This window comes from Neorhizobium puerariae (genome assembly GCF_042429745.1).
GTDB classification, from domain to species: domain Bacteria; phylum Pseudomonadota; class Alphaproteobacteria; order Rhizobiales; family Rhizobiaceae; genus Neorhizobium; species Neorhizobium puerariae.
The window spans coordinates 339,512-395,391 of sequence record NZ_JBHMAA010000011.1 but is presented as its reverse complement, the minus strand read 5'-3'; the positions used below and the strand labels follow the sequence as shown (position 1 = coordinate 395,391).

Annotated in this window: 51 protein-coding genes (1 of these 51 cut by a window edge); 23 read left to right on the top strand and 28 right to left on the bottom strand. The window is 64.1% G+C overall.

Annotation, left to right across the window (positions count from 1 at the left end; translation table 11 throughout):
* Both ACFFP0_RS10560 and ACFFP0_RS10555 read left to right on the top strand, forming a co-directional pair.
* On the top strand, positions 1-132 hold a 132-nt coding region (locus ACFFP0_RS10560; protein ID WP_377260146.1), incomplete at its 5' end, for a cupin domain-containing protein.
* A 259-nt stretch (positions 133-391) separates the two neighbouring features.
* Positions 392-610 carry a CrpP-related protein gene (locus ACFFP0_RS10555; protein ID WP_377260112.1) on the top strand — a complete coding sequence of 73 codons (219 nt, stop codon included), beginning with the start codon at positions 392-394 and terminating at the stop codon, positions 608-610.
* A gap of 40 nt (positions 611-650) precedes the next feature.
* Here ACFFP0_RS10555 and ACFFP0_RS10550 read toward each other — a convergent pair whose 3' ends face one another.
* From ACFFP0_RS10550 to ACFFP0_RS10515, 8 genes are all read right to left on the bottom strand, one after another.
* Positions 651-902 carry a DUF982 domain-containing protein gene (locus tag ACFFP0_RS10550; RefSeq protein ID WP_377260110.1) on the bottom strand — a complete coding sequence of 84 codons (252 nt, stop codon included), beginning with the start codon at positions 900-902 and terminating at the stop codon, positions 651-653.
* Positions 903-1,508: 606 nt separating this feature from the next.
* A complete protein-coding gene (locus tag ACFFP0_RS10545) occupies positions 1,509-3,188 on the bottom strand; it encodes a hydantoinase B/oxoprolinase family protein (protein WP_377260108.1) in 1,680 nt (559 codons plus the stop codon).
* 3 nt (positions 3,189-3,191) lie between these two features.
* Positions 3,192-5,261 (bottom strand): hydantoinase/oxoprolinase family protein, encoded by a 2,070-nt coding sequence (locus ACFFP0_RS10540; RefSeq protein WP_377260106.1) that lies wholly within the window; start codon positions 5,259-5,261, stop codon positions 3,192-3,194.
* Between the two features lie 115 nt (positions 5,262-5,376).
* A complete protein-coding gene (locus ACFFP0_RS10535; RefSeq protein ID WP_377260104.1) occupies positions 5,377-6,351 on the bottom strand; it encodes an ABC transporter permease in 975 nt (324 codons plus the stop codon).
* A complete protein-coding gene (locus ACFFP0_RS10530) occupies positions 6,348-7,883 on the bottom strand; it encodes a sugar ABC transporter ATP-binding protein (protein WP_377260102.1) in 1,536 nt (511 codons plus the stop codon). Before ACFFP0_RS10530 ends, ACFFP0_RS10535 begins: the two co-directional genes overlap by 4 nt.
* A 122-nt stretch (positions 7,884-8,005) precedes the next feature.
* Positions 8,006-9,007: a sugar ABC transporter substrate-binding protein gene (locus ACFFP0_RS10525; protein ID WP_377260100.1), complete on the bottom strand. Its 1,002-nt coding sequence runs from the start codon at positions 9,005-9,007 to the stop codon at positions 8,006-8,008.
* Between the two features lie 93 nt (positions 9,008-9,100).
* Positions 9,101-9,667: a hypothetical protein gene (locus ACFFP0_RS10520; RefSeq protein ID WP_377260098.1), complete on the bottom strand. Its 567-nt coding sequence runs from the start codon at positions 9,665-9,667 to the stop codon at positions 9,101-9,103.
* Entirely contained in the window at positions 9,667-10,902 is a 1,236-nt protein-coding gene (locus ACFFP0_RS10515) for a metal-dependent hydrolase family protein (RefSeq protein WP_377260096.1), read from the bottom strand. Before ACFFP0_RS10515 ends, ACFFP0_RS10520 begins: the two co-directional genes overlap by 1 nt.
* 280 nt (positions 10,903-11,182) lie before the next feature.
* Here ACFFP0_RS10515 and ACFFP0_RS10510 point away from each other — a divergent pair, with 280 nt between their 5' ends.
* Positions 11,183-11,863: a GntR family transcriptional regulator gene (locus ACFFP0_RS10510; RefSeq protein ID WP_377260144.1), complete on the top strand. Its 681-nt coding sequence runs from the start codon at positions 11,183-11,185 to the stop codon at positions 11,861-11,863.
* Positions 11,864-12,215: 352 nt separating this feature from the next.
* The gene (locus ACFFP0_RS10505; RefSeq protein ID WP_377260094.1) at positions 12,216-13,157 is read left to right on the top strand and encodes a dihydrodipicolinate synthase family protein; all 942 of its coding nucleotides are present in this window, start codon (positions 12,216-12,218) and stop codon (positions 13,155-13,157) included.
* 177 nt (positions 13,158-13,334) lie between these two features.
* Here ACFFP0_RS10505 and ACFFP0_RS10500 read toward each other — a convergent pair whose 3' ends face one another.
* From ACFFP0_RS10500 to ACFFP0_RS10480, 5 genes are all read right to left on the bottom strand, one after another.
* Positions 13,335-13,907 carry a DUF2076 domain-containing protein gene (locus ACFFP0_RS10500; RefSeq protein WP_377260092.1) on the bottom strand — a complete coding sequence of 191 codons (573 nt, stop codon included), beginning with the start codon at positions 13,905-13,907 and terminating at the stop codon, positions 13,335-13,337.
* A gap of 23 nt (positions 13,908-13,930) precedes the next feature.
* On the bottom strand, positions 13,931-14,647 hold the full coding sequence (locus ACFFP0_RS10495; protein WP_377260090.1) for a Bax inhibitor-1/YccA family protein: 717 nt from the start codon (positions 14,645-14,647) through the stop codon (positions 13,931-13,933).
* An 18-nt stretch (positions 14,648-14,665) separates the two neighbouring features.
* On the bottom strand, positions 14,666-15,436 hold the full coding sequence (locus tag ACFFP0_RS10490) for an anti-sigma factor family protein (protein WP_377260088.1): 771 nt from the start codon (positions 15,434-15,436) through the stop codon (positions 14,666-14,668).
* A complete protein-coding gene (locus tag ACFFP0_RS10485; RefSeq protein WP_377260086.1) occupies positions 15,429-15,968 on the bottom strand; it encodes a sigma-70 family RNA polymerase sigma factor in 540 nt (179 codons plus the stop codon). Before ACFFP0_RS10485 ends, ACFFP0_RS10490 begins: the two co-directional genes overlap by 8 nt.
* Before the next feature lie 72 nt (positions 15,969-16,040).
* On the bottom strand, positions 16,041-16,478 hold the full coding sequence (locus tag ACFFP0_RS10480) for an Lrp/AsnC family transcriptional regulator (RefSeq protein WP_377260142.1): 438 nt from the start codon (positions 16,476-16,478) through the stop codon (positions 16,041-16,043).
* A gap of 117 nt (positions 16,479-16,595) precedes the next feature.
* Here ACFFP0_RS10480 and rocF point away from each other — a divergent pair, with 117 nt between their 5' ends.
* Positions 16,596-17,516, top strand: a complete 921-nt coding sequence (gene rocF, locus ACFFP0_RS10475) for an arginase (RefSeq protein ID WP_377260084.1) — start codon at positions 16,596-16,598, stop codon at positions 17,514-17,516.
* Positions 17,516-18,577: an ornithine cyclodeaminase gene (gene ocd / locus ACFFP0_RS10470; RefSeq protein WP_377260082.1), complete on the top strand. Its 1,062-nt coding sequence runs from the start codon at positions 17,516-17,518 to the stop codon at positions 18,575-18,577. The genes rocF and ocd overlap by 1 nt, the downstream gene beginning before the upstream one ends.
* Positions 18,578-18,642: 65 nt before the next feature.
* Here ocd and aptA read toward each other — a convergent pair whose 3' ends face one another.
* Positions 18,643-19,974, bottom strand: coding sequence for an omega-aminotransferase AptA (aptA, locus tag ACFFP0_RS10465; protein ID WP_377260080.1), 1,332 nt, complete (start codon positions 19,972-19,974; stop codon positions 18,643-18,645).
* 146 nt (positions 19,975-20,120) lie between these two features.
* Here aptA and ACFFP0_RS10460 point away from each other — a divergent pair, with 146 nt between their 5' ends.
* Positions 20,121-20,669 (top strand): cupin domain-containing protein, encoded by a 549-nt coding sequence (locus ACFFP0_RS10460; RefSeq protein WP_377260078.1) that lies wholly within the window; start codon positions 20,121-20,123, stop codon positions 20,667-20,669.
* Between the two features lie 81 nt (positions 20,670-20,750).
* On the opposite strand, the gene ACFFP0_RS10455 is transcribed toward ACFFP0_RS10460, so the two are convergent.
* Positions 20,751-21,215, bottom strand: a complete 465-nt coding sequence (locus ACFFP0_RS10455; protein WP_377260076.1) for an Lrp/AsnC family transcriptional regulator — start codon at positions 21,213-21,215, stop codon at positions 20,751-20,753.
* Between the two features lie 127 nt (positions 21,216-21,342).
* Here ACFFP0_RS10455 and alr point away from each other — a divergent pair, with 127 nt between their 5' ends.
* The 3 genes from alr (at position 21,343) to ACFFP0_RS10440 (ending at position 24,782) form a co-directional block, all read left to right on the top strand.
* On the top strand, positions 21,343-22,479 hold the full coding sequence (gene alr / locus ACFFP0_RS10450) for an alanine racemase (RefSeq protein WP_377260074.1): 1,137 nt from the start codon (positions 21,343-21,345) through the stop codon (positions 22,477-22,479).
* A gap of 28 nt (positions 22,480-22,507) precedes the next feature.
* Positions 22,508-23,764, top strand: coding sequence for a D-amino acid dehydrogenase (locus ACFFP0_RS10445; protein ID WP_377260072.1), 1,257 nt, complete (start codon positions 22,508-22,510; stop codon positions 23,762-23,764).
* Between the two features lie 91 nt (positions 23,765-23,855).
* Positions 23,856-24,782: a sensor domain-containing diguanylate cyclase gene (locus tag ACFFP0_RS10440; RefSeq protein ID WP_377260070.1), complete on the top strand. Its 927-nt coding sequence runs from the start codon at positions 23,856-23,858 to the stop codon at positions 24,780-24,782.
* 27 nt (positions 24,783-24,809) lie between these two features.
* On the opposite strand, the gene ACFFP0_RS10435 is transcribed toward ACFFP0_RS10440, so the two are convergent.
* Positions 24,810-25,019 (bottom strand): hypothetical protein, encoded by a 210-nt coding sequence (locus ACFFP0_RS10435; protein WP_377260068.1) that lies wholly within the window; start codon positions 25,017-25,019, stop codon positions 24,810-24,812.
* Between the two features lie 460 nt (positions 25,020-25,479).
* Here ACFFP0_RS10435 and ACFFP0_RS10430 point away from each other — a divergent pair, with 460 nt between their 5' ends.
* On the top strand, positions 25,480-27,045 hold the full coding sequence (locus ACFFP0_RS10430) for a diguanylate cyclase domain-containing protein (protein ID WP_377260066.1): 1,566 nt from the start codon (positions 25,480-25,482) through the stop codon (positions 27,043-27,045).
* Between the two features lie 6 nt (positions 27,046-27,051).
* Here ACFFP0_RS10430 and ACFFP0_RS10425 read toward each other — a convergent pair whose 3' ends face one another.
* On the bottom strand, positions 27,052-27,930 hold the full coding sequence (locus tag ACFFP0_RS10425; protein WP_377260064.1) for a LysR substrate-binding domain-containing protein: 879 nt from the start codon (positions 27,928-27,930) through the stop codon (positions 27,052-27,054).
* 151 nt (positions 27,931-28,081) lie between these two features.
* Between ACFFP0_RS10425 and ACFFP0_RS10420 the strand changes: the two genes are divergently transcribed.
* Positions 28,082-28,942 carry an urea carboxylase-associated family protein gene (locus ACFFP0_RS10420; RefSeq protein WP_377260062.1) on the top strand — a complete coding sequence of 287 codons (861 nt, stop codon included), beginning with the start codon at positions 28,082-28,084 and terminating at the stop codon, positions 28,940-28,942.
* A 127-nt stretch (positions 28,943-29,069) separates the two neighbouring features.
* On the opposite strand, the gene ACFFP0_RS10415 is transcribed toward ACFFP0_RS10420, so the two are convergent.
* The 5 genes from ACFFP0_RS10415 to ACFFP0_RS10395 all read right to left on the bottom strand — a co-directional run bounded on the left by ACFFP0_RS10415 (position 29,070) and on the right by ACFFP0_RS10395 (position 33,671).
* On the bottom strand, positions 29,070-30,356 hold the full coding sequence (locus ACFFP0_RS10415) for a saccharopine dehydrogenase family protein (protein WP_377260060.1): 1,287 nt from the start codon (positions 30,354-30,356) through the stop codon (positions 29,070-29,072).
* 35 nt (positions 30,357-30,391) lie between these two features.
* On the bottom strand, positions 30,392-31,492 hold the full coding sequence (locus ACFFP0_RS10410) for a carboxynorspermidine decarboxylase (RefSeq protein ID WP_377260140.1): 1,101 nt from the start codon (positions 31,490-31,492) through the stop codon (positions 30,392-30,394).
* A gap of 73 nt (positions 31,493-31,565) precedes the next feature.
* Positions 31,566-32,108 carry a transcription elongation factor GreAB gene (locus ACFFP0_RS10405; protein ID WP_377260058.1) on the bottom strand — a complete coding sequence of 181 codons (543 nt, stop codon included), beginning with the start codon at positions 32,106-32,108 and terminating at the stop codon, positions 31,566-31,568.
* A gap of 218 nt (positions 32,109-32,326) precedes the next feature.
* Complete coding sequence (gene rnk, locus ACFFP0_RS10400) at positions 32,327-32,722, bottom strand: nucleoside diphosphate kinase regulator (protein WP_377260056.1); 396 nt, start codon at positions 32,720-32,722, stop codon at positions 32,327-32,329.
* Between the two features lie 367 nt (positions 32,723-33,089).
* On the bottom strand, positions 33,090-33,671 hold the full coding sequence (locus tag ACFFP0_RS10395) for a TetR/AcrR family transcriptional regulator (protein WP_377260054.1): 582 nt from the start codon (positions 33,669-33,671) through the stop codon (positions 33,090-33,092).
* A 73-nt stretch (positions 33,672-33,744) separates the two neighbouring features.
* Between ACFFP0_RS10395 and ACFFP0_RS10390 the strand changes: the two genes are divergently transcribed.
* Positions 33,745-34,665, top strand: coding sequence for an alpha/beta hydrolase family protein (locus ACFFP0_RS10390; protein WP_377260052.1), 921 nt, complete (start codon positions 33,745-33,747; stop codon positions 34,663-34,665).
* A 12-nt stretch (positions 34,666-34,677) separates the two neighbouring features.
* Here ACFFP0_RS10390 and ACFFP0_RS10385 read toward each other — a convergent pair whose 3' ends face one another.
* The 6 genes from ACFFP0_RS10385 to ACFFP0_RS10360 all read right to left on the bottom strand — a co-directional run bounded on the left by ACFFP0_RS10385 (position 34,678) and on the right by ACFFP0_RS10360 (position 41,792).
* Complete coding sequence (locus ACFFP0_RS10385) at positions 34,678-36,327, bottom strand: ABC transporter ATP-binding protein (RefSeq protein ID WP_377260050.1); 1,650 nt, start codon at positions 36,325-36,327, stop codon at positions 34,678-34,680.
* On the bottom strand, positions 36,324-37,247 hold the full coding sequence (locus tag ACFFP0_RS10380) for an ABC transporter permease (RefSeq protein ID WP_377260048.1): 924 nt from the start codon (positions 37,245-37,247) through the stop codon (positions 36,324-36,326). Before ACFFP0_RS10380 ends, ACFFP0_RS10385 begins: the two co-directional genes overlap by 4 nt.
* The gene (locus tag ACFFP0_RS10375; protein WP_377260046.1) at positions 37,247-38,254 is read right to left on the bottom strand and encodes an ABC transporter permease; all 1,008 of its coding nucleotides are present in this window, start codon (positions 38,252-38,254) and stop codon (positions 37,247-37,249) included. Before ACFFP0_RS10375 ends, ACFFP0_RS10380 begins: the two co-directional genes overlap by 1 nt.
* A 101-nt stretch (positions 38,255-38,355) precedes the next feature.
* Positions 38,356-39,948 carry an ABC transporter substrate-binding protein gene (locus tag ACFFP0_RS10370; RefSeq protein WP_377260044.1) on the bottom strand — a complete coding sequence of 531 codons (1,593 nt, stop codon included), beginning with the start codon at positions 39,946-39,948 and terminating at the stop codon, positions 38,356-38,358.
* Between the two features lie 31 nt (positions 39,949-39,979).
* Complete coding sequence (locus ACFFP0_RS10365; RefSeq protein ID WP_377260042.1) at positions 39,980-40,660, bottom strand: AroM family protein; 681 nt, start codon at positions 40,658-40,660, stop codon at positions 39,980-39,982.
* Between the two features lie 175 nt (positions 40,661-40,835).
* The gene (locus ACFFP0_RS10360; protein WP_377260040.1) at positions 40,836-41,792 is read right to left on the bottom strand and encodes an AroM family protein; all 957 of its coding nucleotides are present in this window, start codon (positions 41,790-41,792) and stop codon (positions 40,836-40,838) included.
* A 145-nt stretch (positions 41,793-41,937) separates the two neighbouring features.
* On the opposite strand from ACFFP0_RS10360, the gene ACFFP0_RS10355 reads away from it, so the two are divergent.
* The 10 genes from ACFFP0_RS10355 to ACFFP0_RS10310 form a co-directional block, all read left to right on the top strand.
* On the top strand, positions 41,938-43,017 hold the full coding sequence (locus tag ACFFP0_RS10355; protein ID WP_377260038.1) for an S-methyl thiohydantoin desulfurase family protein: 1,080 nt from the start codon (positions 41,938-41,940) through the stop codon (positions 43,015-43,017).
* Positions 43,014-44,588: a hydantoinase/oxoprolinase N-terminal domain-containing protein gene (locus tag ACFFP0_RS10350; RefSeq protein ID WP_377260036.1), complete on the top strand. Its 1,575-nt coding sequence runs from the start codon at positions 43,014-43,016 to the stop codon at positions 44,586-44,588. Before ACFFP0_RS10355 ends, ACFFP0_RS10350 begins: the two co-directional genes overlap by 4 nt.
* Positions 44,589-44,898: 310 nt before the next feature.
* Positions 44,899-45,375 carry an RNA polymerase sigma factor gene (locus tag ACFFP0_RS10345; RefSeq protein ID WP_377260034.1) on the top strand — a complete coding sequence of 159 codons (477 nt, stop codon included), beginning with the start codon at positions 44,899-44,901 and terminating at the stop codon, positions 45,373-45,375.
* A 119-nt stretch (positions 45,376-45,494) separates the two neighbouring features.
* Positions 45,495-46,469, top strand: coding sequence for a FecR family protein (locus ACFFP0_RS10340; RefSeq protein ID WP_377260032.1), 975 nt, complete (start codon positions 45,495-45,497; stop codon positions 46,467-46,469).
* A 133-nt stretch (positions 46,470-46,602) separates the two neighbouring features.
* Positions 46,603-49,278 (top strand): TonB-dependent receptor, encoded by a 2,676-nt coding sequence (locus ACFFP0_RS10335; protein WP_377260029.1) that lies wholly within the window; start codon positions 46,603-46,605, stop codon positions 49,276-49,278.
* Positions 49,279-49,383: 105 nt separating this feature from the next.
* Complete coding sequence (locus ACFFP0_RS10330) at positions 49,384-50,193, top strand: calcium-binding protein (RefSeq protein ID WP_377260025.1); 810 nt, start codon at positions 49,384-49,386, stop codon at positions 50,191-50,193.
* A gap of 17 nt (positions 50,194-50,210) precedes the next feature.
* Positions 50,211-52,067, top strand: coding sequence for a type I secretion system permease/ATPase (locus ACFFP0_RS10325; RefSeq protein WP_377260022.1), 1,857 nt, complete (start codon positions 50,211-50,213; stop codon positions 52,065-52,067).
* Complete coding sequence (locus tag ACFFP0_RS10320) at positions 52,054-53,367, top strand: HlyD family type I secretion periplasmic adaptor subunit (protein WP_377260019.1); 1,314 nt, start codon at positions 52,054-52,056, stop codon at positions 53,365-53,367. Before ACFFP0_RS10325 ends, ACFFP0_RS10320 begins: the two co-directional genes overlap by 14 nt.
* Before the next feature lie 500 nt (positions 53,368-53,867).
* On the top strand, positions 53,868-54,740 hold the full coding sequence (locus ACFFP0_RS10315; protein WP_377260016.1) for a branched-chain amino acid ABC transporter permease: 873 nt from the start codon (positions 53,868-53,870) through the stop codon (positions 54,738-54,740).
* Positions 54,741-54,751: 11 nt separating this feature from the next.
* Positions 54,752-55,880, top strand: the 5' portion of a protein-coding gene (locus tag ACFFP0_RS10310; protein WP_377260013.1) for a branched-chain amino acid ABC transporter ATP-binding protein/permease. 770 nt of this gene lie beyond the right edge of the window; only the first 1,129 of its 1,899 coding nucleotides appear in the window; its start codon is at positions 54,752-54,754; its stop codon lies off the right edge, out of view.

The following is a 55,880-nucleotide window of genomic DNA, read 5'->3' as shown; positions in this document are numbered from 1 at the left end:
ATCCCCCAGGGCGAGGTCCATCGCCTTGCAAACCCCGGAAAGATCACACTCGAAATGATCGAGGTCCAGACCGGATCATACCTCGGCGAAGACGACATCATCAGATTAACTGACGAATTCGGGAGAAGTTAGGGGATTACTGGGCCGGTGGCGCAATTCGACCAATGCCGTCGCTTCCCGCATGGACGGGATCTCGGCGGCATTCCAGATATTAGGGCACTGTTGAGACCGCCAAATCGCAACAGTCGGAAGTCTGGTTGAAAAGCCTCGGCAACCCCCGGCCAGACTTCCGCATGATCGACTGCGTTGAGTGATTGTCGCCGCCGCTGGAGCATGCGCCTGAGCGTGGAGCAGCCAACAATAGCCACGCCTGCCAGGAGACGGCGCCGCCATGATGAGCTTCGAAGCCATCATTGAACTGCAGGAGCGTGGCGCGGAGGCGAGAGCCCGGGGAGCCGGCGGGGAGGAGAATCCCTTTTCAAGGATAGCGGCCATGCCAGGCGCTTCCGATCAAGCCATTCATTGGCAACAGAAAAAGGAAGCCTGGCAGTTCGGTTGGGCCATCGAAAATGCCTACCGGACCGCTTATTTCGACGAGTGGGCTGCGTGATGCCGACGTTGCCGCCGACTATGCCAGACCAGATTTGAAGTCAGTCGCCAACATGAAGGCCTGCCGATCTGGCAGACTCATATAGGATCTGTCTCACCTGTTCGGGTGAGATTCGGTCGCTTATGCCATCGATACAGGCCTGCAGCGCGTCCTCGTACGCCTTGCCGATACGGACCGGCCATATGTCGGTCACATATCCGATGGCATCTTCCACGGAATCTATAAGGGTATACCCGCTGCCATCTCCTTCAAATCGGAGCGGGCGGAAGACTCTCCTGTCAAAACTTCTCACATTATTGCTCCTCCACCTCGCTAAACTGGTATTCGGGCGTTTTGTTCCGATCGCTGCCCTTACAGGGATCGCCGGTGAAAATCTTCACCGATAGATGATTGCCCTAATTTCATTGTCGCTTTGTAAGCGCTTCAGCGGCAAATCGAGTTATATTTGTTAATCATTTTTCCGATCCGGATGGAAACCGTGCCCGCATGCGGGGCGGCCTTCGACCGCCTGAGAGCCGGAAATGGCGTGGCTGTGCGCCTTCTCCAGGTGAGAAGGACGCCTGAAACGGCGAGCTTATACGGGCTGATGCCGCATCATTTCGCGGCCGGGCAGGGTCGCTGGAGCGGAAACGCCGGCTTCGATACCTATGATGCCGACAAGGTTTCGGCCACGGTCGGCCGGGCCGCGGGCAATCCGGCCGTTCGACGCGCCTTTGATCGCTGCCCTAATTTGGAGCGGCGCGCGTCCCGCCCCGATACATGCCTTCATGAAGGGCTGGGGATGTGGCGGACGCCGTCGGCAGGTCGCGGCGTGGTTCCGGCAAGCTGCTCGCAATTCCATGCAAACGGGGCGCCGGTCATGCCCGACGCCCCCGCACTTCATCGTGCCAGGCCCGTATCAGGGCTTGGCTGGGCTGGTGAAGCCGTAGATATCCTTCGCCCGCCCGGGCGTCAGGTAGCCGTTCTTGATGTCTTCCGCGACGGCCCGGGGCGGCCGTTTCGCGGGCTCGCCGTAGCCTCCCCCGTTGCCGGTGACGATGCGGATGACATCGCCCTTGTTCACGACCACGTTGGTTGCGAAGGCGAACCGCTGGCTGGAACCGTCCGTCCGCTTCACTTCGACATAGTTGGTGGAACCGTCGAGACCGCCGGCGACGCCCCATGGCGGGATACGCGTGCGTGTATAGCCGAGAGACAGGAAATTGTTGTCGGCCAGCACCCGGTAATGGACGTCGATGCCCTTGCCGCCGCGCCACTGGCCTTCCCCTCCCGGCTCGGCATTGAGGGCCGCCTGATCGACGCTCAGGCCGTAGCGCGCTTCCGCGACCTCGGCGGGGCAATTGAAGGTTTCGCCGTGAAAGCCCGAGAACTGGCCGCTGTTGCCGTCGCTGCCTTCCCAAGCGCCCCAGCCGCCGACCTGGGGCTCGACGATCGTGTAATGCCGAGCGGTCACCGGATGTGGGCCGCCGACGACCGTGCCGCAGATGGACGCAAAATTGCCGGCCGGCACGACGCCCGGAAAATGCGCGGCAAGCGCCCGGAGCAGCATGTCGAACAGGCGGATCTCGACCTCGGAATAATATCCGAGCGCGCCGGGTTCCTGGACGTGGAAGATCGTGCCCGGCCGGGTGATCACCTTGAGGGGCCGGAAGAAGCCGCCATTGCCGGGGGCCTCCGGGTCGGTGAACGACTTGAAGGCCAGCTGGACGGCGATCTCGGTCCCCTCGCGGCTGGAGTTGGAAGAGCCCTTCTGCGCGGGATTGTTCGTCAGGTCGACGATGAACTCATCCCCGGTGATCGTCAGCGTGAGCTTGTGGATCGCTCCGTTGTCCTGCTCCTCCTCGAAGCTGTAGGTGCCCTGGGGAATGGTCTTCAGCGCGGTGCGGGCGCGGCGTTCGCCGAAATTCATGAAATCCTCCACCGCAGCCTCGAAGGTTCCGGCGCCGTATTTGGCCACGAGCTCCAGTACGCGGCGCTCGCCGATCCGCAATCCCGCGATGCCGGCCCAGAGGTCGCCGCGCAGGAAGTCCGGCAGGCGCGTGTTGACGTAGAGGATGTCGAATACCGCCTGGTTCGGCCTGCCTTCGTCGAACAGCTTGACGGCGGGAACCCGGACGCCCTCCTGGAAGATCTCGGTCGCCTCGGAGGACATGGAGCCCGGCACGTTGCCGCCGACATCGTTCCAGTGGGCGATGTTGGCGACCCAGGCGATCAGCCTGCCATCGCTGAAAACCGGCGCGGCGAGCACCATGTCGTTGAGGTGCGTGACGCCGCCGAAATAGGGGTCGTTCGAGGCGAAGACGTCGCCCGGACGGATATCCTCGGCCTTGTACTTCTTGAAAATGCCGGCGATCGCCTTGTCGAGCACGCCGATGAAGGCGGGAATGCCGGCTCCCGAGGCGGCGATCTGGCCGTGGCGGTCGAGCACCGACGTCGAAAGATCGAGCACTTCATAGATGATCGCGCTCATCGACGTCTTTCGCTGGGCCACGAACATCTCGTCGGCGATCGCCTGCAACGCGTTCTGGATGATGTCGAAGGTGACGGGATCGAATTCTTCGTGCGTTGTCTCGGTCATGGATCAGCCCCGAATGTTGATATGCGTGTTGCCGAAGTCGTCTATGAGGACGTCGTTGCCGGGATGGATGACGATGGTGGTGCCGGGGTCCTCGATGATGGCCGGCCCGCGGAAACTCATGCCGGGTTCCAGCCTCGTCGCATCGTAGATGGTCGCCTCGTGTTCGCCCTCGGTCGCATAGTCGACGATGCGACGCCCCTTGATGGCGTTCTCGACCGGGGCGCCCGTTTTCGGCAGGGGCACCAGTTCGAGCTTTCCGACCTCGCTCGATGCGATCAGGTGAAGCCCGATGATCTCCACGCCGGCGTCGAGGCGGTAGGTGTATTCCCGCTCGTAGATCTCGTGGAAATCCGAGACCATGCGGGCCGCTTCCTCCGGTCCGACCGGACCTGCCGGAACCGGGACTTCCACGGCGAATTCCTGGTTCTGGTAGCGGCAACGGATCAGCGGCCGCATGGTGACCAGTTCCTCGCTCACGCCTTCGCGGCCGAATTCCGTCCTGGCGAGCGTCATGGTCTCCGAGAGCAGTGTATCAAGGGCCTGATGATCGCCTTCATTCATCAGGCGCGTCACGAAATAGTCGCGCCGCAGGTCGCTCATCATCATGCCCCAGGCGGAAAAGACCGGAGCGCCGCGCGGGACGACGACCTTCTTCACGCCGAGTTCCTGTCCCAGCGCCACGCCATGCATCGGACCGCCGCCGCCGAAGACGACCAGCGTGAAATCGCGCGGATCGTAACCCCGGTTTACGGAGACGAGCTTGAGCGCGTTGACCATGTTCGAATTGGCGATGCGGACGATGCCGCGCGCCACGTCGATCGGCGAGGCGCCGAGCTTTCCGGCAAGCTCGCCGAGCGCCGTGTCGAGGGCTTCGATATCGGCCACGACGGAACCGCCGCAGAAATAGTCGCGGTTGATCCGGCCGAGCGCCAGGTTGGCGTCGGTGGTGGTGGCGTTCGTGCCGCCCCGCCCGTAGGCGGCGGGCCCGGGAGAGGCGCCGGCCGATTGCGGGCCGACATGCAGCTTGCCGAAGTCGTCGACCCAGGCGATCGAGCCGCCGCCGTTGCCGATCTCCACGAGGTCGACGACGGGCACCATGATCGGATAACCGGCCGAGGTGCGGTTGCGCTCTATCCAGTAATCGGTCTTGATCTTGACCTGCCCGTTTTCGATCAGCGAGCACTTGGCCGTGGTGCCGCCGATGTCGAGCGCCAGAACGTTGGGTTCGCCGATGATCCGCCCGAGTTCGGCCGCGCCCCAGAAGCCCGAGGCAGGCCCGCTTTCGACCATGGTGATCGGAACGGCCTTGGTCGCCTCGACCGAATCCACGCCGCAGTTCGACTGCATGATGAAGAGATTGCCGCGATATCCCTTTTCCGTCAGGCCGGTTTCGAGCTTTTCGAGGTAGCGCTCCGCCTTCGGCTGGACATAGGCGGACAGCACGGCGGTGTTGGTTCGCTCGTATTCCCGCCATTCGCGCGTGATCTGATGGGATGCGACGGTGGGAGCCTCCGGCCAGCGGGCACGCACGGCTTCGAGGACTGCTTTCTCATGTGCCGGATTGGCGTAGGAATGCAGCAGGCAGATCGCCACCGCCTCGACGCCCTCGGCCCTGAAATCGGCCAGGATCGCGTCGAGGGTGGAAAGGTCGAGCGCTTCCTTCTCGCTGCCCTGGTAGTCGATGCGGCCCGGCAGTTCGCGGCGCAGATGGCGCGGCACGAACGGCGTCGGCTTGCGGTACATGAGGTTGAAGAAATCCGGGCGGTTGCCGCGGCCGATCTCCAGCACGTCGCGGAACCCCCGGGTGGTGATGAGACCCACCCTGGCGCCTTTGCGTTCGGTCAGCGCGTTGATGACCACGGTTGTCCCATGCGCGAAGAAATCGACGTCTTCGATGCGGACGCCGGCCTTGTCGAGGACGTTCAGCACGCCCTTTTCGAAATCCGGCGGCGTGGTGTCGGATTTCTCGGTCCGGACGGTCTGGACGCTGCTGCCCGGATCGGTTTCGAAATAGACGAGGTCGGTGAATGTTCCGCCGACATCGGTCGATACGCGCACTATCTTGATTGTCATGGGTGACCTTTCCATAGGTATTGGCGGACCGGTGGCAATCGCCGGGCTCGTCATCGGCGCCCCGCGCCGGCGGCGCGCCGATGGCTTGACGCCCTGGACCGGCCGGTCCCGAAAATCAGCGTCGCCGGTTGGATGCGGCGAGTGCGACGGCGATCACGATGATCACGCCGGTCGTCAGGTTCTTGAAAAAGGGGTTGACGTTGAGGATGTTGAAACCGTTTCCGATAAGCGCCATCAGCAGCACGCCGGCCACCGAACGCCAGATCGCGCCGGCCCCGCCGGTGATCGCGGTGCCGCCCAGAATGACGGCGGCGATCGCCTCCAGTTCCAGGCCCGCGCCGGCCTGCGGCTCCGCCATCGAGATGCGGGATACGGTGATCACGCCTGCAAGGCCCGCCGCCGCGCCGCTCAGCGTGAAGGTGATGATCTTCACCAGGTTGGTGCGGATGCCCGACAGGATGGCGGCCTCTTCGTTGCCGCCGACGGCGAACACCCGGCGGCCGAAGGTCGTCCGGTTGAGAAGCAGCATCATGAGGAGCATGAAGACGACCAGGACGATCACCGCCACGTTGACCATGCCGATGCGGGAGCGGCCGAGCCAGGAGAATTGCTCGATCCGCACGGGAATGAGCGCCCCGCCGGTGATCAGGATCGCGATGCCGCGATAAACGAGGCTGGTGGCGAGGGTGACGAGGAAGGAGTGGACGTTGAAGGTGGTGATGATCAGGCCGTTCACCGCCCCGAGAACCAGTCCGATGAGCGGTCCCGCGAGGATGCCGAGATAGGGATCGACATTGATGGCGATCCAGCCGGCCGATACCGCCGCCACCCCGAAGATCGCTCCCGTGGACAGGTCGAAGCCGCCGCCGATGATGACCAGCGTCAGCGCGCAGGCGATGATCATCAGGGGAGCGCTCTGGTTGAGGATGTTCAGCAGGTTGCGCGCCGTCAGGAAGCTGTCCGAGGTGAAGCTCAGCCCGATCAGCAGGGCCGCGATGATGACGAGCACGCCGTATTCGCGGCTGAAAGCGAGTATGCTGAACGGCCTGCCCGGCGCTTTCGAAGGGGGGAGTGTACGGGCATCGGTCATTGGACCACAACCTCCTGACGTGTCTTGTTTCGGTTCTGGACCTGGAAAATCCGCTTGAGGGCCGTTTCGACCGAAAGCGTCCTGCAATCCTCTTCCGCAAAGATGCGGCCCTCGCTCATCAGGTATCCCCGGTGCGAGAGATTGATGACCTCCTCGAGTTCCGACGAGATCAGCAGGACTCCCGTGCCGGAGGACGCCATTTCGAGGATGAATTCGTGGATGCGCTGGCGCGCGCCGATATCGACGCCGCGGCTCGGTTCGTCGAGGATCAGAAGCTTCGGCCGTGCCACGGCCCATTTCGACAGAAGCACCTTCTGCTGGTTTCCGCCCGAATAGAAGGCGACTTCGCCGTCTATCCGGTCGGGGACGATGCCGAAATGGCCGATCGCCTCCCGCACGCGCTTTCGCTCGTGCCCGGCGCGGATCAGCCCGAGGAAACTGATGTCCTTCAGGGTGGCCAGGCTGATGTTGGGCCTCGTCGTCTGGGTCAGCACGAGGCCCTGCTTGCGGCGGTCTTCCGGGACCAGCGCGACGCCTTGCGCGACGGCGGCCCTCACGGTCAGTCCCTTCTGGCGCCTTCCCTGGATGAAGTAGTCGCCGGCGGCGATCTCGTCGGCTCCGAACATGGCGCGGGCGACTTCCGTGCGGCCGGAGCCGACCAGGCCGATGAGACCGACGATCTCGCCCGGCCGGACGACGAGCGAGATGTCGGAGAGCCCGGTCGGCGTCGAGACGTTCCGCATTTCCGCAACCGGTGCGGTGCCGTCACCGGGCAGGGGAGGCAGGGCTGGCCAGCTGATCGCGGACGCCTTGCCGAGCATGCCGTCGACGAGGCCCTGCTTGGTCTCGCTCGCTATTTCCGACGTGCGCACCACATTGCCGTCGCGCATGATGGTGACGCGGTCGCAATTGGCGAGGATATGATCGAGGAAGTGACTGACATAGATGATCGTGACTCCCTGGCTCTTCAGCCGCCGGATGAGGCCGTGCAGCCGTTCCGCCTCGTCTTCCGTCAGCGACGACGTGGGTTCGTCCATGATGATGACGCGGGCTTCGCGGGCGATCGCCCGCATGATCTCGACTTTCTGCCGGTCGGCGATGCGAAGGTCGGCGACCCTGGCCTTCGGGTCGAGCCCGAAATCGCAGGTCGCCTCCAGCGCCGCGAAGCGATCGAGGTCGCCGCCGACGAGCAGGCCGGCCCGGTTGCTCTCCTGCCCCAGGAAGACATTCTGCACCACGGTGAGTTCGGGCACGAGCTGCAGTTCCTGATGGATCATGGCGATGCCGCGCAGAAGCGCCTCGCGCGGCGAGGAGCGCGTCATCCTTCCTCCGAAGACGATCACCTCGCCCTCGTCCGCGGTGTAGTAGCCGCCGACGATCTTGCCGACGCTCGATTTGCCGGCGCCGTTCTCGCCCACCAGCGCATGCACTTCGCCGGCGACGAAATCGATGTTGATGTCGTTGAGAATCCGCGTGCCGCCGAACGCCTTGGCGACGCCATGGACGCGGACCGCGATTTCGCCATTGCTCATGGCTGACCTCTCGTCTGGAAAACAGGAACCCGAAGCGCGTCGCCTGAATTCTCAGGCCGGCGCATCGCCCTTCAAGGAGAGCCGGCGCGGGCAGGTCTCGCGCCGGCCATCTTTCTGCCAGGTCAGCCCTGCCATTCCGCCTTGAAGTCGGGATGGGCGTCGAGCCATTTCTTGTCGACGATCTGCGGCACGTCGCGCAGGGTCTTCTCGTCGATCCAGGCCGGCACCGGTTCGCCCTTCAGCGATTTGACGAGCGCGTCGAGCGCGGCGGCTCCCATGGATGCGGGGAACTGGGCCAGCGACGCGTCGAACTTGCCTTCGCGGATCTTGTCGATGGTGATCTGGTTGAGGCCGCCGCCGATCAGATAGACGGAGGAAACGTCGACGCCCGCGTCTTCGAGGGCGATTTCGACGCCCATCAGGTGCTGGTCGGCGTTCGAAAGCACGGCGTCGATCTTCGGATTGGCCTGCAGGATATCCTGCATCGCCTTCAGCGACGTGTCGGGGCTGTAATTGCCTTCGCCGGTCGCCACGATCTTGATGTTGTCGTGCTTGCCCAGCACTTCCTTGAAGGTGTCGTTGCGGAGATTGTCGAAAGGATAGATGAGCTGGCCGATGATGACCACGACATTGCAGGGCTTCTTGTCGGCGCAATACTCGACCACCTTCTCGGCCTGCGCCCGTGCGCCGATCGAAGGGTCCGAGGCGACGGTGGTGGTGAGCCCCTTCACCTGGGGCTCCATCTTCTTCAGGTCGGGGCCGATCGGAAAGAGCGTCGAGGCAACCTTCAGGCCTGCGTCGGTCGCGTCCTCGAGTGCGGTGGCGATGCCGACCGTGTCGTTCGGGGTGACGATGAGGGCGTCGAAGCGATTGCCCGCCGTCAGGTCCTCGACCTGGCTGAACTGCGTGGGGGCGGAGAACTCACCGTCGAAGATTTCGGTGGTGACGTTGCTGTATTTCTTGGCGGCGGCCTGGATGCCGGAATAGATGGCCTGATTGAAGCCGTTCTGGCTGGAGGCCGCCAGGAAGGCGATGCGGAACGGCTTGTCCTGCGCGGACGCGACCTGGGGAGCAATGGCTGTCCCCAAGAACAGGGCGGCGGCGGTGAAGATTCCCAGTTTCATCTCTTGAAGCTCCGTGTTTCTCTGGAGAATGATTGCGGGCCTTTTTCGGCTCTCGTTGGTTGACGACGGCGTATTTGCCTAGCTGTTGGTGTCCTAGCTTTTCAGGCCGCCCTCCAGGCTCGGCTGCGAGGGCGGGGCCATGCCCGGGCTGAATGTCGCCTCGTCGCTTCCTTCGCGCGCAAGCAGCAGGAAGCTGAGAGTGACGACCGGCTGCCAGAGGAGGGCGCGGCGAACGCGCTCGGCATCGTAGTGCCCCTTCTTTTCGAGCAGATTGACCGAACCGATGACGGTGCCGTCAGCGATTGCGGGAATATTCATGTTGGATTCGAAGCCGAGGTCGCGGATCTTCTGCCAGTCGAAGAAGACCTCGGCGATTTCCTCGATCGTGGTGGAGGAGAAATGCCGCTTGCCCACCAGCACGGTCTCGAAATAACGGTTGCGGTCGAGCCGCTTGAAATTGCCGAGCGGATAGGCCCCGGGATTTTCGGAAAAGACGCGTCTCGAACGCATGTTGGCGAGATCGTAGACCGATGCCGTCAGAAGTCCGCAGCCGGCATCGCGCTTCAGTCCTTCGTGCAGATACGAGAACACGGACGCGGCGGCACTCTCTCCCGCCGTCAGGTTCCAGACATGGTCGATATCGTAGGGTATGGCAGGCATCAGTGAACCTCCGGGAGATGGCCGCGGACGATGCGGCCGTCCTTGATGACCGCCTTGAGATTCTTCTCGGGACGCCCAAGCAAGGTGATGTCTTCGAAAGGATCGCCCTCGACGACGATCAGGTTGGCGCGGGCGCCCTCGGCGAGGGTGCCGACCTCGCCCTCCAGCCTGCAGAGCCTGGCGCCGGTTTCGGTCACGGACGCGAGGATTTCCGCCGGCGTGAGAACCCTGGCAAGCAGTTCGAACTCAAGCCCGCCATATTTCCGCAGCGGTCCGAGAAGATCGGTGCCGAAGGCCATCGGAAGGCCTGCTTCGCGCATGATGCGCAGCGATTCGACGCCCTTGTCGCGGACGACGTCGACCTTCGCCTGCTCGGCCGGTCCGAGGCCGAGGGCGGCCCCTTCGAGCTTGAGGCCCTCGTAGGCGGCAAGCGTCGGAACGGCGATGCAGCCGGCTTCCGCCGCCATGGCGGCAGTCTCCGGCGTAATGAGATTGCAGTGTTCGAGCGATTTCACGCCAAGCCTGACGCAGCGCCGGATGGCCTCGTCGTGATAGACATGGGCGGAGACATAGGTGCCCGCATGGGCGGCCTCTTCCACCATGGCGCGGATCTCGTCGTCGGAATACTGGATCGAGTCGATCGGATCGTTGGGCGACGCCACCCCGCCATTGGCCATCACCTTGATGAACCGGGCGCCTTCCTTCAGCATCCTGCGGCAGGCCCGGCGCACATCGTCGACGCCGTCGACGATCACACCCATGTTGCCAAGCCGCCAGCCGAGCGCATCCGGCCGCAGGTCGGTCCTCTGGCGCAGGTCGGTATGCCCGCCCGTCATCGACAGGCCCTTGCCGCAGATCACGAGGTCGGGACCGTCGATCAGGCCGTCCTCCACTGCGCGCACCAGGCCGATATCGGCACCGCCGAGGTCGCGGACGGTGGTGAAACCGTCGTCGAGGAGCTTCCGCATGACCGCCGCCGCCCGCAGCGCCGCGAGGCTGTCCGGCGCGATGGCATTGGACCAGAGGTCGAGCGAATGGGCGACGACATGGAAATGGCAATCGATGAGGCCGGGCATCAGCGTGCGTCCGCCGATGTCGATCCGTCTGGCCGCCTCCGGAACCGGCGCGCCGACAGCCGCGATGCGGCCCTCGCGCAACAGGACGGTCGTCGGTGCGCCGAGAGCCTGCCGCTTGAGATCGACCGGTCGCGCGTTCACAAGAGCCGTTTCTGGCATGCCGTCTCTCGCACCTCCAACCCCCGCCGCCGGCAGGTCCCGGCAGCCCGTCCACACTCCGAACGAGGAACAGGAATTCCCGGAACCGGCCGCGATGCGGATCGGAATTCTCCGGTTACCTGTCTTGTCGAAAGGCGTAACACTGGAAATTTCATTTGTCGACAAAAAATATACTGTTTGAAGTCGCACACGGATTTCGCTACTAGGATCGGAAAATACAACTTCGCTTGGTCGATGTTCGCGAGGAGGAGGGAAGGTGGACGACAAGGAAAAACAGCCGATGCATCGCCGGGGATTCGGTGTCTCGACGGTCTACGAGACGCTTCGGAACGAGATCATCGAGCTCAAGCTTGCTCCGGGCAGCCCGGTCGACGAACAGCAGTTGTCGGACCGCTTCTCGCTGTCGCGGACGCCGATCCGCGAGGCACTGGTCCGGCTGGCCGCCGAGGGTCTGATCACCACGCTGACCAACCGGGCGACGATCGTGTCGAATATCGATTTCCTCGGCCTGTCGGAGTTCTTCGACTCGCTCACGCTGATGTATCGCGTCACGACGCGCCTTGCGGCGACCAATCACGGTCCCGAGGACATCGGCAGGATACGGTCGTTCCAGAAGGCGTTCGAAAGCGCGGTGGAAAACCGTGACGTGCTCGGCATGATCTCGACGAACCGTGATTTCCACATCGCCATCGCGCAGGCCGGCAGGAACCGTTACTATGTCGACCTTTTCACGCGGCTGCTGGACGAGGGACGGAGAATTCTGAGGCTCTATTACTCGTCGTTCAGCGATGTGCTCCCGAGGCAGTATGTGAGGGAGCATGAAGACATGATACAAGCCATCATCAACCGCGATGTCGGGCAGGCGGATACGCTGGCGGCGGCGCATGCCGACCAGATCGTGCGCCAGATCCGTTCCTACATCGCCGCGGATTCCCGCCAGAGCGCCGGGCTGGTTCTATAGGCGGCCAGCGCTGGAACCGTGCCTTTGAGAGATTGCCCGCGTTTCGCCTGCCGGGGGCGCAACCAGTCTCATGCAAGCTGACGTATGGCGGTTGCGGCTTTCGGGTCCGGGGCCGGCGTATTTAAGGTCCGGCTGTATCGCATCGCGTTTCCCTCTCCGGCTTCGAACGGAAATCATGCAATTGCCCATCTTCCCCTGCGAGGAATTCGAGCAATTCCATCAATGGCTTATTGTGTCGGATGCGGCTTTGTATTTTTTTTGTCGACAAACAGTCGGCCTGCTGTTAAGCCTTTCTTCATTCCGCGCGTTTGCAGCCTCGCGAGCTGGTTTCTGTGACTGTGAGAGAATGGCGATGAAAGACTCAGTTTTTAAAGGATGTATCCCGGCTCTGATGACGCCCTGCAAGGCGGATCGGACGCCCGACTTTGCGGCTCTGGTCCGCAAGGGCCAGGAGCTTATCGGCCAGGGCATGTCCGCGGTTGTCTACTGCGGCTCGATGGGGGACTGGCCCCTGTTGACGGATGAACAGCGTCAGGAGGGCGTCAGGAGCCTCGTGGAGGCGGGCGTGCCCACGATCGTCGGGACCGGAGCGGTCAATACCCGTTCCGCCGCCGCCCATGCGGCCCATGCGGCCGAAGTCGGCGCCAAGGGGCTGATGGTGATCCCGAGGGTCCTGTCGCGCGGCTCCTCGATCGCCGCCCAGCGGGAACATTTCTCGGCCATCCTGGAGGCGGCCAAGGGCCTGCCGGCTGTCATCTACAACAGCCCCTATTATGGGTTTGCCACGCGCGCCGACCTGTTCTTCGCGCTTCGCTCGCGCTTTCCCAACCTGATCGGTTTCAAGGAATTCGGCGGCAAGCAGGACATGACCTATGCCGCCGAGAACATCACCTCCGGCGATGACGACCTGACGCTGATGGTCGGCGTCGATACGGGCGTCTACCATGGTTTCGTCAATTGCGGAGCCGGCGGGGCTATCACCGGCATCGGCAACGCCCTTCCGAAGGAAGTCCTGCATCTCGTCTCGCTCTGCGAAAAGGCGGCTGAGGGAGATGCGCAGGCCCGCGTCGAGGCGCGCGAGCTGGAGGAGGCCCTGACGGTTCTCTCGACCTATGACGAAGGGCCGGATCTCGTCCTGCACTACAAGTACCTGATGGTGCTGAACGGCGAGAAGGAATATTCGCTGCACTTCAACGAAAGCGACAAGCTCAGCGCGTCGCAGCAGCGTCATCTGGAAAACCAGTATGCGCTCTTCAGAACCTGGTATGCGGCCCGTTATCCGAAGGCGGCCTGATATCCGCAATCGCGCAGGCGATTGAAAGGACACCGATATCCGCGAACGGCAGCAGTCCGCGGTTTTCCGTCCCTTGCGGGGCGGGGGCTCCGGGGACGAGGGAGGGCACGCGCTTTCTTCGTCCTCTAATGCGCCGGGAAAAGGCGGCCGGTCTCCCGGCCGCCCCGTACGTCGGTCCTAGAATTCCATGTCGTCGCCGCCGAAATCCATCTCTCCGGCTGGCTCCTCCGCTGTCGGTTCAGCCGCCTGGGGCTCGGCGGCCTGGGCCTCGTCGCCGCCAAACATGCCCATGATGGCGTTGCCGAGCAGGACGCCGCCCGCGACGCCCATGGCGGTCTGCGCCGCTCCCGCGAGGAAGCCGCCGCCGGCCCGCTGCTGCATCGGCATGGCGCCCTGGGTGTTCTGGTTCTGGGCTCCCCAGGGCGACGCCGGCGACGGGTGGCCATAGGCAGACGGAGCGGCCCGTTGCGGCGCGGCGCTGCCGCCGAACATGCCGGAGAACAGGCCGCCGCGCTGGGGCTGGCTCTGCGCGGCCTGGGCCTCCAGTTCCTCGATGCGGCGCTGGGCCGCTTCGAGCGCCTGTTCCTGCACGACGATCGTCTGCGCCATGAAGTAGGGCGCGCCCGGCTGCTGGCCGATGCGGTCCTGAATGTAGCGGTCGGATGCCGCGTCGCGCGGGCCGGCCTGCCGCTCGACATGGGCGAGCTTGGCGAACAGGCCCTCGATGGCCTGCTGGTCGTTGCGATCCATGAAATATCTCCCTTTCCGGACTGTTACTCTTCGCGCTGGCCGGTGAAATTCAGCAGCAGCTGGAAGATGTTGACGAAGTTCAGGTAGAGCGAGAGCGCGCTGAACACGGCCAGCTTCTGCTGGGATTCCTGGTCGAAATTCTCGGCATACTGTTCCTTGATGTTCTGCGTGTCCCAGGCCGTCAGTCCGACGAAGACGACGATGCCGATCACGGAGATCGCGAATTGCAGCGCGCTGGAGCCCAGGAAGATGTTGACGATGGAGGCGATGACCACGCCGATCAGGCCCATGACCAGGAAGGAGCCGAACTTCGAGAGGTCGCGCTTGGTGACGTAACCGTAGAGACTGGTCGCCCCGAACATGGTGGCGGCGATGAAGAAGGTCCTGGCGATGCTCGCGCCGGTGAAGACGAGGAATACCGAGGCGAGCGAAAGGCCCATGACGGCGCAGAAGGCCCAGAAGGTCATCTGCGCGGTCGAGGCCGACATCGTCTGGATGCGGAACGAGAAGAAGAACACGAAGGCGAGCGGGGCGAGCATCACCACCCACTTCAGCGGGGTGGAGAAGATCGGCACGTAGAGCGCCGGCGTCGTGCCGACGATGAAGGCCACGATGCCCGTCACCACCAGGCCGAGGCCCATGTAGTTGTAGACGCGCAGCATGTGACGGCGCAGGCCCTCGTCGAAGGCGGCGGCCGATGCCTGGCTGTAGCCGCCGAAACGGTTCTGGTTCGGATACATGAAAATCTCCCTTGAAGATCAGTAGAGTGAATTCCTGAGAAGTTCGGCTTCGTCGGCGAGGCCGGTGTTCGGAGCGCTCGACACGACTGCGTAGGCGACCTCGCCGAGCTGCCACCAGGCGGCTTCCGCATCTGCGAGGTTGAGGTCCTTGACCTGCTCGACCGCGAAATGGCCGGGTCTTACGGCGAACAGGGAAATCTGCGTGCCATCCTTGGTCCGGATGCTGATTTCCACGCTCGGGCCGTAGCCCGACGGAAACACCTGGACGTCCGAAACCTGCCAGTCCTTGGGCAGTTCGGGCATGACGAGGGCGGTCGCGGCGCGAATGTCCTCGCGGTCGTAGGTCTTCATTCCCGGCTGCGACGGCATGTCCTGCCGGACGAGCGCCGTCTGGTGGGCGCGCACGGCCTGCTCGATGAAAGCCGGCGGATGAACGGAGGCGTTCACCTCGCGCAGGCCGAAAGGCCCGACCGAGGAATGTGCGAACCAGCCCGCCGAGACCAAGACGCCGATCGCGGCGACGCGGCGGAGGGCCGACCACATGCGCATGCCGGCCAGACCGGAGGAAAGGCGGCGCGCGGCCTCGCGCGTCTCCGGGCGGCCCGTGATCCCGTCCGGAGCCACGGCCAGCTTCAGCGTCGTGCGCATGCCGAGATCGGCCATGACGCGGGCGGCCGCATCCGGATGCCGGGCAAGCCAGGTCTCGACCCGAAGACGGCCGGCGGCATCGAGCTGATTGTCCACATAGGCGTCGAGATCGGTATCGAGAATGGTTTCGACGTCAGTCATTGCCGCCTCCCACGAGTCTCAGATGGCTTGGTTGCTTTCCGTCGGCCTCGAAGGCGCGAAGGGCTGCGCGTGCCCGCGACACGCGCGACATGAGGGTTCCGACGGGGATGCCGAGCGCATCGGCCGCCTCCTGGTAGGACAGGTCCTCGATGGCGACGAGATGCAGCGCTTCCCGTTGATCCTCCGGCAGCGCCATGAAGGCCTCGCGCACCTGGCCGAGCCGGATCGCGTGCTCCTGGCCGGCGGGATAGGACGGTTCCGCCTCGAGCGTGGCGGCGTCGTCGCGCCGCTGCCGGGCGATGGCGGAGCGCATCCGGTCGATATGCGTATTGTGCACGATGGCGAGGAGCCAGTTGCGCAGGCTGGCGCCCGGCTTGCCCGGCTTGAATGTCGTCCGGCGCTCATAGGCCCTGACGAGGGCGTCGTGGACGAGGTCCTCGGCATCGGTGGAATTGCGCGCGAGCGAACGGGCATAACGTCTCAGCGTGCCGAGCTGTCCGATGACATCGAAGGGGCGTTTGTTCCGGTCCATACCTACATATACGGATCGGAGCCGGTTTTTCTTCCATCGGAGCGGATTTTTTTCGACGCGGCTCGATGGAGCCTACAAGCGCGCCCTGGTGCTGCGGGGCGTCGCCAGCAGCAGGTTGGTTTCGCTGGCGGTGATTCCCGGCACCAGCCGGATGCGGCGAAGCACGTTGTCGAAATCGGCAAGCGTTGCCGCGCCAAGCTCGACGATCAGATCCCACCGCCCGTTGGTGGTGTGGATTTCCGAGATTTCCGGAAAGCCGCCGAGTGTCCTGATCACGCGGTCCGTCACCCGCCCCTCGATCTCGATCATCATGATCCCGCGCACCGGCAGTTCGACGGTGTCGGCTCTCAGGATCACCGTGTAGCCGAGAATGTTGCCGTCCTTCTCGAGCTTTTCCATCCGGGAGCGTACAGTGGCGCGCGAGGCGCCGAGATCGGCCGCCAGGTCCGAAATGCTGCGCCGGGCATTGTGGCGCAGGAGCGTTACCAGTCGGCTATCGAGATCGTCCATGGTCAAATCGGCAAACGAAGATGTCATTTTGATAAACGGTTTCTCCATATCTGGCAATTCTTGCTGTTCATTCTGCCACCTTTCCATGGTTCCATTGACGTTAACGGAGGTATTCGCATGCACTGCAAATTGATTGGCGTTCCCCTGCAGGACGGCGCATCGCAGCTCGGCTGCGAAATGGGGCCGAGCGCCCTTCGGACGGCCGGGCTCGAGGCCGCCCTGAAGGAGCTCGGCCACGACGTGACGGATCTCGGCAATGTCGGTCCGGCGGGCCTGCCGGATATACGCCATCCGAATGCGGCGGTGCGCCGGCTGCCGCAGATCGTCGCCTGGACGGAACTGCTGACGGAGCTTGCCTATCGTGAAAGCGCCGAAGGTGTGCCGATCTTCCTCGGCGGCGACCATGCGGTGTCCGCCGGCACCGTGGCGGGCATGGCCCGCAGGGCCGGCGAACTGGGACGGCCGCTCTTCGTGCTGTGGCTCGACGCCCATACGGATTTCCATTCGCTCGATACGACGCAGAGCGGCAATCTGCACGGCGTGCCGGTCGCCTATTTCACCGGCAGGAAAGGGTTCGAGGGCTATTTCCCGGCGCTCTCCCATCCGGTCGACCCGTCCCGCGTCTGCATGATCGGCATCCGCAGCGTCGATCCGGCCGAGCGCGCCGCCCTGAAGGGGAGCGACGTGACCGTGCACGACATGCGGGTGATCGACGAGCACGGGGTGGCGGCGCTGCTGCGCAGCTTCATCCAGAAGGTGGAGGCTGCGCGCGGGCTGCTGCATGTCAGCCTCGACGTCGATTTCCTCGATCCCGACGCCGCGCCGGCCGTCGGCACCACGGTGCCCGGCGGGGCCACGTTCCGGGAGGCGCATCTCGTCATGGAGATGCTGCATGACAGCGGCCTCGTCACCAGCCTGGACCTGGTGGAGCTCAATCCCTTCCTGGATGAGCGCGGCCGGACCGCCAAGCTGCTGGTGGACCTGACGGCCAGCCTGATGGGCCGCAAGGTCATGGATCGTCCGACAAGGAGCTATTGATGCCCGTACCCGAGAACCTGAACATCGTGCCGTTCATCAGCGTCGAGAACATGATGGACCTCGTCATCGCCGTGGGAACCGAGACCTTCCTTCTGGAGCTGGCGGGCTACATCGAAGACGATTTCCGTCGCTGGGAAAGTTTCGACAAGGTTCCCCGGGTCGCGTCGCATTCCAGGGACGGGGTGATCGAGCTGATGCCGACCAGTGACGGCCGGCTCTACGGCTTCAAATATGTCAACGGTCATCCCAAGAACACCAGGTCCGGCAGGCAGACGGTGACGGCCTTTGGCGTTCTGTCCGATGTCGACAGCGGCTATCCGCTGCTGCTCTCCGAAATGACCATCCTGACGGCCTTGCGTACGGCCGCGACCTCCGCCGTCGCGGCCAGATATCTGGCGCCCCGGAACGCCCGGACCATGGCGCTGATCGGCAACGGCGCCCAGAGCGAGTTCCAGGCGCTCGCCTTCAAGACGCTGCTGGGCGTGGATCACCTGCGGCTCTACGACATCGATCCGGCGGCCACCGACCGCTGCCGGCGCAACCTCGATCGCTTCGGCTTCCGGATCGAGGCCTGCCGCTCCGCCGAACAGGCGGTGGAAGGGGCCGAGATCATCACCACCGTGACGGCGGACAAGCAGAACGCGACCATCCTGACCGACAACATGGTCGGGGCCGGCGTTCACATCAACGCGGTCGGCGGCGACTGCCCCGGCAAGACGGAACTGCATCGGGATATCCTTCTGCGCTCGGACATCTTCGTGGAGTTTCCGCCGCAGACGCGGATCGAAGGCGAGATACAGCAACTGGCCGCCGGTCATCCCGTGACGGAACTCTGGCGCGTCATCGCCGGCGAATTGCCCGGCCGCCGGTCGGAAACGCAGGTCACGCTGTTCGACAGCGTCGGGTTCGCGACCGAGGACTTCTCCGCGCTTCGCTATGTCCGAGACAAGATCAGCGGATCGAGGTATTTCAACCAGCTGGACCTGCTGGCCGACCCGGACGAACCCCGCGACCTGTTCGGCATGCTGTTGAGGCGCCAGGCGGCTCTTGCGGCTGCATAGGGCGAGGCGGCCGGAAAAGGCCCGGACCTGTCTCCGGGCCTGCCATACGGTCATATGGCTGATCGTCAGGCGGCCCGCTTCAGGGCGTCGCCGAGGATCGAGACGATGGTGCCGATCTGCTCCTTCTCGATGACCAGCGGCGGGGACAGAGCGATGATGTCGCCCGTGACGCGGATCAGCAGCCCTTTGTGGAAGCAATCCACGAAGACGTCATAGGCGCGGGCTCCCGGAGCGCCGTCGCGGGAGGCGAGTTCGACGGCGCCGACAAGGCCGAGATTGCGGATGTCCACGACATGCGGCAGGCCTTTCAGCGAGTGGAGCGCTTCCTGCCAGTCTTCGGCGAGTTCCGATGCGCGCGTCAGCAGCCCTTCTTCCTCGTATATGTCCAGCGTGGCGAGGCCGGCCGCGCAGGCGACCGGATGGCCCGAATAGGTGTAGCCGTGGAAAAGCTCGATCGCGTTTTCCGGGCCGGTCATCAGCCCGTCGTGGACCTTGCGGCTGGCAAAGACGGCGCCCATCGGGATCGTTCCGTTGGTGATGCCCTTCGCCGTCGTCACGAGGTCGGGGATGACGCCGAAATAATCCGTGGCGAACGGCGTGCCGAGGCGGCCGAAACCGGTGATCACCTCATCGAAGATCAGCAGGATGCCATGCTTGTCGGCTATCGCCCGCAGCCGTTCGAGATAGCCCTTCGGCGGCAGGATGACGCCGGCCGAGCCGGACATCGGTTCGACGATGACGGCGGCGATGGTTTCCGCCCCGTGCAGCGCGACGAGGCGCTCCAGGTCTTCCGCCAGTTCCACGCCATGCGCGGGCAGGCCCCTGGTGAAGGCATTGCGTTCGAGATCCAGCGTATGACGCATGTGGTCGGCCGGAATCTGCGGGAAGACGCGCCGGTTGTTGACCAGTCCGCCGACGGAAATGCCGCCGAAGCCGACGCCGTGATACCCTTTCTCGCGACCGATGATGCGGGTGCGGGTGCCCTGGCCGATGGCGCGCTGGTAGGCGATGGCGATCTTCAGCGCCGTGTCGACCGATTCCGAACCCGAACCCGTGAAGAATACCCGGTCGAGTCCGGCCGAAGCGCCGCCCGGCGCGTTTGCCGCAAGCCTGGTTGCGAAATCGAAGGCGACCGGGTGGCCCATCTGGAATGTCGGCGCATAGTCCAGCATGGAGAGCTGCCGCTCGACCGCCTGCACGATCTTCTTGCGGCCATGGCCGGCATTGACGCACCACAGGCCGGCGGTGCCGTCCAGCACCTTGTTGCCGTCGATGTCGGTGTAATACATGCCCTCCGCGCCGGCCAGAAGCCGCGGAGCGGCCTTGAACTGGCGGTTTGCGGTAAACGGCATCCAGAAATTGTCGAGGTTGGGTGTGTTCTTGCTGATCTGGTTCATCGCGGCCTCCGTTGCTGGCCGCAATCAATGCAGCGATTTCCCTCGCCCGAACAAGTCCTTTTCTGCCGTCGTGTAAGGCATTGAAATCCATGGATCGCATGTGGCTGGTTTGCTATATTCCGAACATCTGAAAACCGGGGTTGTCCATGTCCGTCGATATCGGAAGCCGGCTGCGCCACCTGCGCAGGGTCCACAATCTGTCCCAGCGCGAGCTTGCGAAACGGGCGGGGGTCACGAATTCGACGATCTCGCTCATCGAGTCGAACTCGTCCAACCCGTCCGTCGGCGCGCTCAAGCGAATCCTCGACGGGATACCCATCGGCCTTGCGGAGTTCTTCGCCTTCGAGCCGGAGCGGCCGCGCAAGGCCTTCTATGCCGCCGAGGAACTGACCGAGATCGGCAAGGGGCCGATCTCCTATCGCCAGATCGGCGACAATCTGTTCGGGCGCAGCCTGCAGATCCTCAAGGAGTGTTATCAGCCGGGCGCCGATACGGGCAAGGTTCCGCTCGTCCATGACGGAGAGGAGGGAGGGATCGTCCTGTCCGGGCGGCTGGAGATCACCGTCGATGACGAACGCCGCATCCTCGGGCCGGGCGACGCCTATTATTTCGAAAGCCGGCGTCCCCACAGGTTCCGGTGCGTGGGACCGGTCCCCTGCGAGATCATCAGCGCCTGCACGCCGCCGACGTTCTAGCTCCCCGGGTCACGTCGGCAATCCGGCGCCCTGCGGCGATCGATCTCGCAAAAAACCGCTCGCAGGTCCCGCGCGATATGCCTATCGCCGGCCCTTTGCGCGGGTGGCCAGCACGTTGCGGATCGAGAAGCTCGAATGGATGCGGAGCACGCCCGGCAGGGTGGACAATATCTCCTTGTGGATGCGTTCGAACTCGCCCGCATTGGCGACCTCCACCTTCAGGAGATAGTCGGACCCGCCGGTCATCAGGAAACATTCCTGGATTTCCGGGTGTTTCTTGACCGCTGCCTCGAACCGGTTGAGGTGATCCTCGGTCTGCCGCTCCAGCGTGATGTTGATGATCACCGCGATGGCGTTCTCCACGGCCCCGCCGTCGATCAGCGCGGTATAGCCGCGGATGACGCCCGCGCTTTCGAGAAGCCTGATCCGCCTCAGGCAGGCGGATGGGGAAAGGCCCACTTCCGCGGCGAGTCCGGCATTGCTGATGCGTGCGTTCAGCCGCAGGAGCCGAAGGATGTTGCGGTCTGTGGCGTCCAGGGAAGGCATGGCGGATTATTCCAGTTTGTCGCTGATCGTTTCAATAATTGCCTTTCATTCGAATAATCAAGCATTGATTGGCAGGAAATTCTTCGATCGTTTCAATATCCTCCTGCGAATAAGACGAGGGGCTGAAATGGACGCTGGTTTGTGGAATTCTCCGGTGGGCAGGCCGCTGGATGGCGAGGGTGCATCGGGGCGCCTGACCATCGATCTCGCCGCCATTTGCCGGAATTATGGAAAACTGGCGGCCATGCTGGCGCCGGCGAAAACCGGCGCGGTCGTCAAGGCCGATGCCTACGGGCTCGGCGCCGGGCGGGTTGGCTCCGCTCTCCTCGCGGCCGGATGCCGTGATTTCTTCGTCGCGCATTTCGGCGAGGCGATGAAGCTGAAGCCCCACCTGCGGGATGCCGGCCGGATCTTCGTCCTGAACGGCCTCCAGCCGGGCAGCGAGGCGGCATGCGCGCAGGCCGGCATCGGTCCCGTTCTGAACTCGATCGAGCAGTTGAGGCGGTGGCGGTCCGCCGCGCGCAATTGCGGGCGCGTTCTTCCGGCGGTCCTGCAGTTCGACACCGGCATGTCCAGATTGGGCATCCCCCCGGAGGAAAGACCGCTTCTCCGCCGGGAACTCGAAGGATGCGGGGAGATCGAGATCCTCTGCGTGATGAGCCATCTCGCCTGCGCCGACGACGCCGACAGCCGGCAGAACGCCGATCAACTGGCGGAAATGCGGAAGATCGCGGCGGAATTTCCCGGTTTCGACGTCTGCTTCGCGAACTCGGGCGGTATCTTCCTCGGGGCGGAATACCATCACGTTCTCGCGCGTCCGGGCATCGCGCTTTATGGCGGCGCGCCGTCGGGCGGCGGCGCCAATCCCATGGAGCCGGTCGTCCGCCTCGACGTCGCCGTCATCCAGACCCGGACGGTTGCGGCCGGAATTCCCGTCGGTTACGGCGGCACCCACGTCACCTCGGGCGAAACGCGGCTCGCGACCATCGCCGCCGGTTATGCCGACGGCCTTCTGCGCAGCCTGAGCAGCCGGGGCGCCGTCTATTACGACGGTATCCGGCTGCCGGTCGTCGGGCGGGTCTCGATGGACAGCATGACGGTGGACATCACGGCCCTGCCTCCGGGAACGCTTTCGCTCGGCAGTCTGGTGGAGGTCGTCGGCCCGCACCAGACGCTTGAGGATCTGGCCGAAGCGGCCGGAACGATCGCCTATGAAATCCTGACCGGTCTCGGTCATCGCTACCAGCGCGAATATCACCACTGACAGCCTCCGCGCGACAATAGGGGAAAACATGAAAGTCACGGTTCTCGGCGCAGGCGTCATCGGCGTCACCACCGCATATCAGCTTGCGAAGGCGGGCCACGAAGTCACCGTCGTCGACCGGCAGGCGGGACCGGCCCTCGAAACGAGCTTCGCCAATGCCGGCGAGGTGTCGTTCGGCTACTGCTCGCCATGGGCCGCGCCGGGCATTCCGCTCAAGGCGGTCAAGTGGATATTCATGAAGCACGCGCCCCTCATCCTGCGGCCCAGGATGGATCGCGCCATGCTCTCCTGGCTGTTCAAGATGCTCTCGAACTGCACGTCGGAGCGTTATGCGGTCAACAAGAGCCGGATGTTGAGGCTGGCGGACTACAGCCGGGTGTCGCTCGCCGCCGTCAGGGAAGAGACCGGCATCGCCTATGACGAGCGGATGCAGGGAACCCTGCAGCTCTTCCGCACGCAGCAGCAGCTCGACGCTTCCGCCAAGGACGTCAAGGCGCTTGCCGCCGACGGCATCCCCTACGAGGTGCTCGACCGGGACGGATGCATCCGTGTCGAGCCGGCGTTGCGGCACGTCCGCGACAAGATCGTGGGCGGGCTCCTGACGCCGAAGGACGAGACCGGCGACTGCTTCAAGTTCACCAATGCGCTTGCCGCAAAAGCCGTCGAACTCGGCGTGCAGTTCCTCTACGGACGCGACATCAAGGCCCTCGAGGTCGACAACGGCCAGATGCGGGGCGTCTTGACCGATCAGGGGCCGATCCGTTCCGACGCCGTCGTCGTCGCGCTCGGAAGTCATTCGCCCCTGCTCCTGAAGCAGGTCGGCATCACGCTGCCCGTCTATCCGGTGAAGGGCTATTCGCTGACGATCCCGATCGCGGATGCCGGCCGCGCCCCGGAATCGACCGTGATGGACGAGACCTACAAGATCGCGATCACCCGCCTGGGCGATCGCATCCGCGTCGGCGGCATGGCGGAAATCTCCGGGTACACGAACGATCTTCCCCTCGCGCGCCGCGGGACGCTGGAACATTCCGTCACCGATCTGTTTCCCGGCGGCGACGTGCGGCAGGCGACCTTCTGGTCGGGTCTGCGCCCGATGACCCCGGATGGAACGCCGGTGATCGGCGCGACGCGCATCCGCGGTCTTTTCCTCAACGCGGGCCACGGAACTCTCGGCTGGACGATGAGCTGCGGTTCGGCGCGGCTGATTAGCGATCTCGTCAGCGGCCGGAAACCCGACATCGATACTTCGGACCTTGCAATCCACCGTTATGCCGGCGCATGAGCCGGCATGGCGGCGATGATCCTGCCGCTTTGCCTTTCCTTCCTCGAATTCGTGCCATAGGTATTGCCCGGTAACAGGGACAAGCTTTTGTATGGACGAGATATTCGAGCAGTTCGTTCACCTCGCGTCGGCGAGCGCGACATTGATTGCCCTCTATGATGCCGATGATCGCCTGCGGTATGCGAACGAGGCCTTCCGCGCCGCATATTTCGTCGAGCCGGACGAAACCCCGCTCTGGCCGGACCTGATGCGGCGGAACTTCGATCTCGGCCGGGGGACGGTGATCCGCGCCGCCGATTTCGAGGCATGGCTGCGATCGACATTGTCCCGTCGCGGCAAGATCGGATTTCGCGCCTTCGAGACCGACCTTCTCGACGGACGCTGGTTCTGGATGACGGAGACCGTCCAGAAGAACGGCTGGATGCTGTGCATCGCCGGCGACATAACGTCCCTGCGCGTCGATGAGCGCAGCGTCAGGCAGGACCGCGACCAGGCGATCAGGGCGTCCCAGACGGACGAACTGACCGGGATCGCCAACCGGCGCTTCGTCATGGCCCGCATCGAGGACATGGTGGGCCATGTCGCCGCAAGAGAGCGCGGCGATGGCTGTCTTGCCGTGCTCGACATCGACAATTTCAAATATATCAACGACCGTCTCGGCCATCAGGCCGGGGACCTCGTGTTGCGGGATTTTGCCCATCGCATTCACCAGAACGTCAGGCGCAGCGATTGTTTCGGCCGCGTGGGAGGGGAGGAATTCCTTCTGGTCATGCCGGGCACGACGGCAGGGGAAGCGATGGTGATCGTGGAGCGGATGCTGGCCCTGATCCGCATGTCCCGGCCGCTCGCCGATCCGGTGGACTTCTCCTACACCTTCTCGGCCGGCATCGCGGCCTGCCGGGAAGCGGACTCGGTATCGGACATCTACCGCAGGGCGGACCAGGCGCTTTATGCCGCCAAGATGGCCGGCCGCAACAGGATATGGGCGGATGGCGGCGGGCAGGGAGCGGCCTTCTGACCGGTCTCCGATTAGGCTTTCTTGAGGTTACATGCCTTCCGGCTGCCCGAGCAGGCGCTGCAGGGTGTTGAGGGATTGCCTGCAACTGTGCAGGCGGGCGGCAAGCTCTGTCCGCCGGCCCTCGGCATCGCGATCGCCGGCAGGCAGGTCCAGGCGGTCCCGCTCGATCTCCGTCATCATTTGCCGATAGATGGCGACCTGTTCTTCCAGATACCGTCTTGCCTTGTCTTCGCTCATGTTCTGTTCCTCGAGGGGTCGACCGATGGAATACCGGTTTCCGCCCCCGCTTTGGGAACACCTAACAGAGAAGCCGGCCGGCCCGGTTTGAACTGCGTCAAAGGATGGCGGGATAAATCGAAATTCTTTTATGCCGTCGCGGTGGAGGCTTACAAAGTCCATATGACGGAACGGCGTGCCGGCAGGCGGGGTCGTCCGGCAACGCCCTGCGGTTCCGGTCGAGGCCGAAGGTCAACGCGCTTGCGGGAGAAAGTCCGCAGCGTCGCCGGACTTGCGAACAACATTCGCTGATGGCGAGGAAGCTCCCGGGAGGCGCACCTAGACTTTGGCTGTTGCTCCGGGTGGAGCGGGCCGGTGAAGCAAGTGCAATTCCTTTACTATAGGCCCGTATGATCAAGTCTTGGCGCAGCGCGCGAAACGACGTGGCTCATGTGAGGCAGCAATGCTTGGGACGGAAATCATGGCATTTCTGGAAGGCTGCCCGATGGCGGTGCTCATCCTGGATGCGGGGGGCGTCGTTGCATTTGCGAATGCCGAAGGCCGTGGGCTCTTCCAACCCCGGCCGGAGCTTCTTGGCCACCAGGCCTGCGAAATTCTGTCCGAGTGGCCTCTCGCCCCGGGCGTTTCCCATTCCGTCGTCCTCGATGATGGCGCGGGAGGCGGCCGGGCCTGTCTTGCGAGGGTCGTCACCTGGACTGCGGCCGCAGGCGTCATGACTGCGGTCCTTCTGGAGCCGGAAGACGAGGAGACGTCGGCCGGAAAGGCCGCCCGCGAGGCCAGCCTCCGGCTGCGATACGTGATCGAGATGCTGCCGCAGGCGGTCTGCGTCTTCGATTCGAAAGACCGGTACATCCTGTGGAACCGGAAATACGCGGAGCTTTATTCCGACATCGCGGATTACCTGACGCCGGGGATTCCGTTCGAGGAGATCCTGAAGATCAGTCTGGCGGGCGGCGGCATTCCGGAGATCGTTTCCGACCGGGATGCCTGGCTGCGCGTGCGCATGCGGAAATTCAGGCAGCCGTCCTCCCAGGAGGAACAGCATCTCCGCGACGGCCGCTGGATGCGGTACGACGACCGGCGCACGCCGGACGGCGGCGCCATCGGCATGCGGATCGATATCACCGACCTCAAGCAGCGCGAGGAATGGCTCCGCCAGCTTTTCGACGCCAATCCCATGCCCATGCTTCTCTGCGACGGCGATAGCCTCGCCATTCTGGACGCCAATCTTGCCGCGCTGAACTTCTACGGTTTCGACAGGACGGCGCTGCTGTCGAAGAGCGCCTCCGGCATGCATGCGGCGGGCGAGGCGGAGGGGTTCGCGGCAAGGCTGCGCAATCTCGAAGCCGACTGCGAGGCGAGGACCGTGTGGCGGCAGCATATGGCCGACGGCAGGGAGCGGCACGTCCTCATCTATGTGCGCTTTCTCTATGAAGGCCCCGACCGGCGGCTTCTGCTGACGGTCGCGGATGTCAGCGACCGGGTGCTGGCGGAGGCGGAAGCCAACCGCCTCGCGCATCATGATGCGTTGACGGGCCTTCCGAACCGGATGCAGTTCTACAAGGCGCTCGCGGCCGCTTCGAACCCCGGAAGCGCCGCCCGCGTCGTCGCCTATTGCCTCGACCTCGACGGTTTCAAGCCGGTAAACGACACGTTCGGGCATGCTGCCGGCGACGAGGTGCTCAAGATGGTCGCCGTGCGCCTGCGCTCCGAAGCGAAGGGCCACATGGTTGCGCGGCTGGGAGGCGACGAGTTCGCAATCCTGCTGCCCGCCGCCACGGATGTCGACACCCGGCTGGCGCAGCGATGCATCGCGGCCTTCGAGGTTCCTTTCGTCATCCGGGGATTGCCCATCACGCTTGGCGTCAGCATCGGCATCGCGTCCGCCCCGGCCGACGGGCTGGATGGGGAGGCGCTGGTCCAGGCTGCCGATCGCGCCCTTTATCAGGCCAAGGCCGCCGGCCGGAATACCTGGCGCCTTGCTTCGGCCGAAAGGCGCGCGCCGGAGCTTGCCAAGGCGAGATAGGCCGGGTCACGGAGGAGAGGGTGCCTCGCCGGCTTTCATCCGCAGCCAGTCCCTGAACGTTCCGGCTTCCTGCGAAAGGTTGCGCGCTTCGATGAGCCAGTATGCCTTGTCCATATCGGACGGCAGGTCGAACAAGGTGACCAGCTCTCCCCGCGCGATCTCCTTCGCGACGAGCGCCGTCGGGCAGAGGCCGACACCCTGGCCGCCGATCACCGGTCCGATCATCAGGGTGAGATCGGCGAACATGGGTCCGGCTTTCGAGATGGCATCGATGCCGGCGGCGGCGAACCATCGTGTCCAGGCATCGGCTGTCTCGTCATGGAGGAGTTCCGCGTCAAGAAGGTCGGCCGGCGCTTCGAACGGCCCGTGGCGATCCCGGAACTCCGCCGAGCAGGTGGGGCGTGTCCCGGCGTCGAGAAGCCGGAAGGCATCCCGGTCCGGTCGCGTTCCGTGCCGGATCAGCAGGTCCGCATTGGCGGCTTCCGGCGTCTTCGCATCGAGTGTGTAGAGGATGTTGATGCGGATGTGCGGATGCGCCGCCTTGAATTCCGGCAGCCGTGGAATGAGCCATCGCGTCGCCATGGATGCGATGCACGCGATGCTGACGGGCCGGTTGTGGGCCTCCAGCTTCAGGCGCCGCGCGACCGTTTCGATGTGGCCGAGCCCGTGCGTCGCGGCCGCGCCGAATTCACGGCCGGCCGGCGTCAGGGTGACGCCGCGCGTGTGGCGCACGAACAGCGGAACCTCCAGCCAGTTCTCGATCGTCCGGACATGCTGGCTGATGCCGGCAGAAGTCAGGTGCAGCTCCGAAGCCGCCTTGACGAAGCTTTCATGGCGCGCGGCGGCCTCGAATGCGCGCAGGGAGGCGATGGGAAGGTTTCTCATGAGACGAATGGCTAAGCAAAACTTGGCCGATGGGCAAGAACGTTCCCGGTTGCCTGGATGCCGTCCGGCCATGAGAATGGCCCGGAAACATGCTCATTCAAGGCCCGCCGGATGCGCTCCGCCGGCGAGGGAAGATCAGAGAGACCGAGAGATGCAGAATATTCCAGCCGTCCCAGTTCCCGCCGATGCCGATGAGCGGCGGCGGAAACCGCCTGTGGTGGTCTACCCGGTGGAGACGCTCCCGCCGGCGGATCTGGGCTTGCTCGCGAGAGCGAGGCAGAACCTGACCAAGGTCGGGGAAGTCATCGTCCCGCCACGGGATGCGCGCGCCTTTCGCGTGCCGCGGGGACATTTCTTCCGCATCGTCAGCATCGAGGGCGCGCAGGTCGGCGACCTCAATCTCTGGAATGCCGGCGATCTGTCCGAACGTTTCTTCAGCGGAAAGACGCGCGCCCTGCACGCCACCCATGTCGGCACCGGCGACAGGTTGTGGAGCACCCTGCCTTGCCTTCGCCCCATGGCGACGATCACCCACGACACGCTCTCCTGGTATGGCTGGGACGAAGACGGGGCCGGCGTTCACGACGTCATCGGCACGCGCTGCGATCCCTACACGAACCGCCTGCTGAAGGGCGGCGACTACCATCACTGCTGCCATTCGAACCTCACCCGCGCCCTGGCCGCGGAGAAGGGGATGTCCGTTCGGGAGGCCGAGCCCCATGTGCATGACGTGTTGAACGTCTTCATGTGCACCGGTTTCACACGGGATACGCATCGGTATTTCATGAAGGCGAGTCCCGTCCGTCCGGGGGATTTCATCGAGTTCTTCGCGGAAATCGACCTGCTCGGCGCCCTGTCGGCATGTCCGGGGGGAGATTGCAGCGCGACCCATTCGAGCGATGTCGCCGCGTGTTATCCGCTCAAGGTGGAGATCCTGCGCCCGGATGCGGAGAGCCTTGCGGGCTGGAACCCTCCGGAGGTGAATCCCTATCCTCGGACGCACGGGTTCTGATCGGCGGAGTTCGGCAAGGACCGCCCGAGTGGGCGGTCCCCGGTTCGTTTCAGAAAGCGGGGGCGGGATTTCAATCGGGAACCGCCCCGGCTTTTCGGCATTCCACGCGGCGAAATGCCCCGGCCTGTCACTCGGCCGCGACGGCGCCTCCCGCGCCATTGCCGGCGGCGGCGGTTTCGAAGTTCAGCGGCCGCTCGCCGTTCTCGTCGCGGATATAGGTCTGCAGGCCGATCCTGTTCAGGATGTCGAGGAAGGGTTTGGGCGGCAGTTCCTCCACGTTCACCATCTTCTTCACGTCCCATTCGCCGGTGGCGACGAGCATCGCGGCGGCGACCGGCGGCACGCCGGCGGTGTAGGAAATGCCCTGCGAGCCGACTTCGTCGTAGGCTTGCCTGTGGTCGGCGACATTGTAGATGAAGACGGTCCGCTCCCTGCCGTCCTTCACGCCCTTCACGAAATCGCCGATGCAGGTCTTGCCTTCATAGTCCGGGGCGAGCGACGCCGGGTCCGGAAGGCAGGCCTTGACCACCTTGAGCGGCACGACTTCGAGCCCTTCGGCGGTCCTGATCGGCTGTTCGGAGAGAAGGCCGATGCTTTTGAGCACGGTGAACACGTTGATGTAGTGATCGCCGAAACCCATCCAGAAACGGACGTCCGCGCCGTCCATGTTCCTGGCCAGCGAATGGACCTCGTCATGGCCGCAGAGATAGGCCCGCCGCGTGCCGACCACCGGCAGGTCGTAGTCCTTGCCGATCTCGAACATCTTGTTCACCTGCCACTGGCCCTTCTGCCAGGAGTAGACGACGCCGGTGAATTCGCGGAAGTTGATCTCCGGGTCGAAATTGGTGGCGAAATACCGGCCGTGGCTGCCGGCGTTGATGTCCACGATGTCGACGTCCGTCACCTTGTCGAGGTAATCGTCCTTGGCAAGGCGGGCATAGGCGTTGACGACGCCCGGATCGAAGCCGGCGCCGAGGATGGCGGTGATGCCCTTCTCCTCGCACTCGGCGGCGCGCTTCCATTCATAGTTTCCGTACCACGGGGGCGTCTCGCAGATCTTGTTCGGCTCTTCGTGGATGGCTGTGTCGATATAGGCGACGCCGGTGTCCATGCAGGCGCGCAGGACCGACATGTTGAGGAAGGCCGAACCGACATTGATGACAATCCCGGACCCGGTCTTGCGGATGAGCGCCTTGGTCGCCTCGATGTCGAGCGCGTCCAGCGCGTGGGCTTCCAGGACGCCCGGCTGTTTCATCGCCTTCTTCTCATGGACGCTTGCGACGATCGCATCGCATTTCGCCCTGGTGCGGGAGGCGATGTGGATGTCCCCCAGGACATCGTTGTTCCGGGCGCACTTGTGCGCAACCACTTGGGCGACGCCGCCGGCGCCGATGATGAGGACATTCTTCTTCATGGTGGAGGATATCTCCTTCTATCCGGTGTTCAGCCTCAGGAGAGGCTCTGTTCATAGTCCGCGTAGGTGAATTCGCGGACCGTTCGAATGCTGCCGTCGAGTTCCTTGATGGCGATTGCCGGCATCTTCACGCCATTGAACCAGTTCTTTTTGACCATGGTGTAACCGGCCGCATCCTGGAACGAGATGCGGTCGCCAACCTTCAATTCCCGCTCGAAATCGAATTCGCCGAAGATGTCGCCGGCGAGGCACGACTTGCCGCAGACCATATAGCGGTGCGGCCCGGCATTCGCAAACATCTTGGCGTTCTCGCGATAGATGAGGAGATCGAGCATATGGGCTTCGATCGAGCTGTCGACGATCGCCAGATGCTTGCCGTTGTAGAGCGTGTCGAGAACGGTCGTCTCCAGCGTGGTCGACCTGGTGATGGAGGCTTCGCCGGGCTCCAGGTAGACCTGCACGTCATATTTGTCCGAAAAGCCCTTCAGGCGGTCGCAGAAGGCGTCGAGGGGGTAGTTCTCGCCGGTGAAATGGATGCCGCCGCCAAGGCTCACCCAATCGGCCCGTGAAAGAAGTGCGCCGAACCTCTCCTCGATCTCGCCCAGCAGGCGGTCGAACAGGCCGAAATCGCCGTTCTCGCAATTGTTGTGGATCATGAAGCCGCTGATGCGGTCCATCGCCTTTTCGACCTTTGCGACATCCCATTCGCCGAGGCGGGAGAAGGGGCGGGCGGGATCGGCGAGATCGAAGCTTGAGGAGCTCACCTGCGGATTGAGCCGCAGGCCCCGGACGATGCCGGACGCCTTGTCCGCGAACCGTTCGAGCTGGCTGATGGAGTTGAAGATGATCTTGTCCGCATGGCCGACGACCTCGTCGATCTCGTAATCCGCATAGGCGACCGAATAGGCGTGAGTCTCCTTGCCGAAGCGCTCGTGGCCGAGGCGGACCTCGTTGAGCGACGAGGAGGTCGTTCCATCCATGTATTCGTGCATGAAATCGAAGACCGACCAGGTCGCGAAGCATTTGAGCGCAAGCAGCGCCTTCGCGCCGGACCTTTCGCGGACATGGGCGATCTTCTCCATGTTGCGCAGGAGCCTGGCCTTGTCGATCAGGTAATAGGGGGTCTCTAGCTGCATGTTCTCTACTTTTTCGTCTTCCATCCTGTCATTCTCATTCGCGTGCCATCCTTCCGCCGGGGCTGACGCGCCCTCAGGCCGCGCTCGGGCCCGGATCGTCGTCCGGGTCGAGCCGGGACCCCGGTGTCGCGCGGACAGGCCGGGGCCGGAAGCTGATCACGTTCCCGGAAACGTCCGGGGCATTGCGCCGGATCGGCCCGTTCAAGGGGGCGTATGTCCTCGCCTGGGCCTCCGGCTGGGAGACGATATACTCAATCTGCAACGTCTGATGAACACCTGGACCGATCTCGATATCGATCGAACTTTTCTCCGCAAGACCGAGAAGCGCCAATCCCTCGAGCGTGTGTACGGACAGGGCGAAGGAGGGCAGGTCGGCGGCCTCCCCCTCCACGATCAGGTGCGACCCGGTTCGAACGCCATCGGCGACGTAGACGAACCGCGTGTTGACCGTGACCACGTTCGGCGGAATGTCGTCACGCAGATAGATGGCGCTGTCGCGAACCTTTCGTTCGAGCAGCTTCAGGTAGGGTCCGTAAGTTCCTTGATGCCGCTCCAGTATGGTCTGGAGAAGGGAATGATCCTTGGCCGTCAGGTGGAAATGAGGCTCCATCGCCATGATAATCTCCCGCGGAAACGGTCTCGCCGTTCCGGCGCCAGTCTGTCTTGGTCGGTCGGGTTTTATCCCCTGGTCCGGATGTTTCGCGGACCAGGGGTCAGGAGCCTGCTATCAGCGAGCCTGCATGAAGGTGAAAACAGCCGGGAGACCGGACGCACGGGCGTCCGGGCCTGGCCCCGTTCGCGGGCATGCGCCCTGAAGGCGATATCAGGCCCGGCCTAGGCCGCGGCATCTGAACCCTCCTCGACCGAGACGATCGTCATGAGATGCTGCCGCCCGTCATTGGCGACGAAATCGATGGTCTGGCCAACCGAGAGCCCGAGCAGCGCCGTGCCGACGGGCGTCAGGATCGAGATCCTTCCCTGCGCGATGTCCGCGTCGACGGGATAGACGAGTGTCACGCGGCGCGGCGGGTCTCCCCCGGTGCGGTATTCGACCGTCGAGCCCATCTGCACCGTGCCGGCCGGAATGGCCGCGTCGTCGGCGACGGACGCCCGTTCGAGTTCGCCGACGAGTTCTTCGGCAAGATCCGGGTTGCGCTCCATCAGCCCGTTTGCGAGCCGCATCAGTTTGCCGTGGTCCGTTTTGCCCACGACGATTTCGGATCTGATCATCTGCATGTCCTTGTCTGGCCGCGGCGGATTCCATGCGATGGAAGCCGGCCGGTGCCTGGTTCAACATCGACCATGCGCCGGACTGGACGGCGTGGCCGGCTGGAAGAATTGTCGGGTGAGTTGCACGTATCCCCGTCCCGGGGATTTCCGAGCCGGGGCCGTTATCCCGCGATGGGGAAGGGCCGGAACATATGATCGTACGTGCGTGTCGTCATGGGGCTAAGGTCGGTTCAAATGGCGTGGTTGTCAAGTCTCGGGCGTCGCGCATCGACAGGGGAAGGACCTGTCCGTCCAATCGACGGAAGCCCCGCCGCCCCGTGAAACAGACCTGTCCGTGACGGGGAAAAGCCTGCGGCAGGCGGTTTTCCTATCCCGGCAGCCGGCCGCGAACCAGTTGCGCCGCGGCGTGTCCGGCATCCTCCATATAGCTCGGATCGCGATGGAGCAGGACGACGGAAAATGCGCCGTCCAGGAGCAGGACGACCTGCCGTGCGAGTTGCCGAGCGTCCTTGCCGGTGCCGGCTTCCTCGAAGATCGATGAGAACCAGTCTTCCACGCGTTTCTTGTGGGCGCGTCCGATCGTCATGGCCGGATGGCCGGGAAGGTTGATGAGTTCCACGGACGTCCGCAGGAAGCCGCAGCCCTTCCATTTCGGATGCCGGGCCGAGCGGCCGAGATTGCGGAAAATGCCTTCCACCTTCTCCGCCACGTCCCCTTCGGTCTCGGCAAACCAGCGCTTGAAGAGGGCAAGGTTCGGCTGGTCGCGGGTGTCGAGATAGGCCGCGATCAGGTCGTCCTTGCTCCTGAAGTGGTAATAAAGGGTCCGCTTGGTGAGGCCGGCCTTGTCCGCCACGGCATCGACGCTCACGGCGCGAATGCCCTCGGCATGAAAGAGCTTGCCGGCGGCCTCTATGATGCGCTCGCGCGTCGGAGGGGTTTGTTTGGCCATGGCACTATGTATACCGGCTAGTGAATATACACAACGCTCCCCGCTTCCTATCATCGCCGGCATGACAGACGCCATGCTTCACATATCGCCCGACGAGGGAGAGCCCGTCGAACTGTCCTGCCGGGACGGCATCGCGCTCGGCGGCCGGTTGTGGATGGCGGGGGCGGGCGGCTTTCATGGCAGCGTCGTCATCAATCCCGCCACAGGGGTTCCGGCCCGCTACTACCACCGTTATGCGCGGTTCCTCGCAAGGCACGGGTTCGACGTACTCACCTACGATTATCGCGGCATCGGCCTCTCGCGGCCCGAAAGCCTGCGGGGCTGCGGTTATCGCTGGCGGGACTGGGGCGAGCGCGATTTCGATGCCGCCGTCCGTTTCATGCATCGGCGCAGGCGGGGCGGGCCGCTGATCGTGATCGGGCACAGCATAGGCGGCTTCCTGCCGGGGCTTGCCGAAAGCGCGCCGCTGGTCGACCGCATGCTGACGGTCGGAGCGCAATACGCGTGGTGGGGCGATTATGCGGCGGGCCGCCGTCTCGGCCTGTTCGTGAAATGGCATGTCGTGATGCCGGTCGCCACGGCCCTCCACGGCTATTTTCCCGGCCGTCGGCTTGGCTGGCTGGAGGACCTGCCCGCCGGCGTCGCCAACGAATGGAGTTTTCGCGGGCGGCGCTTCGAGCGCAGCCATCCGCGCCGCGAGAGAGCCGCCGTGCTTTACCGGATGGCGGCGGTGACGGCGCCGATCCTCGCCATTGCGGTGTCGGACGACGAGATCGGCACAGAAAAGGCGGTCCGCCGCACGCTCGGTTATTATACCGGGGCGTCGCGAACCGCCGTGTTGCTCCGGCCCGGCGACTACGGCCGGCAGGCCATCGGCCATTTCAACCTGTTTCATGACAGCCATGCCGCCGGCTTCTGGCTTGACACGCTGCTCTGGCTGCGCGACGGCCGCAATCCATGGCCGGGGCGGACGGTCGGTTTGAGCCGACCGTGACGGCAGGTCGCTCTAGCCCTGCAGGCTTGCCGCCCGCGAGGTCTTGCGTCCGCTTTCGATCAGCGTGCGCGTATATTCATGCCGGGGCGACAGGAATATCTGCTCGGTTTCGCCTTCTTCCACGATGTCGCCGCGCTTCATGACGATCGTCCGGTCGCATATCTGCCGGATGACCGCCAGATTGTGCGAGATGAAGACGTAGGTCAGGTTGAGTTCGGCGCGCAGTTCCTGAAGGAAATCCAGAACCTGCGCCTGGACCGAGATGTCGAGTGCCGAGGTCGGCTCGTCAAGGATCAACAGGCGTGGATTGAGCGCGATGGCCCGGGCAATGCAGACGCGCTGCTTCTGGCCGCCGGAAAGCTCGTGCGGATAGCGGTACTTGAACAGTTTCGGCAATTGCACGATATCGAGCAGCGCTTCCGTGCGGGCCTCGATATCGCCGCGGCTCATGGCCGTCTGGATGCGCAGGGGCTCGCCGATCGCATCGCCGATCGTGTGGCGGCCGTTGAGCGCCGAATGCGGGTTCTGGAAGACGAACTGCATGTGGCGGCGCATCTGGCGGAGCGGTTCGCCGTCAAGTCCGGTGATGTTGGTGCCGTCGAAGATCACGTCGCCGGATGTCGGCTCGATCAGGCGCAACAGCATGCGCGCCAGCGTCGATTTACCGGACCCGGATTCGCCGACCACACCGAAGATTTCGCCGGTCCGGACCGAGAGACTGACGGCGTTGACAGCTGTCAACTCCGAGCCGGACTGGCTGCGATAGACCTTGGTGAGGCCGATCGCTTCCAGCAGCGCGCCCGGTTTCGGCGTTTCCGTCCTCGTCGGCTCCGCCGGGGCTCTTTCGACGGCGGTGTCGATATCCGGCACGGCCGCGAGCAGGCGGCGGGTATATTCGTGCTTCGGCTCCCGGAGGATGTCGCTCGTGAGGCCCTGCTCGACGATCTCCCCCTTGTACATGACCGCGCAGCGTTTCGCGACGGTCGCGATCGCTCCGATGTCGTGGCTGATCATGATCACGGTCAGGTTCAGTTTCTCGACCAGCGAGTTGATGAGATCGAGCACCTGCGCCTGGACCGTCACGTCGAGCGCCGTGGTCGGCTCGTCGGCGATCAGGATATCCGGCTTGCCGGCGAGCGCCATGGCGATCAGGATGCGCTGGCGCATGCCGCCCGAGAGCTGGTGCGGATACTGGTCGAACAGGCGCGAGGGGTTCGGCAGGCCGACCTGGTCGAGCAGTTCCTCCGTCCTGGCGCGCCGCGCCGCCTTCGATGAAACGCCCTGGCCGGCTGCCTTTTCATGAGCGGCGATGACGTCGGAAATCTGCCGCCCGATCGAGAAGAGCGGGTTCAGATAGGTCATCGGGTCCTGGAAGATCATCGAGATGCGGATGCCGCGGATCTTCCTCCAGTCCTTTTCCGGCAGCGAGGTGATGTCCTGTCCGTCGAAGGCGATACCGCCTTCGACGACCCGGGAGCTCTTGGGGCCGATACCGAGCACGGAACGCACCAGCACCGTCTTGCCGGAGCCGCTCTCGCCGACGATGCCGAGCGTGTCGCCGCGGTTGACCGAGAGGTTGATGCCCTTCAGCACATGCACCGGGCCGTCGAAGGTGCCGATGTCGAGCCGGTAGTTGGTGATGTCGAGGAGGGGTCCGGTCATCGGTCGCGGCTCCGGGGATCGAGAATGTCGCGCAGGCCGTCGCCCAGAAGGTTGAAGCCGAGGACGGTGAGGAAGATCGCGGCACCGGGGAAGAGCGAGTACCACCACCAGTCCGGCATGTAGGTGCGGGCGACCGAGATCATCGCGCCCCATTCCGGCGCCGGCGGCTGTGCGCCGAGCCCGATGAAGCCAAGGCTGGCGGCCGACAGGATCGCCATGCCCATGTCCATGCTCATCTTGACGATGATCGGCGACAGGCAGTTCGGCAGGATGTGGTGCCAGAGAATCCAGGGCGTCTTGGCGCCGATCGAGCGGGCCGATTCGACGAAGAGTTCCTCCTTCACGGAAAGCGCCTTGGCTTCCACCAGGCGCACATAGCCCGGCCACCAGACGAGCGAGAGCGCCAGCACGCAGTTGGTGATGCCGGGGCCGAGCGCCGCGACGATCGCCAGCGCCAGCGCGAGGCCCGGCACGGCGAGGAACAGTTCGGTGACGCGCATGATGACCGCGCGCGGCCAGCCGCCGCGATAACCGGCGACGATGCCGAGCGGCACGCCGATCAGGGCGGCGATGCCGGTGATGATCAGGCCGATCCAAAGCGAGGTGCGGGCGCCCATGATGACCCGGGAGAAGATGTCGGCCCCCATCTCGTCGGTGCCGAACCAATGCGCGCCGCCCGGCGGCATCAGCTTGTTGGCCATGTCGATCGCGCCGCCTGCCGCTTCCGGATAGGGCATGAGCCACGGGCCGAAGGCGGCGAGAGCCAGGAAGACCACCACCAGGCCGAGGCCGAGCATGGACGAAAAGCTCTTGCGGAACATGTGGGCGTAGAGCCGCCACTGGCGGATCTGGCTTTCATGCCGTTCGCGGAAGGAGAGGGGGCGGGAAAGCTCCGCTTCGGACGTCATTGGCGTCGTCATTACGCGTTCCTCAGGCGGGGATCGATCCAGGCATAGGCGAGATCGACAAGGGTATTGGCGACGATGAAGAAGAAACCGATCATCAGGGTGACGCCGACCACCGGCTTGAAATCGGACGAAAGCGCGGAGGAAACCGCATAGAGCCCGATGCCCGGCCAGTCGAACACGGTCTCGACCAGCACGGTCGAGCCGAGCATCCAGCCGAAGCGAAGCCCGATCATCGCAAGCGTCGGCAGCATGGCATTCTTCAGCGCATAAAGCGCGACGATGCGGAAGGAGGCGATGCCGTGCGCCCGCGCCGCGACGATATAGTCGGACTGGAGCACCTCGATCATCTCGGCGCGGTTGACGCGCAGGATGGAGGCGAGGCAGGGGAAGGAGAGCACGATCGCCGGCAGGATGATGTGCCTGAACGAGGTCCAGAACGTGTCCAGGCGCCCTGCCAGCAGGCTGTCGACGAGAAGCAGGCCGGTCACCGTTTCCGGCGGGCGGGTCACCAGCGGCAGACGGCCGGAGACCGGAAGCCAGCCGAGGTCGACCGAAAACATCAGCTGCAGGACGATCCCGAACCAGAAGGCGGGCAGCGCCACGCCGGAAATCGAGAAGATGCGGGTGGCGTGATCCAGCGGACCGTCCTTGTAGACGGCCGAGAGCATGCCCATCGGCACGCCGACGACGATGCCGAGCGCCATGGCGACGAAGACCAGTTCCAGCGTCGCCGGGGCGTAGCGCAGCAACTCTTCCATCACCGGCCTCGTGGTGACGATCGACTGGCCGAGGTCGCCCCTGACGAGGTCGCCCATGTAGACGACGAACTGTTCGGGCAGCGACTTGTCGAGGCCGTATTCGGTGCGGATCGTCGCCACCATGTCCTCGGTGGCGTTCGGGCCCGCGACGAGGCGGGCCGGGTCGCCGGGCGCCACATTGGTGATGAAGAAGGTCAGGGCCGCGATCCCGAGCATCGTCCCGACCAGCGTCAGCAATTTGCGGAAGGCGAATGTCAGCATCGTCTTTTCCGGAGCTATTCTTCAAATTGTGCATGACCCGGGCGGTTGCCGGTCCGGGCCATGCACATATTCTGGCTTCAAGAGGGGATGCGGGCCAGCGGTTATTCGGCCTTGATCCACATCGGGTAGAGGTCGACTTCGCCGGTGAAGCGGACCGGGCTGAACTGAAAGCCCTGCAGGTAGTCGCGATGCGCCCAGCGGCGGTTCTGCAGCATGCCGAAGACTTCCGGCTGGTCGGCCACGATCTGCTTCTGGATCTCGGCATAGAGCTTGGCGCGGTCGTCCCAGCTGGTGGCGGCGCGGGCCTGGTCGATCATCTCCGAAACCTTGGGGTTGTCGTAGAACATCATCGCGTAATACTGACCCCAGCTGTTCTTGTGATACTGGTAGGCGACGGCGTCCGGATCGGTGGAGATCGGCGTGGTGAAGACCGAGGTCATCGCCGGCGACGTCTCGACCTTGGAACCGTTGGCGACCATGTTCGGCCACTGTTCCGGCTTGATCTCCACGTTGATGTTGAGGGCCTTCAGGTTGTCGAGCAGGACGAGGCCGATGCGGCGGGCTTCCTCCAGGCCGGCGACATGCACGTAGGGAAGCGTCAGGCCGCCGTTCGGATAGGCCGATTTCGCCAGGTATTCCTTGGCCTTGGCAAGATCCTTGCGCGGCATGTCCAGAACCGGCGTATAGCCCTTCATGGCATCCGGCAGCGGGCTGGTCTCCAGGGTCGCGGCGCCGTTGTAGACCTGGATCAGCGCATCGTAGTCCAGCGCATAGGCGATGGCCTTGCGAAGGTTGATGTCGGCGGTCGGTCCCTTCTGCGTGTTGAACTTGATGCCGAAGGTCGTCATGCCCTTGTGGTCCTGGATGACGATGCCGGGCACGCGCTTGATCTGGATATAGTCGTCCGGCGTCAGTCCTTCGACGATGTCCGCCTCGCCGCGCTGCAGCGCGGCCTTCTGGGCGGCCGGCTCGCGGATGATCTTGAAGATGACGCCGGCGGGGCGGTTCTTCTCGCCCTGCGGCCAGCCCTTCCAGTAGTTGTCGACGGCCTCGATCTCGTAAAGCACGTTCGGTTCCCAGCGGCCGAGCTTGAACGGGCCGGAACCGGCGGCATGGTCGGTCAGCCATTTCTGGCCGTAGTCGCCGTCCACCTCATGCGCCTTCACCTCGGCCGGATTGACGATGTACCACCAGGGCAGGAAGGAGAGGAAAGGGGCATAGGGAGCCTTGAGATCGAACTTGACCGTATGGTCGTCGACCACGCTGATGCCTTCCGGCGCCAGGAAGTCCTTGAGCATCCAGGCGACGCCCTTGTTGAGCTTCAGGCCGCGCTCGAAGGAATAGCGGACAGCTTCCGCCGTCACCGGATCGCCGTTGTGGAACTTGGCGTCCTTGGTCAGGTGGAAGGTCCAGGTCTTGCCGTCGGCGCTGGTTTCCCACGTCTCGGCGAGCCAGGGCTTCAATTCGGCCGGATCGCCCTCGTATTTCAGCAGCGCGTCATAGACCGACTGCTGGATCATGCGGGTCGACCAGTCGTAACGGATATGCGGATCGAGGACCGGGATCGCCTGGCGGCCGCCGAAGACGATCACGTTGCCCTTGTCGGTGCGCTCGAAGGCGCCGGCCGGCGAGGCGAGCATCGAGGATGCCAGAAGCCCCGCGATTGCGACATTCCTGATGATTTTGCCGAACATGTCGTTCCCTCTCTTTTCGTGTGTTGGCTGTTCAGATCATTTGGCGGACGACGCCCGCGACGACGCGGCGCGACAGAAGGACGGGGGCATCGACGGCGCGGCGGACCTCGTCGAGCATGTCTGCGGAATAGCCCATGCAATGCATGACGATGAGGTCGCAGCCTTCGAGCTGCCTGGCGCGCTCGCCGATATCGTCGCCGGCATAGGGCGAGGCCGAAACGATGCCGTGATCGCCGCTGAAGACATGCCGTTCGTTGAAATCGCGCACCTGCCGTTCGAGCGGCACGATGACACCGAGCTTGCGGGCGGACGCCGCCAGAGCCTCGACCGTCGAGTCGACGATGCGCTGCGCCTCGACGACCAGCGTGTTTTCAAGCGGCTCGATCTTCGTGCCGGTGCACAGCAGCACGATGAGATCGAAGCCCTGCCTGTCGATCTCCTTCAGCAGGAGGTTGAGCTTCTCTTCGGTGCGCGGCTTGGAGGTGACGATTTCCTCGCCGCTTTTCAGCCGCGTCGCGAAGGAATGTTCGCCGTCCTTCGCCCGCATTCCGTCGAGTTCGGACGGGCTCATGCCGTCGAGGACGCCGAACTCGCGAAAGTCGATGCTGCCCTCGGCCGAGCCGATGGCGATCTCTGCCATCATCTCCGGGACGAGGTCCACGCGCGGTGTCTGGCCGATGGTCACGAAGGCGATTCTGGATGTGGAAGGCATGCTTCTGTCTGCTCCCTGCACAGCTTATATGACAGGGAGCCTAGCGCCCGGAAGCGCGCCTTCACTATAGGGTAATGCCCCTAGTCCGACATGATTCTGACATGCTTGTGGCGGTTGTTTTTTAGGCAAACCGAGATTTGAACGCAATTTTATTGCGCAGAAGCCCTCGTCCCGGTCATGGATGGCCGGCGGCGACGACCATGCGGATCAGCGCGTTCGAGGACGTGACTTCCATCTTGCTCATGACGTTGGAGCGGTGGATTTCCACCGTCTTGGGGCTGATGCCGAGCTGGCGGGCGATCGCCTTGTTGGACAGGCCTTCGGCGACCAGCGACAGGACCTGCCGTTCGCGCGGAGTGAGGCGAAGCAGCTTTTCCGTAAATTCCGGGGAAACGCCCGGCAGCGTCACGGGCTGCGAACGATGCAGGAGAAGCCGGATGGCGCTCGCGACGATGCGGCGGGCAAGGACCACCGGCTTGCCGCTCGCCTTCGCGACCATCTGCCGGTCGGTCTCCGTAAAGCTCACGGAATTCAGCACGATGATTTCCGCATCGGCGAGATCGACCAGCGCGCTGGCCAGCAGTTTGCGGTCGCCATCGGTGGCGTAGCTGGCGGAGATCTTGTAGGGGGCCAGCGCCGGGATGTCGAGTTCCTCGATCTGCTGCTGCAGCGGCTGGATGAGGCCGACGGACGAGCCGTGCGCGGCAAGCGAAATCACCGCCGATTCCAGGGCGCGCTGCGCGTTGACGGTGGGGCATGTGCTTTCGAAATCGCGAAACAGGCCGGTGGAAAGGATGACGACCAGATCGAACTCATTGGGGTGGAAGGCGGCGGCGATCTTCGCCATGCGCTCGGCGATGCGCGGCTTGGAGACGACCACGTCGGTATTGTCGGAAAGCCGGGTGACGATGCTCTGCTCGCCCGGCCGCACTTTCAGATCGTCGATCTCCGCCTTGGAAAGCCCGTCCAGCGCGCCGATTTCGAGGGCTTCGATGGGTACGTCGAGATTGGTCAGCATGTCCCCGATGAGATCGGCGCGCGGCGTCTGGCCGACGCTCAGAAACATCACCCGATGGTGCGGTTCAGCGCCTTCCGGCGAGGTCGGGGCCAGCGCATGGGGGCTCTTCGTCATGTGCAGGGAATCGGTCCTTTCGATCGTCAAACCATGATTGTGCCGCCCATGCCCAAAATGCGGGCAAGCTCATTCTAGGGGCAGTCCCCTATAGGCATAATTCCTCAGTCATGGCTAGGTTCTAGCACATTCTTCGGAGGTAAACATGATCCGTGATTTCGAAGCGGGCGAGATCGATCCGCTTGCCGTTGGCGCGTGGATTCTCGGCACCGGCGGTGGCGGCAGTCCCTATCTGGCGCAGCTCAACCTGAAAAAGCTCTACAAGGAGGGCAAGCGCGTCAAGCTCATCGATCCGAAGGCGCTCGACGACGGCGATGCGGTCGCGGTGGTCTCGAAAATGGGCGCGCCGCTGGTCGGTCAGGAACGCCTTGTCGATCCTGCCCATCTTGCCCGCGCCATGCAGCTCATGGAGGAATATACCGGCCGCAGGTTCCGCGCCGTGATGAGCGTCGAGATCGGCGGCGGCAATGCGCTTTCGCCGTTCCTCGCGGCCGCCATGCTGGACATCCCCGTCGTCGATGCCGACGCCATGGGTCGGGCCTATCCGGAAGCGCAGATGACGAGTTTCGCGATCGGCGACCTGCCGATGTATCCGCTGACGCTGGTCGACTGCCGCGACAACGAGGCGATCGTCGCCAAGGCCGCATCCTGGAAGTGGATGGAGCGCATCTCCCGCAAGATCTGCACGGAGGTCGGCTCGACGTCCGCCACCTGCAAGGCGCCGCGCACCGGCAAGGAAGTCAAGGAATGGGGCGTGCTCTACACGGTCACCAAGGCCGTCAGCCTTGGCCGCGCCGTGCTCGACGCCCGTGCGGCCCATACCGATCCGGTGGACGCCGTTCTCTCCCATGAGGGCGGCAAGGTGCTCTTCAAGGGCAAGATCGCCGACGTCGATCGCACCACGACCGGCGGTTTCCTGCGCGGCTCGGCGATGATCGAGGGTCTCGACGGCGACCGCGGCTCGAAGGTGGAGCTCGCCTTCCAGAACGAATGGGCGGTCGCCTTCCGCGACGGCCAGCCGATCGCCATGACGCCGGACCTGATCTGCCTGCTCGATACCGTTTCGGGCGAGGCGATCGGCACGGAGACGGTGCGCTACGGCCAGCGCGTGACCGTCGTGGCGCTGCCCGCGCCGGACGTACTGACGAGCCCCAAGGGCCTGGAGCATGTCGGCCCCCGCGCCTTCGGATATGACCTGGATTTCAAATCGGTGTTTGCAGCATGAAGCGGATCGGAATTGACGTCGGCGGCACCAATACGGATGCCGTGCTCATCGATGGCGAGAAGGTTCTCTCGGCCATCAAGTTTCCCACCACCGCCGATGTGATGCAGGGCGTGGTGAACGCCATCGGCCATGTCGTCGCCGCGCAGGCGCCGGGCGCTTCGCCGGTCGATGCCGTGATGATCGGCACGACCCACTTCACCAACGCGGTCGTCGAGCGCGCCCGCCTCGACCGGGTCGCGGCGATCCGCATCGCCATGCCGGCCGGCGCTTCCCTGCCGCCAATGATCGACTGGCCGGACGAGCTGCGGGACGCCGTCGATCCGCTGTCCTTCATGGTGCATGGCGGCCACGAATATGACGGCCGTCCGCTGGTGCCGCTCGACCGGGAAGAAGTGCGCGATGCGGCGATGAAGATTCGCGACGCGGGCATCGATTCGGTCGGCATCACGGCGCTCTTCTCGCCGCTGACGGCCGAATGCGAGCTGGAAGCCGCCGAGATCGTCCGCTCGGTCATCCCGAACGCCCGCATCACGCTCTCCCATACGCTCGGCCGCATCGGCCTCCTGGAGCGCGAGAACGTCACGCTGCTCAACGCGGCGCTTCAGGGGCTCGGCCGCAAGACGATCGACGCCTTCAAGGATGCGCTGCTGAAGGCGGGCGTCGACGCGCCGTTCTACCTGACCCAGAACGACGGCACGGTGGTGCTGGCCGACGTGGCGGCCGCAAATCCGGTCTACAGCTTCGCGTCCGGCCCCACCAACTCCATGCGCGGCGCTGCCTTCCTGACCGGCCTCAAGGAGGCGATGGTCATCGACGTCGGCGGCACGACCTCGGATATCGGCTGCCTGGTCGGCGGTTTTCCGCGCGAAGCCAACAATGTCGTCGAAGTCGGCGGCGTGCGCACGCTGTTCCGCATGCCGGACCTTCTGCCGATGGCGCTCGGCGGCGGCACGATCATCGATCCGGAAACCCGCAAGGTCGGCCCGCGCTCGGTCGGCTACCGCATCACCGAGAAGGCGCTCGTCTTCGGCGGCGACACGCTGACCACGACGGACGTCGCGGTTGCGGCCGGTCTCGTCGAGATCGGCGACCGCGACCGGGTCAAGCATCTCGACAAGGCGCTTGTGGCCGACCTCCTGAAACGGGTCGAGGCGATGGTGGAGGACGGCGTCGACCGGATGAAGACCTCGGCCGAAGGCGTGAGCCTGATCGCGGTGGGCGGCGGCGCCTTCCTGATCCCGGAAAAGCTGAAGGGCGCCAGCGAAGTGCTGCGCGTCGAGCATGCCGGCGTCGCCAACGCGCTCGGCGCCGCCATGGCGCAGGTCTCCGGCGAAGTAGACCAGGTCTTCTCCGGCATGTCGCGCGACAAGGCCATCGCCGAGGCCGACCGCATTGCACGCGAGCGGGCCGTCGAAGCCGGCGCGGCGCCCGAAACGATCGTCACGCTCGACACGGAAGACATTCCGATCGCCTACCTGCCGGGTGATGCCAGACGCGTGCGCGTGCGCGTCGTCGGCGATATCGCCTTCATGAAGGACGAGAAAAGGCGCGCTGCCGGCAGCCTGCGCTGACCTGACCAGACATCATTTCCTCCCGAGAGAACCGGCGGGTCTTCGGCCTGCCGGTTCTTTTTGTGCGGCTTCCGTTGCGACGTTTCGCCGATAACCCCGGCTGGAAACTGCCTACGCATTCCCATGTTTTTAACATGATAGTTATAGTCATGTTTGTTTGCCAGAAGGTCTCGGCATGATATAGGTCGCGTCGCCGCGGCTCCGGTGCGGCGGATTTGATTGAGATCCGGATGCCGGTCCGGGCGAATATCTTGGCAAAGCGGTACCAAGTGACTTGATGAGCGTCGGGAAAAAAGACGAGCGGTACGAAATGTACCAACAGAATCGCAAAGCGCTTATCGAATACGCGACGCCTCTGCTCGGTTCGCGGGAGGAGGCGGAGGATGTGGTTCAGGATGCCTATTTCCGGTTCGTGCCGGTTTCCCCGGAAGCACCTCTTCCCCCGAAAGCGTATCTTTTCCGGATCGTCCGCAACCTGTCCTTCAACAAACGGTCCCGCAGGAAACGGGAGAATGCCGTGCATTCGGACGACATTCCCTGGTGGGCATTGCCCCAGCCGGTCGAAACCCCCGAAGGCGACCTGATGTTCCGCGAGCAGGTCCATGCGGCGGCGGAAGCGCTGCAAGCCTTGCCGGAAAAGGCAAGGCTTGCGATGGAAATGTACCGTTTCGACGGTCTGACGCTGAAGCAGATCGCCGAGGCGCTCGATATTTCCATACCCACTGCACATCGCCTGCTGAAGGATGCGATGGCCGCGATCAAGCAACAGATGCAGCGGCGGACATGAAAATCGCCATATCTCGCCGGACCCTTGCGGTTTTCCTGAAAATTCCGCCTCATTCGATTGTCTATAGGCAATGAACGGGAGAATGATGCGCGTGGCACGCGTTCGAAGAGCAGACCGATATGATCCTCGACCCTGACAGGGCCTCCCTCTCCGAGGAGGCGACGGACTGGTTGATACGCATCCGCGAGAATCCGGACGATCCGCAGGTGCGTTCCGGTTTCGAGGAATGGGTTCTGCGCTCGCCCGACCATCGCCGGGAATGGCAGGAGACCTGCCGGATGTGGCAGGCGGCGGGCGAGGCGGGGAGGCCACGGGCCAGGGTTGCGGCGCCAAAGACCCGGCGGCGGGCGTCCCGTGGCGGTATCGCGCCGCGCGCGATCGGCGCGGCGGTCGCCGCCGGAATAAGCCTCTGTCTAGCGGCCCTTGCCGGGCCTGCGATCCTGCTGGGCTTGCAGGCCGATTACCAGACGTCGACGGCGGAGAGCCGGAACGTCACCCTTGAGGATGGCAGCACGGTCCTGCTTGCCCCGGACAGCGCGATTTCCGTCGCCTTCTCCGCCTCCGGGCGGCAGGTGGCCTTGCTGGAGGGCGAAGCCTATTTCGACGTGGCGCGCGACGTGTCCCGTCCCTTCGTCGTCGATGGCGGCGGGCTGAAGGTGGAGGTTCTGGGCACGGCATTCGATGTCCGGATCGGCGGCGACACGACGGAAGTCGCCCTTGCGCGGGGCATCGTGAAAGCGTCGGCAAGCGTGGCGGGCAAGGTCGCGGAGCGCGCGCTTGCCCCCGGCGACGTGGTGATGCTCGACCGCGCGACAGGCGAACTGACCCGTTCGAACATCGCGGTGGCGGATATAGGCGCCTGGCGGGACGGGCGGCTTTACGTGGTCGACCAGACGGTCGAATCGGTCATCGAACAGATCCAGCGTTACCATCCGGCCTGGATTTCCGTTCCGGACCGGGCCCTGGCGCAACAGAAGGTGACGGGCATCTATGACCTCACCGCGCCCGACCAGGCGCTGGGTGCGCTTGTCGATCCCTATGGCGGCAAGGTCCGCAAGGTGTCGGGTTATCTGCGGGTCGTTTCCCGCTTCTAAAAAATATGACAATAAAAATCATGATTTAGGGGAAGTGCCGGAATTTTCCTGAAAATCTGACGAACCCAGTTTGTCTATCGGTCGAAGGCACCCGGAGGGAGTGGTGCCGGCGATCAGGAGAAGTCGGGGCGTTATGGCATTCGGGGCGGTTCGCAGGAACGGAAATCAGCAGGGGCAGGAGAGGGCGAAATACGTCCTCCTATGGACGACGACGGCGGTCGCGGTTCTCCTGGGGGCGCAGAATGCCGCGGCGCAGTCGGCGCCTGCAGGCGATGCGCGGCAGACATCGGGCGAGAGCGCGGCGCGGGATTTCGATATCCGCCAGCAGCCGCTTTCCAGCGCGCTTTCGGCGTTCAACCGCCAGTCGGGAATCCAGATCACCCAGGCCTCCGGCGGCGCGGCCGGCAATGTGACCGTCAATGCGGTCAGGGGCCGGCTGACGCCCCGGCAGGCGCTGGCGCAGATGCTGAACGGCACGGGCATCGGCTACCAGTTCACGAGCAATCGCGCCGCCATCATCGGCGTGCGGCAGTCCGTCGGAAACGTGCCATCCGGAAATGAGGAGACGACGCTCGATCCGATCGTCCTGACCGGCAAGACCGGCCGCAACGCCAATATCGGGTCCGGCTATCAGGGGACGCCGGACTGGGTCTACGAGGAGCCGGCAAGCGTCAGCGTCGTCTCGCGCGAGGCGATCCAGAACCGGGCGGCGCGCAACGCCAACGACGTCCTCGACACGGTGGCGGGCGTGAACACCAACCGCTCGGAAGCGCAGAACCCGGGCATCAGCGTCAATGTCCGCGGCCTGCAGGACCAGAACCGCGTCACCACGACCATCGACGGCGCACGGCAGGATTTTCAGCGGGCGGGTCACGGCGCGAGCCAGCGCGTCTATGTCGACACCTCGTTCATCCGCGCCGTGGAGGTGGAAAAGGGCGCGGTGCCGGGCGTCGGCGGCGCGGGCTCGCTCGGCGGCGCGGTGAACTTCAGGACGGTGACCGCCGACGACATCATCAGGCCGGGTGAGAAATGGGGTGCCGAGCTCAACGCGGAGACGGGTACGAACGCCTATTTCTTCAATGGCTCGGTGATGGGCGCGGTCAAGCTTTCGGACGATTTTTCCGTGCTTGCCGGCCTCAGCCGCAAGCGCATCGGCGACTACGACATCGGCAAGAACGGATCGGTGCTGCTGTTCGACGGCTCGACGACCAATGTCGATGGAAGCATGGTCTTCTCCGGTCTCGAGACATTCGGAAGCCTGCTCAAGATCGAAGGCTCTCCCTCGGACGACTTCACCTTCGATCTCAGCTGGCTCCGCAACGACACGGAATCGAAGCAGGGTGGCCTGACCGGCCTTGGCGAAAGCGACAGGCTGCGCGGCGACGAACAGGATTTCCTCAACAACACCGTCACCTCGTCTTTCCGGTGGGACCCGGATTCGGACCTTGTGGACCTCAAGGGACGCCTCTGGTTCAACAAGATCACCAATGACGAGATCAGGGATTACGAGATCAGGCAGGCCATTTCCTACGGCATGACGAGTTATGGCGGCAGCCTCGAAAACACCAGCCGCTTTGACACACCGCTTGGAGCCCTGAGCCTGAACTATGGCGCCGAGGCATTTACCGACGACGGCGAAACCAAGACGCCACCGATGATAAACGACGACGGGACGGATTGGTCCTATGGCTTCAAAGGTTCAAATCCGAGCGGCCGGCGGTCCATGGCAAGCGGCTTCCTCAATGCCACGCTGGAGCATGAGGACTGGCTCGAAATCAAGGGTGGGTTGCGTTATGACTACTACAATCTGAAGGGGCATACGCTTGTTAGCGGGATCGCCCCCGTTTACGTCGTAACCCCCGGAGTCTGCGGGTACGAGGAGAACGGTGAATGCTTCTGGTGGGACGTTGAGCCCGTCTATGGAGGCGGGGAAAATGTTCAACAGCGGGTGGATGTGGATAAATCGGGAGGCGCGTTTCTTCCGTCCCTGACAGTGGCGGTGAAGCCCTTCGAGGGATTTCAGCCTTTCGTCAGTTACTCCGAAAGCTACCGCCCGCCATCCGTCATGGAAACGCTGATCTCCGGCGGCCATCCCAACCTATTTCCTGTCGAGAATGCGCCGAACCCGTACCTGAAGCCCGAGAAGGGCAGGACCTGGGAGGCCGGCGCCAATTTCTCACAAGACAATCTTCTCTCGGGAGGCGACAGCCTGCGTATCAAGGCGGTCTATTTCCATCGCGATATCGAGGATTATATATCTCTCGGCCGGACCTATTTCGCGCCGCTGGAGCGATACTACTTCACCAACGTCAATCTCGACGGCGACACGACGATGCGCGGCTTCGAACTGGAGGCCAGCTACGACGCCGGCAGCTACTATATCGGCGCCTCGTATACGCATCTGAAGACGGATTTTGCCGATACATACACATTCTCCGGCCCGACCGATGGTCCCGGAAGTCCTTTGCCCGGAGAAAATCCCGCCGTTCCCTCGGTTCTCTTCGTTCCTCCGGAAGACAAGTTCACCCTCGATGCGGGCGTGCGGTTTTTCGACGAGAAACTGGTCCTCGGCGGACGCATCACGCATGTCGGGGACGCGGCGCCAACGGTCGGGCAACTCGCCGGAAATTATCGGACGGAAGCCTACACGGTCTACGATCTCTACGGTTCCTACAGTTTTTCCGAAAACGCCAAGCTCAGGTTCGCGGTGAACAATCTCACCGACGAAGCCTATGTGCCCGCGCTTGGAACATTTGCCTATCCCGCACCGGGGCGGACGGCGACGATCGCCCTCAACGTCAAATTCTAGAGGTGAAAGATGAAGGAGACGGACGAAACGGATTGTCGTGGGAGAAACCCGCGGCACCAGGCCTGATGCCTGGCGAGCAAATACCAACAACCAAGGAGAGTTGTTATGGTTGCGACCATCAATCTAACGAGCGCAAGTGCCAATCTCGTGGGATATCTGAGTGCATGGGCCCAGAATCTCAACTACGTCGGAAACGGGGCCTTCAGCCCGACGGCTGCGCCCTACGACGAATGGGCCGGCGGCAATGTAGGGACGGCCGGAAGCCGGGGTGTCATCCTGGAGGGCGACTTCTCCTATGTTCCTCCGGGTGGTTTCGCCGGCACGGTGGATAGTCTCGACTTCGGCAGGGACCTGACGGGGTCGGCGGCGTCCGGCTTCAATCTGACCAACACCGATCTGTCCATCGATCTTGGCGGGGTCGCGCCCTCGGGTTCGTTCACCGGCGCCATCTATACGCTGACGCACAACCAGAACGCAGCCACCAATCCGCTGGCGAGCTTCACGGGGATCACGACCACCACGGGAACCCAGCCAGGCCTCTTCGACTATCTCGGCGAGGTCGGAACCGTCCAGAACGGCACCACCGGAAATGATTGGCTCTACAGCTTCGACGGGAACGACACGCTGAACGGCGGCGCCGGCCGCGACCGCTTCGTCTTCGATCGTGATATCGACGGCGCATTGTCAGCATCGATCGGTGAAGATACTGTGACCGGGTTCACCGCGGGCGCGAGCGGCGATTTCCTTCGCTTTGCGCTTCAAAGCACGGCGTTCGACACCTTTGCGGAAGTGTATGCCGCCGCGACCCAGGTCGGTTCGAACACCGTGATTGATCTCGGCTCGCTCGGTGAAGTCACGCTCGTCGGCGTCACCAAGACCAATCTGGTTGCCGGCAATTTCGAATTCGTTGCTTGAACACACGGAAGTGAAATTTGTTCGGAACATCCAAGCAGGCACCGTCGCGGCTCAAGGCTGCGGCGGTTGTCCCGGCCTCCAGGCCGGCGATCGTTGGGATAGCCCTGATCAGCGGCGTCGTGAACGTGCTGGCGCTGACCTCGCCGCTGTTCATGCTTCAGGTGTATGACCGGGTTCTCGCCAGCGGCAGCCTGCCGACGCTCGTCGCTCTCGCCGCCCTGGCGATTGCCCTCTACGCCTTTCAGTCCATGCTGGAGATCATCCGTTCGCGGGTGCTCCTGCGCATCGGCGAAAGCTTCGACCACCAGCTTTCCGGTCGGGTCTACAATGCGGTCGTCCGCCTGCCGCTGGAAACCCGCATGCCGGGCGACGGGCTGCAGCCGCTGCGCGATCTCGACAATATACGCGGATATCTGTCCGGCCAGGGGCCGACGGTCTTTTTCGACCTGCCGTGGATGCCCCTCTATCTCGGCATCTGCTTCCTTTTCCACTTCTGGATCGGCATGACGGCCCTGATCGGGGCGGTCGTGCTGCTTGCCATCACCCTTGTCACCGACCGCCTGTCGGTCGGCCCCACGCGGGAGGCGACGGCCCAGGGGACGGCGCGCAATGCGACGATCGAGGCCGCGCGCCGCAATGCCGAGGTGGTCCGGGCGCTCGGATTGCAGAACCGTCTCGAAAACAGATGGCTGCAGGTCAACCTCCGTTATCTTGCCGCCAACCGCCGCGCGGCGGACGTCGCGGGTTCCTTCGGATCGGTCTCGCGCACCTCGCGCATGGTGCTGCAATCGGCCATACTCGGCGTTGGCGCCTGGCTGGTGATAGAGCAGCAGGTCAGCCCCGGCGTGATGATCGCCAGCTCGATCATGATGGGCCGCGCGCTTGCGCCCGTCGATCTTGCGATCGGAAGCTGGAAGCCGTTCCTCATGGCAAGGCAGAGCTGGTCGCGCCTCAAGGATCTGCTGGCGAAGATTTCCGAAGGCGGCGCGGCCATGGCGCTTCCGAAGCCCGTGAGCGAACTGCGCGTGGAGACCGTGACCATCGTGCCGCCCGGCGAGAAGAAGCCGACGGTGGCGGGCGTCGGTTTCGTCGTTCCCGCCGGCAGCGCGCTCGGCATCATCGGGCCGTCCGGTTCGGGCAAGTCGACGCTTTCCCGTGCCATCGTCGGCGCGTGGATGCCGGCGGCGGGCAAGGTTCGCATCGACGGAGCAAGCCTCGACCAATGGGATCGCGATGCGCTCGGCAGCCATATCGGCTACCTGCCGCAGGGCGTCGAGCTCTTCGACGGGACCATTGCGGAGAACATCGCCCGCTTCGAGGAGACGCCGGACCCGGAGGCGATCGTCGCGGCGGCGAAAGCGGCCGGGGTTCATGAATTGATCCTGCGTTTCGAGCAGGGGTATGAGACCCGGATCGGCGAGGCCGGTTCGGCGCTTTCGGCGGGCCAGCGCCAGCGCATCGGCCTGGCGCGCGCGCTCTATCGCGATCCCTTTCTCGTCGTCCTCGACGAACCCAACGCCAACCTGGATGCCGAGGGCGAGGCCGCCGTGATCCGGGCCATCGCTTCGGTGCGCGAGCGGAAGGGGATTGCCGTCGTCGTCGCCCATCGCCCGAGCGCGATCGGCGTCGTCGATCTCGTGCTCATGATGGAAGGCGGGCGGCAGAGGGCCTTCGGGCCGCGCGACGAAGTGCTGTCGCGGGTTCTCAAGGCGGGATCGCCGACCCCTGTTCCGGCTCCGAAGGGCTTTGCGGCGACGGGCTCCGCGGTGACGCCGCTGCGCGTCGTCGCCAGCCCCGCTCACGGCGCGAACGGCAACGGAAGCGGTCCGGAGGCGGACGGCGGCAGGCTGGAGGAAGCAGATGGCAAGCAGTGATGCACGAAGCGACGTTTCCCGCTCCATCCGCCGCCATCTGCTGGCAGGACTGCTTGCGAGCGTCGTGATGGTCGGCGGCGCCGGCGCCTGGGCCGCGTATGCGAACCTTTCCGGCGCCGTCGTGGCGTCGGGGCATTTCGTCGTCGATTCCTACGTGAAGAAGGTCCAGCACCCGACGGGCGGCGTCGTCGGGGAAATCCTGGTGCGCGAGGGCGACGAGGTGAAGGCGGGCGATATCGTCATGCGGCTCGACGCGACGCAGACGCGCGCCAACCTGGCGATCGTCTCCAAGCGGCTGGACGAGCTCTCGGCCCGGCTGGCGCGTCTGGAGGCCGAACGCGACGATCTCGCCTCGATCGCCTTTCCCGAGCGGCTGACGGAGCGGGGCGACGACCCCGACGTGGCCTCGGCGATCCGCAGCGAAACGCGGCTGTTCGAATTCCGGAAGGAATCGCGGGAGGGGAAGAAATCCCAGCTCATGGAGCGCATCGCCCAGTACGAGCACGAGATCGAAGGGCTGAAGGCCCAGGAAACCGCCTATCAGCAGGGCATCGAGGTTCTGGACAGGGAGATCGCCTCCTTGGTGGGGCTGCGGGAGCAGGGCATCGTCTCGGACCAGCGCCTCAACAGCCTGAAGACGCAGGTCGCCACATTCGGGGGCGAGCGCGGCGAGAAGATCGCCTATCAGGCGCAGGTCGCGGGCCGCATCACCGAGACGCGGCTGCAGATCCTGCAGATCGATCAGGACCTGAAAACCGAGGTCGGCCGCGAACTGAGGGAAGTGCAGGCCCAGGTGGGCGAATATGTCGAGCGCAAGATCGCCGCGGAAGACAACCTGAAACGTATCGATATCGTCGCGCCGCAATCCGGCGTCGTGCATCAGCTTTCGGTGCACACCGTGGGCGGCGTCGTCAGCCCCGCCGATCCGGTGATGCTGATCGTGCCGGAGGGCGAGGACCTGGCGCTGGAAGTGCAGATCGCGCCGAAGGACATCGACCAGATCCAGCTCGGCCACAAGGCGGTCCTGCGCATGTCGGCCTTCAACCTGCGCACCACGCCGGAAATCAACGGCCATGTCAGCCGCATCGCCGCCGACCTCACGACGGACCAGCGCACGGGTCTGTCCTACTATCTCGTGCGCCTGTCCCTGCCGCACGAGGAATTGAAGAAGCTCGGCGGGCTGACGCTCGTGCCCGGAATGCCGGCCGAAGCCCTGATCCAGACCGGGGATCGCACCGCGCTCTCCTATCTCGTGAAACCGCTCTCCGACCAGATCAACCGCGCCTTCCGCGAGGAGTAGCGCAGGGGATTTATCCCGCAAAGCCGTTTATTATTATCGTTGATCCGCAGCAGCAGTCCTCCGACCCGGAAGGCTGCCGCGGAAAACCCCTGCGCGCCCATGGGACGCGCGGGGAAGATGCAATGCCCGGCCTTTCCGCCCGGACGGAAATCCACTCCCTGCGGAAGTAACGGATTCGGGGTTTTTCGGACCCGAATCCGTGCCGGGGTTGCGGATGTCCGGTTGAGAATGAAGCCTATTTCCCGCTATGCGGAAAATGATTTCCACTTTTGCATTGCTTTTTACGCGATTCAGGCCTTCCCCGGCCATCCGATAATTGACAATACCTGTACCCCTCTCTATGGTTTCCAAATATGAGAGATTAAATCCCGCATTTCGGGATTAAGAGGAGCCTAAGATCAGCGGTGAGGAGTGTCGGGCAGGTTTCCGGCCTTTGGGAGGGCCGGCGCCTTGTCGCATGAGCTTTCGCTGTCGTCTCAGGCTTTGGTGGAGGAAATCGAATGCTCGGACAGGTCGTCGTCAGCGGTTTGGCTATGGGAGCGATCTATGCTCTCGTCGCCCTGGGATACGCCTTCGTGTGGAAGACGATGAACATCGTCAATTTTGCCGCCGGCGAATTCCTGACGTTCGGGGCGTTCATCTTCGTCGCGACCTTCGTCATGCGGCTGCATCTTCCGTTCCTTGCCGCGGCACTGCTTGCGGCGCTGGTGATGGCCTGCCTGGGCGCCGCGTTTTCGCGCATCGTCTTCTCGCGGCTCCAGAAGCAGCGGACGATCGTCGCCATCATCGCGACCGTGGGTTTCGGGCTTTTCCTCAAGGAGAGCGCCCGCATCATCTACGGCCCCGAACCGTTGCTCTACAACGGTCCGTTCAGCTTCGACACGATCGCCATCGGTTCCGTCAGCATATCGAAGCAGCAATTGCTGATCTTCGGCGTCGTCATCGTCGTCATGGTGCTGCAATATCTGGTGCTCCGCTACACGATGATCGGCAAGGTCATGCGCGCCGTGGCGCAGGACAGGGAAACAGCGGCGCTCATGGGCATTCCCGTGAACGCGGTCCTCGCCGGCACCTTCGCCTATGCGAGCGTCCTGTCGGCGCTCGGCGGCATTCTCCTGGCCCCGCTTTTCTTCGTGACGACCGAACTCGGGACGCTGGTCGGCCTCAAGGGATTTGTCGCCATGATCATCGGCGGTTTCGGCAGCATTCCCGGCGCGATCATCGGCGGCCTCATCCTGGGGCTCGGGGAGAATGTCGCGGCATTCACGATCTCGTCGACCTATAAGGACGCGATCGCCTTCGTGCTCCTGCTCGTCTTCCTTCTCATCCGCCCGGAAGGCCTCGTTCCCGAAGCTTCCGCGGACCGCGCCTGAGGAGGACGACGATGGCTGTTTCCATGCGCATGCGAAAGATCATCCTGGCCGTGATCCTGCTGGCCTTCCTGCTGCCGCCGTTCGTCGGGACCAATGGATATGCGCTGCAGGTCCTGAACCTCGCCTTCATCTACTCCATTGCCGCGCTCGGCGTGACGATCGCCACGGGCATAACCGGGATGGTCGTGCTCGGCCAGGCGGCGTTCATGGGGCTCGGCGCCTATACCGCCGGCCTGCTGATGACCGGCCTCGCCCTGCCGTGGTGGATCGCGCTTCCCGTCGCCGTTGCCGCCACCGGCGCGGTCGGCGCGGCGCTCGGGCTCGTCAGCACCCGCATCAAGGGCCATTACCTGGCGATTACCACGCTGGGTCTCAACGAGATATTCCGCCTGGTGGTGCTGAACGAATCCTGGCTGACGGGCGGTCCGTTCGGGCTGCGCGACATCCCGACCCTCAGCCTGCCGGTCATGGGCGGAGGAATTGCCCAGCAGCTCTATGTCCCTCTCTTCCTGCTCACGGTCCTGGTATACGCGCTGGCGCTGCGGATCTACCGGACCTCGTTCGGAAGGCAGATGCGTTCGATCCGCGACGACGATCTCGCTGCGGAATCCATGGGCGTCAACTCCCGATCCGTGCGGGTCATGTCCTTTGCGCTCTGCAGCGTCTTCGGCGCGATCGCCGGCGGTGTGTTCGTGCTGACGTTCGGCTTCATCTCGCCGAACAATTTCCTGGTCTTCGAGAGCATCAAGCTGCTCCTGATGGTCGTCATCGGCGGGCTCGGGTCGATCGGCGGGACCTTTCTCGGGGCTCTTGTCGTCATCGGCCTTCCGGAGGCGCTGCGGGATTTCCAGACCTATTATCTCGCGATCTTCGGCCTCGGCGTGGTGGTGATCCTGCTGACCGTTCCCAAGGGGCTCGGCATCGTCGCGGACTGGCTTCTGGCGCCCTGGCTGCCGGGTGAGGAAGGTGACGAAGCGGGCGCGGCGAAGGCGCGGGACGTCTCCGACGAAGTCACGCTGGAAGAGGAAGACCGGCGCGCCATGGCGGTGGCCGCGCGGCTGAAGACGGAACGCGAACGGGCGGGGTCCGGGACTTTCGCGCGGACTGCCGAGCCTTTGCTGAAGGTCGAGAACGTCTCCA

Coding starts and splice junctions, on each gene's coding strand:
- ACFFP0_RS10555 (WP_377260112.1), top strand. CDS start 392: ATGATGAGCTTCGAAGCCATCATTGAACTGCAGGAGCGTGGCGCGGAG.
- ACFFP0_RS10545 (WP_377260108.1), bottom strand. CDS start 3,188: ATGACCGAGACAACGCACGAAGAATTCGATCCCGTCACCTTCGACATC.
- ACFFP0_RS10540 (WP_377260106.1), bottom strand. CDS start 5,261: ATGACAATCAAGATAGTGCGCGTATCGACCGATGTCGGCGGAACATTC.
- ACFFP0_RS10535 (WP_377260104.1), bottom strand. CDS start 6,351: ATGACCGATGCCCGTACACTCCCCCCTTCGAAAGCGCCGGGCAGGCCG.
- ACFFP0_RS10530 (WP_377260102.1), bottom strand. CDS start 7,883: ATGAGCAATGGCGAAATCGCGGTCCGCGTCCATGGCGTCGCCAAGGCG.
- ACFFP0_RS10525 (WP_377260100.1), bottom strand. CDS start 9,007: ATGAAACTGGGAATCTTCACCGCCGCCGCCCTGTTCTTGGGGACAGCC.
- ACFFP0_RS10520 (WP_377260098.1), bottom strand. CDS start 9,667: ATGCCTGCCATACCCTACGATATCGACCATGTCTGGAACCTGACGGCG.
- ACFFP0_RS10515 (WP_377260096.1), bottom strand. CDS start 10,902: ATGCCAGAAACGGCTCTTGTGAACGCGCGACCGGTCGATCTCAAGCGG.
- ACFFP0_RS10510 (WP_377260144.1), top strand. CDS start 11,183: ATGCATCGCCGGGGATTCGGTGTCTCGACGGTCTACGAGACGCTTCGG.
- ACFFP0_RS10505 (WP_377260094.1), top strand. CDS start 12,216: ATGAAAGACTCAGTTTTTAAAGGATGTATCCCGGCTCTGATGACGCCC.
- ACFFP0_RS10500 (WP_377260092.1), bottom strand. CDS start 13,907: ATGGATCGCAACGACCAGCAGGCCATCGAGGGCCTGTTCGCCAAGCTC.
- ACFFP0_RS10495 (WP_377260090.1), bottom strand. CDS start 14,647: ATGTATCCGAACCAGAACCGTTTCGGCGGCTACAGCCAGGCATCGGCC.
- ACFFP0_RS10490 (WP_377260088.1), bottom strand. CDS start 15,436: ATGACTGACGTCGAAACCATTCTCGATACCGATCTCGACGCCTATGTG.
- ACFFP0_RS10485 (WP_377260086.1), bottom strand. CDS start 15,968: ATGGACCGGAACAAACGCCCCTTCGATGTCATCGGACAGCTCGGCACG.
- ACFFP0_RS10480 (WP_377260142.1), bottom strand. CDS start 16,478: ATGGACGATCTCGATAGCCGACTGGTAACGCTCCTGCGCCACAATGCC.
- rocF (WP_377260084.1), top strand. CDS start 16,596: ATGCACTGCAAATTGATTGGCGTTCCCCTGCAGGACGGCGCATCGCAG.
- ocd (WP_377260082.1), top strand. CDS start 17,516: ATGCCCGTACCCGAGAACCTGAACATCGTGCCGTTCATCAGCGTCGAG.
- aptA (WP_377260080.1), bottom strand. CDS start 19,974: ATGAACCAGATCAGCAAGAACACACCCAACCTCGACAATTTCTGGATG.
- ACFFP0_RS10460 (WP_377260078.1), top strand. CDS start 20,121: ATGTCCGTCGATATCGGAAGCCGGCTGCGCCACCTGCGCAGGGTCCAC.
- ACFFP0_RS10455 (WP_377260076.1), bottom strand. CDS start 21,215: ATGCCTTCCCTGGACGCCACAGACCGCAACATCCTTCGGCTCCTGCGG.
- alr (WP_377260074.1), top strand. CDS start 21,343: ATGGACGCTGGTTTGTGGAATTCTCCGGTGGGCAGGCCGCTGGATGGC.
- ACFFP0_RS10445 (WP_377260072.1), top strand. CDS start 22,508: ATGAAAGTCACGGTTCTCGGCGCAGGCGTCATCGGCGTCACCACCGCA.
- ACFFP0_RS10440 (WP_377260070.1), top strand. CDS start 23,856: ATGGACGAGATATTCGAGCAGTTCGTTCACCTCGCGTCGGCGAGCGCG.
- ACFFP0_RS10435 (WP_377260068.1), bottom strand. CDS start 25,019: ATGAGCGAAGACAAGGCAAGACGGTATCTGGAAGAACAGGTCGCCATC.
- ACFFP0_RS10430 (WP_377260066.1), top strand. CDS start 25,480: ATGGCATTTCTGGAAGGCTGCCCGATGGCGGTGCTCATCCTGGATGCG.
- ACFFP0_RS10425 (WP_377260064.1), bottom strand. CDS start 27,930: ATGAGAAACCTTCCCATCGCCTCCCTGCGCGCATTCGAGGCCGCCGCG.
- ACFFP0_RS10420 (WP_377260062.1), top strand. CDS start 28,082: ATGCAGAATATTCCAGCCGTCCCAGTTCCCGCCGATGCCGATGAGCGG.
- ACFFP0_RS10415 (WP_377260060.1), bottom strand. CDS start 30,356: ATGAAGAAGAATGTCCTCATCATCGGCGCCGGCGGCGTCGCCCAAGTG.
- ACFFP0_RS10410 (WP_377260140.1), bottom strand. CDS start 31,492: ATGCAGCTAGAGACCCCCTATTACCTGATCGACAAGGCCAGGCTCCTG.
- ACFFP0_RS10405 (WP_377260058.1), bottom strand. CDS start 32,108: ATGGCGATGGAGCCTCATTTCCACCTGACGGCCAAGGATCATTCCCTT.
- rnk (WP_377260056.1), bottom strand. CDS start 32,722: ATGATCAGATCCGAAATCGTCGTGGGCAAAACGGACCACGGCAAACTG.
- ACFFP0_RS10395 (WP_377260054.1), bottom strand. CDS start 33,671: ATGGCCAAACAAACCCCTCCGACGCGCGAGCGCATCATAGAGGCCGCC.
- ACFFP0_RS10390 (WP_377260052.1), top strand. CDS start 33,745: ATGCTTCACATATCGCCCGACGAGGGAGAGCCCGTCGAACTGTCCTGC.
- ACFFP0_RS10385 (WP_377260050.1), bottom strand. CDS start 36,327: ATGACCGGACCCCTCCTCGACATCACCAACTACCGGCTCGACATCGGC.
- ACFFP0_RS10380 (WP_377260048.1), bottom strand. CDS start 37,247: ATGACGACGCCAATGACGTCCGAAGCGGAGCTTTCCCGCCCCCTCTCC.
- ACFFP0_RS10375 (WP_377260046.1), bottom strand. CDS start 38,254: ATGCTGACATTCGCCTTCCGCAAATTGCTGACGCTGGTCGGGACGATG.
- ACFFP0_RS10370 (WP_377260044.1), bottom strand. CDS start 39,948: ATGTTCGGCAAAATCATCAGGAATGTCGCAATCGCGGGGCTTCTGGCA.
- ACFFP0_RS10365 (WP_377260042.1), bottom strand. CDS start 40,660: ATGCCTTCCACATCCAGAATCGCCTTCGTGACCATCGGCCAGACACCG.
- ACFFP0_RS10360 (WP_377260040.1), bottom strand. CDS start 41,792: ATGACGAAGAGCCCCCATGCGCTGGCCCCGACCTCGCCGGAAGGCGCT.
- ACFFP0_RS10355 (WP_377260038.1), top strand. CDS start 41,938: ATGATCCGTGATTTCGAAGCGGGCGAGATCGATCCGCTTGCCGTTGGC.
- ACFFP0_RS10350 (WP_377260036.1), top strand. CDS start 43,014: ATGAAGCGGATCGGAATTGACGTCGGCGGCACCAATACGGATGCCGTG.
- ACFFP0_RS10345 (WP_377260034.1), top strand. CDS start 44,899: ATGTACCAACAGAATCGCAAAGCGCTTATCGAATACGCGACGCCTCTG.
- ACFFP0_RS10340 (WP_377260032.1), top strand. CDS start 45,495: ATGATCCTCGACCCTGACAGGGCCTCCCTCTCCGAGGAGGCGACGGAC.
- ACFFP0_RS10335 (WP_377260029.1), top strand. CDS start 46,603: ATGGCATTCGGGGCGGTTCGCAGGAACGGAAATCAGCAGGGGCAGGAG.
- ACFFP0_RS10330 (WP_377260025.1), top strand. CDS start 49,384: ATGGTTGCGACCATCAATCTAACGAGCGCAAGTGCCAATCTCGTGGGA.
- ACFFP0_RS10320 (WP_377260019.1), top strand. CDS start 52,054: ATGGCAAGCAGTGATGCACGAAGCGACGTTTCCCGCTCCATCCGCCGC.
- ACFFP0_RS10315 (WP_377260016.1), top strand. CDS start 53,868: ATGCTCGGACAGGTCGTCGTCAGCGGTTTGGCTATGGGAGCGATCTAT.